This is a genomic window from Microcoleus sp. AT8-A3 (assembly GCF_036705675.1).
Taxonomy (GTDB): Bacteria; Cyanobacteriota; Cyanobacteriia; order Cyanobacteriales; family Microcoleaceae; genus Microcoleus.
In genome coordinates, this window is the sequence record NZ_JAUBVD010000021.1 from 62585 (window position 1) to 108758 (window position 46174).

The 46174-nt window shown below is 45.6% G+C and carries 48 protein-coding genes and 1 tRNA gene; 19 read left to right on the top strand and 30 right to left on the bottom strand.

The genetic code is table 11. The features are described 5' to 3' along the window. Positions 1–1444 (top strand): RICIN domain-containing protein (locus QUB51_RS14650; RefSeq protein WP_333260404.1); only part of this gene is annotated, 1444 nt, incomplete at its 5' end. Positions 1445–1642: 198 nt separating this feature from the next. Here the strand turns inward: QUB51_RS14650 and QUB51_RS14655 are convergent. The 8 genes from QUB51_RS14655 to QUB51_RS14690 all read right to left on the bottom strand — a co-directional run bounded on the left by QUB51_RS14655 (position 1643) and on the right by QUB51_RS14690 (position 3959). Beyond that, positions 1643–1810, bottom strand: a complete 168-nt coding sequence (locus QUB51_RS14655) for a hypothetical protein (RefSeq protein WP_333260400.1) — start codon at positions 1808–1810, stop codon at positions 1643–1645. A 33-nt stretch (positions 1811–1843) separates the two neighbouring features. Next, a complete protein-coding gene (locus QUB51_RS14660) occupies positions 1844–1984 on the bottom strand; it encodes a hypothetical protein (protein WP_333260397.1) in 141 nt (46 codons plus the stop codon). A gap of 39 nt (positions 1985–2023) precedes the next feature. Then, positions 2024–2404, bottom strand: coding sequence for an endonuclease domain-containing protein (locus tag QUB51_RS14665; RefSeq protein ID WP_333260394.1), 381 nt, complete (start codon positions 2402–2404; stop codon positions 2024–2026). 258 nt (positions 2405–2662) lie between these two features. Beyond that, positions 2663–2812 (bottom strand): hypothetical protein, encoded by a 150-nt coding sequence (locus QUB51_RS14670; RefSeq protein WP_333260391.1) that lies wholly within the window; start codon positions 2810–2812, stop codon positions 2663–2665. An 18-nt stretch (positions 2813–2830) separates the two neighbouring features. Then, positions 2831–3163 (bottom strand): DUF5615 family PIN-like protein, encoded by a 333-nt coding sequence (locus QUB51_RS14675; RefSeq protein ID WP_333103358.1) that lies wholly within the window; start codon positions 3161–3163, stop codon positions 2831–2833. Further along, entirely contained in the window at positions 3138–3470 is a 333-nt protein-coding gene (locus QUB51_RS14680) for a DUF433 domain-containing protein (protein ID WP_333054723.1), read from the bottom strand. Before QUB51_RS14680 ends, QUB51_RS14675 begins: the two co-directional genes overlap by 26 nt. Positions 3471–3552: 82 nt before the next feature. After that, complete coding sequence (locus QUB51_RS14685; RefSeq protein WP_333260388.1) at positions 3553–3720, bottom strand: hypothetical protein; 168 nt, start codon at positions 3718–3720, stop codon at positions 3553–3555. Positions 3721–3740: 20 nt separating this feature from the next. Beyond that, positions 3741–3959 (bottom strand): type II toxin-antitoxin system HicB family antitoxin, encoded by a 219-nt coding sequence (locus QUB51_RS14690; RefSeq protein WP_333208226.1) that lies wholly within the window; start codon positions 3957–3959, stop codon positions 3741–3743. Between the two features lie 113 nt (positions 3960–4072). Here QUB51_RS14690 and QUB51_RS14695 point away from each other — a divergent pair, with 113 nt between their 5' ends. From QUB51_RS14695 to QUB51_RS14705, 3 genes are all read left to right on the top strand, one after another. Then, entirely contained in the window at positions 4073–4273 is a 201-nt protein-coding gene (locus QUB51_RS14695) for a hypothetical protein (RefSeq protein ID WP_333054719.1), read from the top strand. A gap of 306 nt (positions 4274–4579) precedes the next feature. After that, positions 4580–4735 (top strand): GYF domain-containing protein, encoded by a 156-nt coding sequence (locus QUB51_RS14700; RefSeq protein ID WP_333054718.1) that lies wholly within the window; start codon positions 4580–4582, stop codon positions 4733–4735. Between the two features lie 111 nt (positions 4736–4846). Next, positions 4847–5113: a hypothetical protein gene (locus QUB51_RS14705; RefSeq protein WP_333054717.1), complete on the top strand. Its 267-nt coding sequence runs from the start codon at positions 4847–4849 to the stop codon at positions 5111–5113. 110 nt (positions 5114–5223) lie between these two features. On the opposite strand, the gene QUB51_RS14710 is transcribed toward QUB51_RS14705, so the two are convergent. Beyond that, a tRNA-Phe gene (locus tag QUB51_RS14710) sits at positions 5224–5296 on the bottom strand. Positions 5297–5428: 132 nt separating this feature from the next. Between QUB51_RS14710 and QUB51_RS14715 the strand changes: the two genes are divergently transcribed. Together QUB51_RS14715 and QUB51_RS14720 are read left to right on the top strand one after the other, a co-directional pair. After that, on the top strand, positions 5429–8116 hold the full coding sequence (locus QUB51_RS14715; RefSeq protein ID WP_333260384.1) for a phospholipid carrier-dependent glycosyltransferase: 2688 nt from the start codon (positions 5429–5431) through the stop codon (positions 8114–8116). A 77-nt stretch (positions 8117–8193) separates the two neighbouring features. Continuing rightward, entirely contained in the window at positions 8194–9111 is a 918-nt protein-coding gene (locus QUB51_RS14720) for a cobalamin-binding protein (RefSeq protein ID WP_333260381.1), read from the top strand. 239 nt (positions 9112–9350) lie between these two features. On the opposite strand, the gene QUB51_RS14725 is transcribed toward QUB51_RS14720, so the two are convergent. From QUB51_RS14725 to QUB51_RS14765, 9 genes are all read right to left on the bottom strand, one after another. Next, positions 9351–9959, bottom strand: coding sequence for a fasciclin domain-containing protein (locus QUB51_RS14725; RefSeq protein WP_333054714.1), 609 nt, complete (start codon positions 9957–9959; stop codon positions 9351–9353). Positions 9960–10124: 165 nt separating this feature from the next. Continuing rightward, a complete protein-coding gene (locus tag QUB51_RS14730) occupies positions 10125–10907 on the bottom strand; it encodes an MBL fold metallo-hydrolase (RefSeq protein WP_333054713.1) in 783 nt (260 codons plus the stop codon). 367 nt (positions 10908–11274) lie between these two features. Beyond that, positions 11275–11862: an aminodeoxychorismate/anthranilate synthase component II gene (locus QUB51_RS14735; protein ID WP_333054712.1), complete on the bottom strand. Its 588-nt coding sequence runs from the start codon at positions 11860–11862 to the stop codon at positions 11275–11277. A gap of 180 nt (positions 11863–12042) precedes the next feature. Further along, on the bottom strand, positions 12043–12552 hold the full coding sequence (locus tag QUB51_RS14740; RefSeq protein WP_333054711.1) for a diacylglycerol kinase family protein: 510 nt from the start codon (positions 12550–12552) through the stop codon (positions 12043–12045). A gap of 161 nt (positions 12553–12713) precedes the next feature. Next, on the bottom strand, positions 12714–13250 hold the full coding sequence (gene ybeY, locus QUB51_RS14745; protein ID WP_333054709.1) for an rRNA maturation RNase YbeY: 537 nt from the start codon (positions 13248–13250) through the stop codon (positions 12714–12716). A 205-nt stretch (positions 13251–13455) separates the two neighbouring features. Beyond that, on the bottom strand, positions 13456–13674 hold the full coding sequence (locus QUB51_RS14750; RefSeq protein ID WP_333054708.1) for a DUF3285 domain-containing protein: 219 nt from the start codon (positions 13672–13674) through the stop codon (positions 13456–13458). An 89-nt stretch (positions 13675–13763) separates the two neighbouring features. Then, on the bottom strand, positions 13764–14561 hold the full coding sequence (locus QUB51_RS14755; RefSeq protein ID WP_333260377.1) for a DUF4058 family protein: 798 nt from the start codon (positions 14559–14561) through the stop codon (positions 13764–13766). A 117-nt stretch (positions 14562–14678) separates the two neighbouring features. Then, positions 14679–16508, bottom strand: coding sequence for a threonine--tRNA ligase (thrS, locus tag QUB51_RS14760; protein ID WP_333260374.1), 1830 nt, complete (start codon positions 16506–16508; stop codon positions 14679–14681). Next, on the bottom strand, positions 16501–16650 hold the full coding sequence (locus QUB51_RS14765; RefSeq protein ID WP_333260371.1) for a hypothetical protein: 150 nt from the start codon (positions 16648–16650) through the stop codon (positions 16501–16503). Before QUB51_RS14765 ends, thrS begins: the two co-directional genes overlap by 8 nt. Before the next feature lie 396 nt (positions 16651–17046). Here QUB51_RS14765 and QUB51_RS14770 point away from each other — a divergent pair, with 396 nt between their 5' ends. From QUB51_RS14770 to trpE, 7 genes are all read left to right on the top strand, one after another. After that, positions 17047–17376, top strand: coding sequence for a DUF2605 domain-containing protein (locus QUB51_RS14770; RefSeq protein WP_333054702.1), 330 nt, complete (start codon positions 17047–17049; stop codon positions 17374–17376). Positions 17377–17534: 158 nt separating this feature from the next. Further along, positions 17535–17846 (top strand): DUF2973 domain-containing protein, encoded by a 312-nt coding sequence (locus QUB51_RS14775; RefSeq protein WP_333054700.1) that lies wholly within the window; start codon positions 17535–17537, stop codon positions 17844–17846. A 473-nt stretch (positions 17847–18319) separates the two neighbouring features. Next, the gene (locus QUB51_RS14780; RefSeq protein WP_333208220.1) at positions 18320–20311 is read left to right on the top strand and encodes a DICT sensory domain-containing protein; all 1992 of its coding nucleotides are present in this window, start codon (positions 18320–18322) and stop codon (positions 20309–20311) included. An 876-nt stretch (positions 20312–21187) separates the two neighbouring features. Next, positions 21188–21688, top strand: a complete 501-nt coding sequence (locus tag QUB51_RS14785; RefSeq protein ID WP_333208219.1) for a peptidoglycan-binding protein — start codon at positions 21188–21190, stop codon at positions 21686–21688. Positions 21689–21987: 299 nt separating this feature from the next. Continuing rightward, positions 21988–22413, top strand: coding sequence for a photosystem I reaction center subunit II PsaD (locus QUB51_RS14790; protein WP_333054697.1), 426 nt, complete (start codon positions 21988–21990; stop codon positions 22411–22413). Positions 22414–22586: 173 nt separating this feature from the next. Then, positions 22587–23447, top strand: a complete 861-nt coding sequence (locus QUB51_RS14795; RefSeq protein ID WP_333054696.1) for a GNAT family N-acetyltransferase — start codon at positions 22587–22589, stop codon at positions 23445–23447. A 146-nt stretch (positions 23448–23593) separates the two neighbouring features. After that, positions 23594–25141, top strand: coding sequence for an anthranilate synthase component I (gene trpE, locus QUB51_RS14800; RefSeq protein ID WP_333260368.1), 1548 nt, complete (start codon positions 23594–23596; stop codon positions 25139–25141). Positions 25142–25227: 86 nt separating this feature from the next. On the opposite strand, the gene QUB51_RS14805 is transcribed toward trpE, so the two are convergent. Continuing rightward, complete coding sequence (locus QUB51_RS14805; RefSeq protein WP_333160085.1) at positions 25228–25782, bottom strand: Uma2 family endonuclease; 555 nt, start codon at positions 25780–25782, stop codon at positions 25228–25230. Positions 25783–25874: 92 nt separating this feature from the next. Between QUB51_RS14805 and QUB51_RS14810 the strand changes: the two genes are divergently transcribed. Together QUB51_RS14810 and QUB51_RS14815 are read left to right on the top strand one after the other, a co-directional pair. Beyond that, positions 25875–26759 (top strand): PhzF family phenazine biosynthesis protein, encoded by an 885-nt coding sequence (locus QUB51_RS14810; RefSeq protein ID WP_333260365.1) that lies wholly within the window; start codon positions 25875–25877, stop codon positions 26757–26759. A 29-nt stretch (positions 26760–26788) separates the two neighbouring features. Then, positions 26789–26914, top strand: a complete 126-nt coding sequence (locus QUB51_RS14815; RefSeq protein ID WP_333056682.1) for a hypothetical protein — start codon at positions 26789–26791, stop codon at positions 26912–26914. Between the two features lie 17 nt (positions 26915–26931). On the opposite strand, the gene QUB51_RS14820 is transcribed toward QUB51_RS14815, so the two are convergent. The 4 genes from QUB51_RS14820 to petH form a co-directional block, all read right to left on the bottom strand. Continuing rightward, entirely contained in the window at positions 26932–27783 is an 852-nt protein-coding gene (locus tag QUB51_RS14820; RefSeq protein ID WP_333260362.1) for a hypothetical protein, read from the bottom strand. Positions 27784–28154: 371 nt separating this feature from the next. Next, positions 28155–29471, bottom strand: a complete 1317-nt coding sequence (locus tag QUB51_RS14825; protein ID WP_333208217.1) for a homoserine dehydrogenase — start codon at positions 29469–29471, stop codon at positions 28155–28157. Between the two features lie 132 nt (positions 29472–29603). Then, complete coding sequence (locus QUB51_RS14830) at positions 29604–30359, bottom strand: Uma2 family endonuclease (RefSeq protein ID WP_333056678.1); 756 nt, start codon at positions 30357–30359, stop codon at positions 29604–29606. A 125-nt stretch (positions 30360–30484) separates the two neighbouring features. Then, complete coding sequence (petH, locus tag QUB51_RS14835; protein WP_333056676.1) at positions 30485–31690, bottom strand: ferredoxin--NADP reductase; 1206 nt, start codon at positions 31688–31690, stop codon at positions 30485–30487. Between the two features lie 864 nt (positions 31691–32554). Between petH and QUB51_RS14840 the strand changes: the two genes are divergently transcribed. Next, positions 32555–33559, top strand: a complete 1005-nt coding sequence (locus QUB51_RS14840; protein ID WP_333208216.1) for a phosphoribulokinase — start codon at positions 32555–32557, stop codon at positions 33557–33559. 91 nt (positions 33560–33650) lie between these two features. On the opposite strand, the gene QUB51_RS14845 is transcribed toward QUB51_RS14840, so the two are convergent. The 3 genes from QUB51_RS14845 to QUB51_RS14855 are packed head-to-tail and all read right to left on the bottom strand — an operon-like array spanning position 33651 to position 36783. Further along, entirely contained in the window at positions 33651–34847 is a 1197-nt protein-coding gene (locus QUB51_RS14845; protein ID WP_333260359.1) for a 5-methylcytosine restriction system specificity protein McrC, read from the bottom strand. A gap of 47 nt (positions 34848–34894) precedes the next feature. After that, a complete protein-coding gene (locus tag QUB51_RS14850; RefSeq protein ID WP_333260356.1) occupies positions 34895–36571 on the bottom strand; it encodes an AAA family ATPase in 1677 nt (558 codons plus the stop codon). A gap of 41 nt (positions 36572–36612) precedes the next feature. Next, positions 36613–36783 carry a hypothetical protein gene (locus QUB51_RS14855; protein WP_333260353.1) on the bottom strand — a complete coding sequence of 57 codons (171 nt, stop codon included), beginning with the start codon at positions 36781–36783 and terminating at the stop codon, positions 36613–36615. A gap of 58 nt (positions 36784–36841) precedes the next feature. Between QUB51_RS14855 and QUB51_RS14860 the strand changes: the two genes are divergently transcribed. After that, positions 36842–38494, top strand: coding sequence for an FAD-dependent oxidoreductase (locus tag QUB51_RS14860; protein ID WP_333260350.1), 1653 nt, complete (start codon positions 36842–36844; stop codon positions 38492–38494). Positions 38495–38812: 318 nt separating this feature from the next. On the opposite strand, the gene QUB51_RS14865 is transcribed toward QUB51_RS14860, so the two are convergent. Next, positions 38813–39187, bottom strand: a complete 375-nt coding sequence (locus QUB51_RS14865) for a type II toxin-antitoxin system RelE family toxin (protein WP_015179269.1) — start codon at positions 39185–39187, stop codon at positions 38813–38815. After that, entirely contained in the window at positions 39180–39515 is a 336-nt protein-coding gene (locus QUB51_RS14870) for a hypothetical protein (RefSeq protein WP_333056669.1), read from the bottom strand. Before QUB51_RS14870 ends, QUB51_RS14865 begins: the two co-directional genes overlap by 8 nt. Before the next feature lie 157 nt (positions 39516–39672). Between QUB51_RS14870 and QUB51_RS14875 the strand changes: the two genes are divergently transcribed. After that, the gene (locus QUB51_RS14875) at positions 39673–42519 is read left to right on the top strand and encodes a valine--tRNA ligase (RefSeq protein WP_333260347.1); all 2847 of its coding nucleotides are present in this window, start codon (positions 39673–39675) and stop codon (positions 42517–42519) included. 414 nt (positions 42520–42933) lie between these two features. After that, a complete protein-coding gene (locus QUB51_RS14880; protein ID WP_333056667.1) occupies positions 42934–43410 on the top strand; it encodes a hypothetical protein in 477 nt (158 codons plus the stop codon). 154 nt (positions 43411–43564) lie between these two features. On the opposite strand, the gene crtB is transcribed toward QUB51_RS14880, so the two are convergent. Continuing rightward, entirely contained in the window at positions 43565–44494 is a 930-nt protein-coding gene (gene crtB / locus QUB51_RS14885; protein WP_333260343.1) for a 15-cis-phytoene synthase CrtB, read from the bottom strand. 91 nt (positions 44495–44585) lie between these two features. Further along, the gene (gene pds, locus QUB51_RS14890; protein WP_333260340.1) at positions 44586–45959 is read right to left on the bottom strand and encodes a 15-cis-phytoene desaturase; all 1374 of its coding nucleotides are present in this window, start codon (positions 45957–45959) and stop codon (positions 44586–44588) included. Between the last annotated feature and the right edge of the window lie 215 nt (positions 45960–46174).

Sequence of the window (46174 nt, forward strand, 5' to 3'; positions counted from 1 at the left end):
TGTAACAGGTGATGGTAAAGCTGATGCTATTGTTGTCAATAATGGGGGAGTAACTGTCAGGCGTTCAGATGGCAAGCAATTTTTACCCAATGAATCTTGGACAGAACCTGGTTACGCAGGAAACGGCGGACATGGTTCTCTAGTACAAGGAAGTGAGGGAAAAGTTTATTTAATTCAAGGGAATCAGCGTCGTTGGATTCCCGATCCTGAAACGTTTAACGCAATAGGGTTAAATTGGGGTGCTATTCAAAACATTTCTGATACTGATTTGAATGGTATTCCACTAGGTAATCCTTTACCTTCACGTAAAAATGGAGCGCTAGTAACAGGTAGTGATGGTAAAGTTTATTGGATGGAAAACGGTCAGCGCCGTCATGTTCCTAATCCTGAAACTTTTAACGCGATGGGTTTAAATGTGGGTGCAATTCAGAATGTATCGGATGCCGATTTGAATGCTATTCCACTAGGCAATCCTCTACCTGCTGTTCAGCCTCCTTCTACCTGGCAAAATCCTGGGTTGCAGTTCTCAACAGTCACCAACAAGGCAACAGGTAAAGCATTAGATGCGGGCGGCAGCAACAATTCAGTTTATCCACATCCATTGCCTAATGCTGGGAATGAGTTTCACCAATGGGGATTTCAGAAGGTAGGTGATTACTACATGATCATCAACAAAGCAACGAGGAAAGCTTTAGATGCTGGTGGAAGTAATAGTACACTACCTTACATCCATCATGATCCTAATACGCAGAATCCTTTCCATCTCTGGAATCTGCAACAAGTGGGTGATGCTTATATGATCATCAACAAAGCTACGGGAAAAGCTTTAGATTCAGGCGGTGATAGTGGCAATCAGATATATATGCACCCCACTCCCATGCCATCGAACCCCTTCCACCTGTGGAAACTGAACTTGCCAGATGGTGGCAATTCAGGTTCCGGTGGTGGTGGAACAAACCCAAATGCTGAGGCATTTTTTGGAGCGGCTAAAGGTAAAGTAGGCATTACTCGCTTAGATGGTAATTATGATTTACGGGGTCAATGTGTCACTTTAATTGCTCGATACGTTCAAGAAGTTTTTCTACCTGCTAACCAACGTACTATTCCTCGTGCTTTTGGTCATGGTAAAGATACTGCTCGTGTAGTTTCTCAAATGCTACCGAATAGTTTTGAAGCTGCAACTAGCTCAGGTTTACCAAAACGTGGTGCAATTATTTCTTTCCCTGATATTGGGATTGTTAATGGAGTCCGATATGGTCACGTTGCAATTGTAATGGAGTCACGTCAACTATCCAATGGTCAACGACAAGTCAGAATTATGGACTCTAATGGCGATGGCTTGGCAACCAATAGTACAGTCAGAGAATACACCTATTGGATTAACATTCCGAATGGTACAGCAAATGGTTATGGTGCGAATATTTACTGGACAAATCCGAAATAATTTCCAGTGAAAAGATGCGATCGCCTTTGAGTATAGTCTTCAAGAGCGATCGCTCTTTACCCAAACAAAAGAAATAAGAAACCGGGTTTTTCAGATAACCTTTCCCTCTCAACCAATATCTTATGCAAAAACCCGGTTTCTCACTCCACGCGATCGCCCTTTACCCAAACAAAAGAAACCGGGTTTTTTAGATAACCTTTACGTCTCAACCGATATCTTGTGCAAAAACCCGGTTTCTGAACCCCCAAGCGGACTCGGATGCGCGATCGCAATGTACGCAACTTCCGACAAATCAATGGGTAAAGTTTTAACAACACTGACCGTTACCAATCGTGCATACCAGTCTGCTGCTGCACGAGGATTCATTCCAACCGAGCAAATACGTTCCATCACCCTAGATCATGTTTTGGTAGACCAGGGTGCAACTACATTATGCTTGCGGTGTTGTTGCGATCGCCATTCCATCCAAAACTCAACAGCAAATCGCGATCGGCTTTTATTGCTCTTTCTCAACTCGCGGGCGATCTCTCCTCCCCTCATGTCCCCCCCTTCTTAAGGGGGGCTAGGGGGGATCTAACCTCAACAATCACCCTCAATCCAACCCAACAACTCCCCACAAACCCCATCAAAACTCTGCAACACCTCAACATTCGTAAACCTGACAACCTTCAATCCATACCCCTCTAAAATCCCAGTTCTTTCTGCATCATATAGTTTCCCTTGTTCCGTAAAATGACTCTCCCCATCAATCTCAATTACTAACAGTAAAGCCGCACAATAAAAGTCTACAATAAAAATATCGATCGGGCGCTGTCTCAAAACTCGAAAAGGGAAATTTCTCAGAAAATCCTGCCACAGTTTTTTTTCGGATGGAGTTGGATTTTTTCGCAGTTGTTTGGCGATGGGGATGAGTTTTGGGTTGTATGGTAGGTGGAAGTTGGAGTCGTTTAATAAAGGCATGATCTCCCTGGTGCTCCTTATTAATGGGGTACTGGATGTTGGTTTAAGTTTATGGTTGGGTTGTTTAGTCTCGGATTGATCCCCCCTAGCCCCCCTTCTTAAGGGGGGGACTGGATGTGCATTGAAATTGTGGGTTGGGTTGTTTAGTCTCGGATTGATCCCCCCTAGCCCCCCTTAAGAAGGGGGGGACTGGATGTGCATTGAAATTGTCTGTGATGGGGCGATATTTTTAGGGAATAGTTTCAGGATTAGTTTATCTCAAATCATGTCTACTTGACAACTAGGGTCGAGATCCCTTTTGGAATAAGTCAAAAAGTGCGATCGCCCTTTCTTGCTTTTTCTCAACCAAAGGCGATCGCCCTTTTGGAATTTGTCAACAAGTGCGATCGCCCCTTTGGAATAAGTCAAAAAGGGCGATCGACCTTTTCAAATAAACTCTATATGGTTCTGCATATCCGACGGTTCAAGTACCTCCCAAATCAGAATCAAACCGCGCACAATTTCACCCAGTGAACGGCTGTTTTGGTGACAGTAAACAATACCGCAATGCTCTAAACCGCGTTGATGAATTGCTAAAAAATCATCATCTTGGGTAAAGATTGCTCGTTCTTGAGCAATCGCAAAAGCTAACTGTTCTTCATCCGCAGCACCTAAAAGTCGTGCTTCCGGTGTAGTCGTGACATCAATACCGCGCCTTCTTAAAGCTTCTGCGATCGCCCGTTCGACTTGTTCATCACAATGAAATCGGATCTTTTCCAAGATTCTGCCCTCTCAATTTCTGCTGTACCTTGGAAGGAGTTTTTGCTTGCAATTCCCGCACAAAAGCATCGCTATCTCGAATTTGTTGTCGAATTTCCTCAAGATGGTCGTGGTAATAAGTCAAGGCTGCGTATACATCTGCTAAAGTAATTGTAGGATACCGCGACACAATTTCATCAGGAGACATTCCCATCTTTTCGTGCCAAATTACAACATCTTGAACCCTAATCCGATGTCCGGCAATGCGCGGTTTACCGCCACAAACACCCGGAGTAATTTCAATATGTTCCGCAATCACTGCTGTCATAGAATTTCCTCACAATTCAAGTTAGCATTTATATTAGTTTATCCCAAACCGTGCCTACTTGACAACTAAGCCGATCGCCCTTTTAGAATAAGTCAAAAAGTGCGATCGCCCTTTTGGAATAAGTCAAAAAGTGCGATCGCCCTTTCTTGCTTTTTCTCAACCAAGGGCGATCGCCCTTTTGGAATTCGTCAACAAGTGCGATCGCTCTTTTTGATATGGAAAAGTCGATATCTCTTTTGTTCTGAGTCAAAAAGGGCGATCGACTTTTATTTAAGCTGCCACGATTGCCGGACTCGGAGGCACTAAATCTTCTTCTTGGCAATACTCAAGGTAGCTGGAGCTCGCTTCTTTAGCATTGGCGATCGCTTCTTCATAAGTTTTCCCATAAGTACAGGGCTGCATTGCAATTGTTGCAAACTCTGGCAGTCTTACCAAATACAGTCCATCCTCTTGTGACGATTGAATTAATAAACTATAGCGGTAATTCATTCCTCTGATTCCTCTGCTGAAGAATTGTTTCTAACTCTTGAATTGCTTTTTTTAACAATTTCTCCAAATACAATGGTGTATCCTCAACACAAGAAGAGATTTTAGGATCTGCCGTGGCGCTAGTTTGGGTGGCGCTGTGGCATTTCTGGGGGTGGCCGCGCGAAGTAGAAATTGCTAGAGGTAAGCCGCAGGCTAAGAAAAAGCGATCGCCCAATTCTAATTCAGCCTCTCCTAATCCGGTAGAACAAGAACTAAATCAGCTCAAAGCGACAACTGGAATGAATCGGATGAAGCCAATCGATTTTAGATTTTAGATTTTAGATTTTAGATTTTAGATTGACTTGCGCGAGATAAATGCTCTTTCTTGAGGATTTTCGATTTTAGATTTTGGATTGATTCCACGGATAAATCACGTGGCGGATGCCACCTTTGAAATTCGCTTGTCAGTAAGGAATGAGAATTAAATAACTTACCATGCGTGATGGTTCTTGTGGGATGGGCGTCCCGCCCGTCCAGAAAGGGCGGGCGTCCCGCCCAACCCACTTTCAAGAGTGTAAATTATTTAATTCGCGATCCTAAGACGATCGACCCAGCCAACTCCTGAAGTTCCTCAATGGTACGTGTTTCGCAGCGGTGAAGCCAAAGGGCCCTATACCAGATTGCAATTATGGGAGATTGAGGAAATCACAGCCAGAACCAAAGTGCGGCGCGGGGAAGCCGAGTGGCAGCGCGGCGGTGAAATTCCAGAATTAGCGTCGTACCTCACTCAAAAATAAGACAGTACACGTCACCGCACGTCGATCGGCGCTTAAGACGATCGCACTGCCCAGAAAGTAGCGCTATTCTTAGAAAAGGGATTTGTGTCAGCGAGACTCCCGGAGATTTTTATGAATATTACTTTGAGTCCTGAGCAGGTGAAATTGATCGAAGCGCAATTAGCATTGGGGCAGTTTAGCTCGCCGGAAGAGGTGATTACAAAAGCCCTCCAGACTTTGACTCAAACACGCCAGCATTATTGGGAGTGGGTGGAGGAGGTGCGCTCAGGCGTGGAGGAAGCGGAGGCGGAACTATCGCGGGGTGAGGGAATCCCCTTAGAGACTGCCATCGAGCAATTGCAGGAAAAGTTTCGCAAGGCGCGAGAGGTTCAGGGATGAGCCGATGCTTTGTCTCTCGAACTGCAAGCCGAGACTTGAATGCCATTGGTGATTATTTTGTGGGTTCAAGTTTATAAAAAAAAGCCCTCAACTTTGTGAGGGCTTTGCGATGCCAGGAACGAGACTTGAACTCGTGACACGTGGATTTTCAGTCCACTGCTCTACCAACTGAGCTATCCCGGCTTGTTTTTTCGCGCTTTACTATCTTAGCAGACACATACAGAATTTAGCAAGCACTTTTTCAAATTAATTTTCGATCGCCCGGAACCGCCCGCCTGTAAGCTAAAAGCTGCAACCTAAAATCCAAGAACCGCAATGGCACAGCAACATCGGGACAGCGAGGGCAAGAGTCTGCTTGTCTTAGGCATAATTTGGCTGCTGGGGGCAATTAGCGATCGCCTCTGGTTTGCCTTCGATCGATCTGTCCCGGCGTGGGATCAAGCAGACTACCTGACTAGCACCCTGAAATACTTGCAGGCGTTGCAGCATCCTCAGTGGCTTTCCGGGGAGTGGTGGACAAACTTCTGGCTGCTTTCGACCAAAATTCCGCCCTTGGCATACATCTTAACCGTTCCGTTTCTTCAGGTTTTCGGTACTGGGGGCGATCGGGCAACCCTCGTTCATCTCTTATTTAGTGCAATTCTCCTCGCCTCAGTCTACAATCTGGGCGTCCAATTATTTAACCGGCAAGTCGGTTTGTGGGCCGCTGCAATTTGCGTTTTGTTACCCGGACTTTATGGGCTGCGCTTGCAATTTTTACTCGACTATCCCCTCACTGCGGCGATTACTTTGGCTTTCTATTGTCTGACAATGTGGAAGGCTTCTGAAGGAAAGAAGGAAGAAGGAAGTTCGGCAACGGATTTTATAACGGATGTAACGGATGTAACGGATAGAACTCAGTTGGAAGAACCAACAAAGAAAAAGTATAAATTCTCCCCCTCCCCCAATCTCCCCCTCTCCCCGTCATCTTTCTTTTGGGCGATCGCCTTTGGAATTTCTCTCGGTTTATCAATATTAGTTAAACACACTACAGTATTATTTCTGTTTACGCCGATTGTGTGGCTGGCTGTTGGTGCTGTGCGCCAAAAAGCTTGGGGAAGATTAGCTCAATTAGCAGGTAGTTTGTTGCTGTCTGCGGCGGTGTTTGGGCCCTGGGCGAAAACCAATTGGCTGTTAATTTTGACCGGGGGAAAACGGGCAACGGTGGATTCGGCGATCGCCGAAGGAGATCCGGCCCTCAATACGATCGACGCTTGGATTTACTACGGTCAACGCTTACCCGAACAGATTTCTTGGCCTCTGTTACTTATTCCCTTAGTAGGATTGATACTTTATTGGCGTCGTCGGCAAGATAGTTCGTCTATCTTTTATCTCAACTCCTGTCGCTGGCTGGCTGTTTTCTGGGTAGGAGCTTATTTAATTAATTCTCTAAATATCAACAAAGATGACCGATATGGTATACCTTATTTACCAGTTTTATCTATTTTCTTAGCCTATTGTTTAACGCTGTGGCCTTCTCGGTGGGGACGACAAATTCGCTGGGGTACAATTAGCTTGGCAATTCTGGCGATGCTGTTCCATATGTGGCCGCTGGGAGGTGCTTTTGGACATAGCTTAGTCCAAATTATCAGTCCCGGCAATTCTAGCTATCCTTACTTGGGGAAAGAGTGGCCGCACCGAGAGGTAATTGCAGAAATTATTGATCGGGAACCTTATTTGCAATCTACTTTAGGCGTGTTGCCTTCGACGCCAGAAATTAACCAGCATAATTTGAATTTTTACGGTGCTTTGGCTAATTTTCAGGTTTACGGGCGGCAGGTGGGAACGAATTTAAAAGACGTGCCGCAAGATGTGCGATCGCTCTCTTGGTTTGTCACCAAAACTGGCCCGCAAGGTTCGATTCGCGAACGGATTAAACAAGCTCAAAATGCCGCCGTAAATGCAATTGAAAAAGGTGATAAATTTGAGTTAGATAAAACTTGGATTTTGCCAGATTATACTAATTTAAATCTTTATCGCAAGCGAGTGCAGCCTGTCGAAATACAGCCGTTGAATGAAGGGCGATCTCAAGTACAATTAGATCGAGTTACTGTCGGGGGAAAAGCAGTTCCGGGAGTCGCGCTATCGGTAACATATACTTGGTCTGGGCCTTGGCAGCAGTTGCAGTCTGGTTTAGTGTTGGTAACGTGGGAAAATCAGCAGTCTGGCGATATTCCACCGGGACAGACTTTCAGGATTTTACACGATCGCGCGATCGGTCAAGCGACTTTGCATCCGGGGATGCTGGAAGCGGATAAATTTGCTGTGGGGTTTCGAGTTGTCGATCGCACGGCGATGCTTCCTCCTGCTAATATTGCACCGGGCACTTACAATCTGCAAGCTACTTATCTAAATCGGAAAACCGGCGAAACTTATCCGATTAATGTGCCGGCAGTTAGTGTTAAAATCGAGGCAGAGCCTCTGGATATGCGTTCTCAGGCAGAGCCTGGGAACGAGAATAATGAGGATAATACAGATAAGCCTGAGTTAGATTTGGTGACTCAATTGCGGGCGATGGCGGTTAATTTACCCAAAGGATTGCCTGGTTTAGAACCCGTGTTCGAGCAGATTGGGCGCATCAATCAATACGATCCAATTCAAGATTATACCGTGCAAGCGGAACAAGCGTTAGAATATCGGTTGAAACAGGAACCCAATAATCTAGAATTGGCTTATGCTTTGGCATTTTCGCGAGTATTGCAGCAGAATGTCCAAAGTGCGATCGCCGCCTTAGAAAAAGTCACTCAACTCGACTCTCAAAACCCTTACGCTTACGCCTATCTAGCTTTCGTACACCTGTACGGCTGGCATCCCCAAGCCGCTCAAACAGCCTTAAAACCTGCTCTCGCTCTCAACTCCAACCTACCGGAAATTAGAGTCTTAAACGGTGTAGCGGAACTGATGCAAGGTAATCTCCTTCAAGCATGGCAAGATTTGCAATACTTAAAAAAACTAAAAATTTAACAATCCCTTTTACTGTGGCACGGGCGCCCCGCCTGTGCTTCGCCTGTGCTTCCGAATCGGTAAAAAACAGAAAACCAATGAACCAACCAAGAATAATCTCTCTAATTCCCAGTGCCACCGAAATTGTAGCACTTTTAGGATTAACCGATGCAATTGTCGGCCGTTCCCACGAATGCGACTATCCCCCAGAAATCCAAAATTTACCTGTTTGCACTCAGCCTAAATTCAATCCCGAAGGAACTAGCAGCGAAATTCACAACCGCGTGACAGAATTGTTGCAAAATGCCCTCAGCGTGTATAAAGTAGAAATAGATACTTTGGAAAAATTGCAGCCGACTCACATTATTACTCAAGCTCAATGTGAAGTCTGTGCTTGTTCTCTAGCGGATGTTGAACAAGCGGTAAGCACTCTGGTAAATAGCAAGCCGGAAATTATTTCTTTGCAGCCGAATCTGCTAGCGGAAATCTGGACGGATATTCAGCGAGTTGCTGATGCTTTGGGCGTAAATGGCAAAAGTGCGATCGACCTTTTGCAATCCCGCATCGATGCTATTATCTTAAAAACCAAAACATTAACCGTTAAACCCAAAGTAGCTTGCATCGAGTGGATTGAACCTTTGATGGCTGCGGGTAACTGGATGCCCGAATTAGTCGCAATGGCGGGAGGCAATTCGCTGTTTGGAATTGTCGGGAAACATTCCCCTTGGTTAAAATGGGAATCTTTAGTAGAAGCTAATCCCGATGTAATTATTTTCATGCCTTGCGGCTTTGATTTAAGTCGCACTCGCAGCGAAGCAAGGCAGATAACTAAATACGCAGAATGGCCTGATTTGCAAGCAGTAAAAACGGGGAAAGTTTACCTAACTGACGGCAATTCTTACTTTAATCGGCCGGGGCCGAGATTGGTTGATTCGTTAGAAATTTTAGCAGAAATTCTCCATCCCGAAATCTTCGATTTTGGCTACCGGGGTAAGGGTTGGCAGCCATTTTTGTAGATACCCGCAGCTAGCTAAAGCTTTATCTATAGCAATCCTAAATCATTTGTAAATTTCTTACTCCCTCCCCTTGATAAGGGGAGGGTTGGGGTGGGGTAAAAAATTTACGACTCCTGCAACGATTGCTATATATTAATTCGGAATTGCCTGCCATACAAATAAGGACACAACAATGTTGTGTCCTTACTTCGCTTTCATTTAACCGAATCTAACATCAATTGATACAAAAACGGCTAGTCTTACTTCGCATCAGGCGGCATCAGCACCTTGTCAATTACGTGAATAACGCCGTTGCTAGCTTTGATATCAGCTTTCACAACATTAGCGCCGCTGACAGTAACTTTGCCTGTGCTAACTGCCACCTTCAGCGAACTTCCTTCGACACTTTTTACATCGCCGGATTTTAGGCTAGTAGATAAAACTGAACCAGGAACAACGTGGTAAGTTAAAATCTTAGTAAGTAGGGCTTTGTTTTCCGGTTTGAGCAAATTCTCCACAGTTCCTTCTGGCAAAGCAGCAAATGCCGCGTCTGTCGGTGCAAAAACAGTGAAAGGGCCTTTTCCTTGTAAAGTTGTCACCAAACCTGCAGAGCCCAAAGCCTTTGTCAGCGTCTTGAATTGAGCGTCGCCAGATGCAATAGCGACAATATCCTTAGCCTGAGCCATTGGTGCCGGTGAAGCAGTGGTTTTCCCATTTCCTGCAACTTGTTGAGTTTGAGTTGCATTAGCAACATTGGTGTTGGAGGTGATGTGAGCCCAAGCCGGGAAACCGATTAACGCGCTAGCGCCGATTATTCCTGCGAAACCTGTGAGTTGTTTCATCCAACTAGGTAAATTTTGATTTTTCATTTCGCTTGCATTTCCTTATGAGATAAAACCGTGAACATGAATTGTTATGTTAGCCAAATCTCGACAAAAGGCAAGGTTGCCAGAGGCTAAGGTAGAGAGAAAATTCTCTTGCATCCCCGATCGAACAAAACTTCCTTAATATAACGCAACCTAAAAAATCTGGCATCAACCGCTAAATCTGTAACTCAAAACCTCAATCACCGAACCAGTTTGGGGTAAGTCAGCAGATTTGAGCGAAATCGTGTCATTATTCAATCGGCGCACCGGCGTACCATCCATCAGCGCCAAGAATTCATCTAGCGGCACCAAATCGCACGCAGCAGCATCGGCGGCTTGGGTTTTGAAATGTGTCGGAATCACCATCTTTGGTTTGAGAAGTTGCAAAGTTTGCTTCGCTTCCGCCGGAGTGTAAGCTTTCGGGCCGCCGCCCACGGGAATCAGCACTACATCGGGCCGCCCGATCAAGATTTGTTCTTCAATGCCGATCGGGCCAGCAACTCCGCCCAAGTGTAAAATCTTAACGCCCGCTTGCTGCCACAGCCAAGCCACATTGACCCCAAATCGCCTTCCTCCCTCACGGTCTTTTTGGGTCCGAATCCCTTGAATCCGCAGTCCGTTAGACCTGTAAGCCCCCGGTTCGTACAAAAGGCCGGGATTGCCCGCAAATCCCTCGATCGCCCCTTCATCGAGCAACCGGCTGCTAATCAGAATCAAATCTGTTGGCACTTTAGGAGAACGATAGCCTGCGGTACAGCCCAGGGGGCGAAAAGGATTCACCAGCACCCTCGCACCGCCTCCGGCGAACAAGAAGCAAGTGTGGCCCAACCACTGAATCGACAAAGAATCAGCAGTTTGAGCTTGATAGCTTTCCCATCCAGATGGTAAACCAGTGAAGAAAGCTGCTAGCAAACCCGTCTGTGCGTAACGTATTAATTGTCGCCGTTTCATCTTGTGATTGCGGTTGTCGGGTGTTGGTCGTCTGTTGTTATACCACAAAACACCGCCAGTCGATTTTAGATTTTAGATTTTAGATTTTAGATTTACTTGCAGCATTGAATCTGGAATCTCGAACATGAGTCTAAAATTTGGGGTTCACCACGACAGGAGTGAGGGGCTTGTATCCTTTTTGAGGCGGTTCAGGTGCGAAAATGTGTACCCTACTCTCACCGTAAGGTTCTATAAAAGCGAACCCTACAAATTCAGAGAAATTTAACTAAGGAATGAGAATTAAATAACTTCCACTCTTGAAAGTGGGATGGGCGTCCCGCCCATCCCACAATAACAATTAAAATTGTAAGTTATTTAATTCGCGATCCTAAAGCCGTTCCAAGAAATTTCGCAATAATTGCTTTCCCGAAGTCGTCAAAATACTTTCCGGGTGAAACTGTACACCTTCAATATGCGGATATTCCCGGTGCCGCACGCCCATAATAGTTCCGTCTTCAACCCAAGCGGTAATTTCCAAAACTTCTGGACAACTCTGCTTTTCAATTACTAAACTGTGATAGCGAGTGGCAATCATCGGCGATTCCACGCCCTGAAAAACTCCGACTCCTGCGTGTTCTACCTGAGAAGTTTTGCCGTGCATCAACACGGGTGCAGAAACAATTTTGCCGCCAAATACTTGACCGATACTTTGATGTCCGAGGCACACGCCTAAAATTGGTAGAGTCGGCCCCAATTCTTTGATTAATTCCAGAGAAATTCCCGCATCTTCCGGCCGTCCCGGGCCGGGAGAAATCACCACTGCTGCCGGCTGCAATTGCCTAATTTCTGCTAAGGAAATTTGGTCGTTGCGGTAGACTTGCACTTCGCTGGCTACGGGCAACTGGGCACCGAGTTCTCCTAGATACTGTACCAAATTGTATGTAAAACTGTCGTAGTTATCGATTACTATAATCACGGGTTAAGTTGGATTTTAGGTTTTAGATTTTAGATTTTAGGTTAACTCGCTCCCTGAAAGCAAGGGTTTTAAGATTTTAGATAGATGCCCAAGATAAAAATAGCTGCAATATAGACGAATAAAACTAAAAACCTCCCATTGGTCATCTAAAACCTAAAATTTGCTGAGGCCAATAATTTACTAACTGCCGATCGCAATTTGAACGACTGCCCACAAAGGAGGCAGCAGAAGTGCAGTACCGACGATGATCGCAGCCATTGCCGATACCAGAACTGCTCCGGCACCGCAGTCTTTGGCAATTTTGGCTAGTTCGTGGTAAGATTGCCCGACTGTCAAGTCTACCACCGATTCGATCGCCGTATTCAACAGTTCCATGGCTAAAACTATGCCAATGGTGACGCCGATCACAGATATTTCTACAGGTTTCAGTTGCAAAAATAGGCCGAGTCCGATCGCCAAAGTGCCAATAACAGTGTGAATCCGAAAATTGCGCTGAGTTTCAAAAGCATAACTCAGACCCCCCCAAGCGTATCTAAAACTCGTAGCTAAGCTAGATGCGATTTTCCAGGACAGCTCTCGGTTGTATTTCAAGGCTTTTTTAGGCTCCTGGACTGTCTGGCTAGAAGAGTCTTGAGGCATGGGCAGAAACTGTGCGATTTGTGATGAAATTGAGGGTCTATCTAGTGTCATAAAGAACCAACTTTAATTTACAGAGATGAATGAAAGCTAAACTTTTGAAATTAACTTCATCAAGTCTAGGTAACTTTTCTAAGTTTTTACTAAAGTTTTGGTTTAATTTCAGAAATTTATATTGGGCTTGACATACTTTGTTAAGTAACCATCAACTTCAGTTATGCTGTTTGGATCGCAAGACCGATCGCCCGCAGCAATATTTCTTGTCGATCGAGCATTTGAGTCAGACTTTCTTCATCCGGGTGATCCCAGCCCAAAAGATGCAGAAAACCGTGGGCTGCCAGCCAAGCTAGTTCGGTCTTCAGGGGATGTCCTTGCTGCTGGGCTTGTCGGTTAGCTGTATCGATCGAGATGACGATATCACCCAAGTATAGGGGTTCAGATGACTGCATTTCCTCTAGCTGAGGACAGTCTACCTCTAAAGCTGCGAAAGCTAGTACATCCGTCGGTCGATCGAGCTGGCGGTACTGGAGGTTGAGGGCTTGCATCTCCCTATCGGCGGTTAAACGCAGACTGACTTCGTAGCCTGGGGCCACTGGCACATCCGCCCCCTGGTTTTCCAGCCAAACGCTAAACCAATTTTCCCAGGTTTCGGCTGCAATCTCCCCGCTGGCTGCACTCTCAGGGAGGTTGGAAGCGTCGGCTGACTGCTGGGCGAGCCCGTAACAGTCCTCGACGTTCACCTCTATTAACATTTTTTTGCTCTCCTGTCAAGGGATATATTCAATTTTTTACAAATTCCAATGGCGCGATCGAACGGCAGGGGATTTTGCTGTTGCTGGCAAGATACAGTAATCTGTTAGAGATTGCAACAGTCAGGCAGAACAATCAGCTTAACTCCAGATTAAGAAATATCAAAAACATCAGCAGAAATTAGAGGCTGATTGTTGGAATCCTCGATTAAGAATTGAAATAGCGATCGAGAAAAGCCAAACCCACGAGTACGCCTAAAAGTCCGGCGGCTGTCAAGGCAAAATGAAACAAAGAAGTCGCCCGCTTGCGAACCATGTTCCGCATCGCCAGCTTGACATAACTCGGTGGAGGTGAAGTGCTTGTCGGCGCTGTCGGGGTTTCGGCGGACTCTTCGGAGGCGGGAATTGCTGAGGGATGTTGACTCATAACGGTTAGTTTAGAAGGTTAAGAGAGGGACTGTTGAGGACAGGCTCGTCCCGATGTTAACAAATATGTAACGTTTTGTGTAGGATTTTTTAGGTTTCAGATTGTCGGAGGCTGGTTTCGGACAACAAAGCATCCGCCCAAACAGCATCTGATTCTGAAAGCGCAGGTACGGGTGCGACGGTGTAATCTATTCTAAAGTCATAGGCGGCGCGATCGTAAACCCCATTTAATAACGCTTGTAAATCTACAATTGGTTCCGCATCACCCGCGCGCAAAGGCAAGGGAAACTGAGGAATCATATCGGGTAAATTGAAAAGGTACAAATCCGCCAAAGGCCTTTGATTTCCGCGACTCACTAAAATTCGATAACTTGCCTCAATATCGTTACCAAAAACTAACATGGGTTGGTAACTTCGCAGCAAGTCAATCTCAACCAGATGAGTGCGAATACCAAACACCTTTTCTCGTTTTTCTTCATACATTTCTCGCCCTTTTCCGGGGCGCTTGTTTGTTGGTGAAAGCACTTCAATCACCGTCACTACCTTTTTATTTTCGGTTTCGACGATCTGCAAATAACTTTCTTTTACTTCCATCGGTAAAGGTATTCTCACCTTCAAAGATTGGGCTGGCGGAGCAGCAAGGGCGACATTAGAAGTAGTCTCGGTTGCTGGAGTTGGTGAGCGCTGTATCGTAACATCGGGAATTCCAATTAGTAAAGCATCTTCGCCGCTGATTTGATAAATTCTTTGTTCGATATCTACTAAATATTTAGGTAGCAGTTGCGGAGTCAGCAAATCTGCGATCGCCACTATTAACCTATTATGAACCGAACGCCACAATTCAGGACTTTCTAAATAAGGATTCATCCCTGGAAACGGATTAGCCATTAATTTAACTCCTGTTAATTTACCTAATTATATGATTTTAGCCGATCGATTAGAAAAACGCAGACAATATCAAACTATCATCTGCGTTAATCCGCGTGCATCTGCGATTAAAATTCCCTAAAAATCGCCGTAACTGCTAATAGCAGCCTGCAACCTTCCAATCACTTCATCAACCGAAATCGCCCCCAACTCCCCAGAAGCCCGCGTCCGAATATTCAAACTATTCGCCTCAACTTCCTTCGCACCCACAACACCCATCACCGGAATTTTATCCTTCTCAGCATTGCGAATCAACTTGCCCAAACGCTCGCTATCCTCATCAGCTTCAGCGCGAATATTTAACGCCTTCATCTTCGCCGCCACTTCCTTCGCAAACGGCAAAAACTCCGCGCTGACAGGCAACAATCGCACCTGAATTGGCGCCAACCACAGCGGAAAATCCCCCGCATACTGCTCGATCAAAATCCCGATCAAACGTTCCAAAGAACCGAAAGGAGCGCGGTGAATCATCACCGGACGCTTGCGAATGCCGTCTTCAGCAACGTATTCCAAATCAAAACGTTCGGGCAAATTGTAATCTACCTGAACAGTTCCTAATTGCCATTCTCTATCCAAGACATCTTGGAAAATGAAATCGAGTTTCGGCCCGTAAAAAGCCGCTTCCCCAATTCCCTCAAAATAATTCATTCCCAAAGTTTCCACCGCGCGGCGGATTGCACCTTGAGCCTTTTCCCAAGCTTCATCGGAACCGATGTATTTCTCTAAATTGTTCGGATCGCGGAAACTCAAACGCGCCTTAAAGTTTTTCAGTTGCAGACTCTTGAAGACTGACAGAATCAAATCCACCACATTCAAGAATTCAGCATCCAACTGTTCCGGCGTGACAAATAAGTGGGAATCATCCACCGTAAAGCCGCGCACCCGCGTTAAACCGCCCAATTCTCCCGATTGTTCGTAGCGGTAAACTGTGCCGAATTCCGCTAAGCGCATCGGCAATTCTCGATAGGAACGTAATTCACTTTTGTAAATTTGAATGTGAAAAGGGCAATTCATGGGTTTCATCACAAAACCCTGTTCGTTTGCTGCCGCTTCCTCATCCTCCGCCATCAGCGGAAACATATCTTCTTTGTATTTCTGCCAGTGTCCAGAAATTTTGAACAAATCGACTCTAGCGATGTGCGGAGTCACCACTTGCAAATAGCCGCGCTTGATTTGTTCTTGTTTCAAGTAATCTTCTAAAATACTTCTCAAAACAGTGCCTTTCGGCGTCCACAAAGGTAAACCTGGCCCAACTGCATCGGCAAAGATAAATAAGCCTAATTCTTTGCCAAGTTTGCGGTGATCGCGTCTGAGGGCTTCTTCTTTGCGGTGTTTGTATGCTGCTAATTGTTCGGGAGTTTCCCAAGCAGTGCCGTAAATGCGCTGTAACTGAGCTTTGGTTTCGTCGCCGCGCCAGTAAGCGCCTGCTAGGCTTTCTAGCTCGATCGCCTTTGGATTCAACTCACTGGTATTATCCAAGTGAGGCCCGGCGCACAAATCCCACCATTCCTCGCCCAAATGGTAAAGAGTAATCGGTTCGATCAACCCTTCTAAAATTTCTAATTTGTAAGGTTCATTAATCTCCTTAATTCTGCGTTCCGCTTCCTCGCGGCTGACTTCTTCCCGAATTACAGGCAATTTACGGTTGATGATTTTGATCATCTCTTTTTTAATGGCTTTTAAATCCTGTTCCGTAAAAGGTTCGGGAGTGTCAAAGTCATAATAGAAACCGTTTTCAATCCAAGGGCCAATGGTCACTTGCGCCTTGGGAAATAACTTCTGCACCGCCATCGCCATAACGTGGGAGGTGGTGTGGCGAATTTTTTTTAGTGCCTCCGACTCACTCGTGCGGGGCAACTCAATCTTAACGGACTCTTCTGGAGCGGACATGGATTCTGAGCTAGACATCGGCTGAATTAGCAATTAATTTAGTTGCAGTTGCTTCTATCTTACTCAGATTGGGACAGCAAGCGCCGACTTCCGACTGGGGGACACTCCGGGAAATTACAGCAACAGCCCTGATGGTGGCAACGTTTAGTGCGTCCCGCACTGCGACTCTCAGAAACCGGATTTTTTACTATTTTGGTGGGCTGTCACCCGTCTTGCTATGAAAAAACCTGTTTTCTCAGCAACCGTGAGCTCGCGAACTAAGGATCGCGAATTAAATAACTTCCGTAGGTTGGGTTGAGGAACGAAACCCAACAATTCCCGCGTAGCGTTGGGTTTCGTTCCTCAACCCAACCTACAAAAAATGCAAGTTATTTAATTCTCATTCCTAATTTGGCAGAATTTGGGGATTTCGACTCAAAAATCGCTGCTGGCATAGTTTAATTTATTCACACCCACCTGCTAATTGTTGTTAAATTATTAAATTTTTGTTAGAAATATGTTACAATTTGTAAAGACCGTCTAAGACTATAATAGATAAATAACCCAATTTTGATCCATGCTTAATTCCAACTTGCCCGAGCCAGAATTGCTCAAAGCGTTACTGGAACCGCTGTTAGAGGATTTCAATTACTGGTTCGATCGATCGGCAAAGCTCTTAGAAACTGAGGAAATTCCCTTTCTGGGCGACGAAGATCAATCTGACTTGCTGGCGCGAGTCAAACAGGCTCAGCAAGAAGTAGGCGCAGCTAAAGCTCTATTTCAAGCAACCGGAGGTCAAGTTGGGATTGAAACAGCAGCACTGATGCCGTGGCACAGACTGCTCGCCGAATGCTGGCAAGTATCGGCACGCTTTCGCTCATGGCAGTCAGCTCCCCCTGGAAAATAAGGAAGCGAGTTCAAGTTAAATTTGCAGTCAAATCCCCAACCTTGGGAAATGTGGCGGCCCACTTGACAACCTCAAACAGATTTCCAGTTAATAAGTTATTACTTGCTGAAACACTTTTGTAAATTGCTGTGTGGCTGTTTAGCCCGGAGGAGAAGATAATGTTGCACCTGCTTTATATTTTAGCTTTTACCGTTCTTGCCTTTCTGGCGGTCGGTAACTTAATCCGCAGTCTAGTCACCGTTGGTATGGAGTCCCAGCGCCCTCAACAGTTCAGGGCAAATAATCCCTACCCATCCTATCCTCGCTCTCAACCGGTACCGCATCCAGAACTTTTAGATGAATACGGAAACATAGTCAATGAGCCGCTTTTAGTGATGCGTTCGCTGACTGTCCAAGACGCCCGCGAACAATTAGATGCTCTCTACAAATCATCTCCGGGCGGCAGCGACGAAGGGGGCGAACTAGCCTGATACAACCACAGCCGCAGCATTTATACTTAGGCGCGATGCCTCAAAAAAATATAGGACTTACACGCTAGGTGTCCGAAGCCCGGTTTATTCATAGATGGTGGGTAAAAACCGGGTTTCTTGGGATCAGTCGTCAAAATAATTGGTCGTTAGTTTTTAACTAATGGCTAATTATTTGCGCTTTTTTAAAGTTTAATTACCGATTAACAAGATCGATCGCCAAAAAGCGATAATTATGGCACTGATATCCAAGAGAGCGAGGATAGTTTGACACTCAAGTACAGGGAAACTAGGAATCGGGGCGGGCACGGCGGAGCGAATTTGGGCGAACACCGGGGTACCCCAGGAGAGCGAAACCAATTTTTTTGTACTTTACTTACCAAGTGCTGTAAATCTATCAGATACTGAAGAAGGAGCGCTCTAAACCTCCTATCGATCCTGTTTTGTCATCGGCAAAAATGCACGTTTAAGGCTAGATGATCGTCCCTATTTCGCTACTGGCAGAACTTCTGCAAGCTTTGCCCCAACTGCGGGCACAAATTTATTTCAAATCTTCCATGACAGCCTTGTCTCACGCGATGGAAGACTTAGTTTTGGCGGGTTCCGACGACGAACCGCTAGTCATTGCCAGCTTTCAGCGAGAGCGCTTCTACCGCCAGGAAGCTCACCGCTACCGGCGAATTGCCTCACGCTCCTCTCAGGTATACGTGCTGGCTGCACCGGAAACTGACTTTAAAAATTCCTCGGAGTGTCACGAAACTGTGGCGTTTGAACCGGAGGACGGATTGAGTAAAGAGTGGCATTTAGTGGTACTGGGGCAACACTACTCAACTTGCCTGATTTGTCAAGAAAAAATTGTGCCGATCGACAACCAGGACGATCGCGGGCCACTGTTGATGGATCAAGCTCGCAGATTTGAAGGAATTTGGACGTTCGATCGCGAGGTAAGCTCCAAAGCGGCCGCATTGTTGCTCGATAGAATTGTCAAATATCGCCCGGAATTGGCAGAAAAGATCGATCGAGCGCGAACGACTTACAAACTCAAAACACCGAAAAAAACGAGGAAATCCGCCACTTCCAAAGCCGCCAAACCCGAAATAAGTACGAGAAAAAACTCAAAAATTCCCAATCCAAAATTGAGCGATGCTTTTACCGAACGCTTAGTAACCTACTTGCAAGCAGGCCAGCACAAACTGCTCAAAGCATACAGCGCGATCGCCGCTCAGGAACGCAAAGAACGCCTGGTAAACTTAATTACCACGGCAATGCGGCAGTCTCTCAACCCGCAAGAAATCGTCGAAGTCGCAGTCCAAGAACTCGGCACTGCCCTCTCGGCAAGCCGATGTTTGATTTATCGGTGCAAGGCAACAGATGTGGCGGTCAAAATCGATCGCGAGTTTTTGGGGCCGGGCGCTAGTTCCATGCTGGATCAGACTTGGCTGTTGCAGGAAAATCAAATATGGAGCGACGCGGTGGCGCGGCAAGAGCGAGTTTACATCCAAGACACAGCACAACACCCACTGATTGTCAATACAAAATTCCTGGAAAAAATTGTAAAAAATTGGCAAATTGTCTCTTGGTTAATGGTGCCAGTGCTTTATCAGGGGCGGGTTTTGGGCATGGTGGAAATGCACCAGTGCCGCTCGACTTTGGCTTGGGAAGAAGACGAAATTGCTTTAGTAGAGGCGATCGCCACCCAACTTGGAGCAGCCTTAATTCAAGCAGAAACCTACGCTCATTTAGAAGAACTCAACCAACAATTAGAAGCATTAGACCGCACTCGCAGCAATCTAATTGCCATCACCGGACACGAACTCCGCACCCCACTTTCTACGATTCAAGTGTGTTTGGAAAGTTTGAACTCCGAACCAGATATGCCCCCAGAATTGCGGCAAATCATGTTAGAAACTGCCCTTGGTGATGCCGATAGAATGCGGAAACTCGTGCAGGATTTCTTAACTCTTTCTCACTTAGAAAGCGGGCGAGTCCAATGGAATGTAGAATCGCTGACGCTGCAAGAATGCGTGGATTTAGCCCTTAGCAGCGTGCGATCGGGGGGCGGACTCGATCGACAGTTACCGGAAATTATCGCCGAAGTGTCCGCAGAATTGCCTTTAGTGCAAGCTGACGGAGAGTGGTTGGTGGAGGTGCTCTCCAAACTGCTAGACAACGCTTGCAAATTCACCACACCTCAAGGAAGCGTCACCATAAGAGCGAAATGCAACGGTTCTCGGATGGTGGAAGTGCTCGTAGCCGATACGGGGAGGGGAATCGAGGCGAACAGTTTAAAAGTAGTGTTCGATCGATTTTATCAAGAAGAAGGAGCTTTGCGCCGCAGCGCCGGCGGTACCGGTTTGGGATTGGCAATTTGCAAACAGATTGTTGCCGGCTGGGGCGGTAAAATTTGGGTAGATTCCGCAGGAAAAGACCGAGGAAGTGAATTTCACTTTACTATTCCGATTGTTTAGACTAAATTGATACAGCGTATTCAAGGTTTATGAGGTATACCCCAGAAACCGGGTTTCTTTACAGTTCTCGCATGATTACTGATTCTGTTGCTCGAAACCCGGTTTCTCCGTACTAAATTTACATGGAATATACTGTAAAAAACCGGGTTGGTGGGCGTCTGAGCGCGCAAGTAGCGATCGAGTGATATCAAATCCGGCTGCGCTGGCATGATATCAAATCTGCTGCTAACAAATTTGATATGAGGGGCTATTTACGCCGGACTTGATATCAAATACTAATCTACAGTCGTCTTGAGACGACTTGAGCTATGAGGCTCTTGTTTCAACCCCTGTCGGACTTAACGACTAATATTAATGCCGATGGCATCGGAAGGATTTAACCACAGAGAACGCAGAGCTCGCAGAGAAAGAGAAGAGAGAGATGAATAATTCTGATGCAAAGGTCAAGGAGATCGGCCTCAATCCTCACCCTGTGAGATCAGCCTTAAAGGAGATGTGACCACGCGGTGTTCACCTTTAATATCGAAAGTATCAAAACAGATTCAGGATGCGCTTGCCGTCTTAAACCCGGTTTGGCGACGGAATACCTAGGGATGCTGCCCAAAATTAATACCAGTTTACAATAAGAATCAAACTGTAGGTAAGCTGCAAACCCCCATAGTAATCAGTCATGCCAAATCTAAAATATAAAATCTAAAATCTAAAATGGTATAACTCTCCTGTTCACAAGTCGCGAGATGGTAAAAGTAGCTCGAATCTGTTGAGGCACTGCCGACGCCAGTGTTGATTCGTGAAATTTTTTGAATGCAAATGTTTCGCCCGGAAAAAGTTTTTTTCCAGAAGAATACTCAAACCTAGAGGTTAGAAAAATCGATTATGTCACCTACAATCCAGATGAAATCTACTCAACCTATGGCCAAAAAGCCGCAGCTACAATTAGGTTCTCAAGGTAAAGCGGTATTGGAACTCGAACAACTGCTAACCAAGTTGCAACTTTATCGGCATCCTGCTAAAGGAATTTTTAACAAAGCAGTTGAGTTTTCTGTGAAACTGTTTCAGTTTCGGGTTTTCTTGTCGCCGGACGGCATTGTCGGGCCGCTGACTTGGCAGGCGCTTTATACTGGAGCTCCAGTTAATATGCCGATACTAAAATTCGGCAGTTATGGGGAAGCAGTCGCTACTGTTCAGGAAGTTCTCAAAACTTCCCAGCATTATGGCGGTAAAGTTGACGGCGACTTTGCTACTTTGACGGATAAAGCTGTTCGCGCATTTCAAAAAAGCTTTGGGATTGAGGCCGACGGGATTGTCAATCAAGAAACTTGGACTGCTTTGAGCCAAATCCCGCGCGGCTATGACCCTAATTGGTTCTTGACTTAGGGTTGAGGCGGTAAATTGTTCGATCGTCTGTGGGGATAAATTGGGAGAATATGCGATTATTCGGGTGCCCCACAAGCACCAGAATAATTGCTATTTTTTTGGGATTGTTTTTTCGGAATTCGTGCTGCCTAATTTTGTTTTATAATTTGGGTGGAAATTACCAATTATCAATTATTAATTACTAATTATCAATTATCAGAAGAGATCGATCGGCAAAAAACTGTTAACTTTCCTTACAATTTCGACAGCGGTGTCGCCTCATGATGATACGATGCCGTAAAAATCCTTTGGATATGTTTATGGCAGAAGAACTCACTGGACAACCCCCTCTTTTCGGCGGCAGCACCGGCGGCTTGCTGACCAAGGCGCTAGTTGAAGAGAAGTACGCGATCACTTGGACTAGCCCCAAGGAACAGGTGTTTGAAATGCCTACAGGCGGCGCTGCAATCATGCGTCAAGGTGACAACCTGCTGTATCTGCCCCGGAAGGAGCAGTGCATCGCTTTGGGCGGCCAGCAACTGCGGGCTAAATTCAAAATCTCGAACTACAAAATTTACCGCGTGTTTCCCGACGGTTCTACTGAGTACCTGCATCCCAAAGATGGCGTGTTCCCTGAGAAGGTGAACGAAGGTCGTCCCTACAACGGTAAGATTGACCGCAATATTGGCAGCAATCCCAATCCGATTAAGGTCAAGTTCACTGGTAAAAAAACCTACGAAGTTTAGGTTTTGAGCGAATTGCTGAGCTATTTTCGGGTAGTATGTCCTGAAAAGCTCAGCTTGCATTTTATAGTTTGTAGTAGCGCTTGGACGGCAGAAGCTTTTTCTTTATCGCCCAATCGCCACTGCAAACTTCAAATGCGATTAAAATTTAATAAAAATTAATAATTACATTAACCATGAATCTGGTAATCAGGCGAGCAACTCATCAGGATATCGATGTTTGCGCCCGCATTAATTATGAAGCTTTTAAATGTATTTCCGATCGCCATCAATTCCCTACAGATTTTCCGACGCTGGAGTTTTCAACTGAAATTATTGGTCTTCGGATCGAAAGTCCGTTGTTTTTTGGCATAGTAGCCGAGAGTGAGGGTGCGGTTGTCGGCTGCGGGTTTATGGACGAACGCAACCCGATTCGCGGTATCGGGCCCGTCAGTGTCGATCGAACTTTTCAAGGCCGCGGCGCGGGACGGGAAATCATGAAAGCTTTGCTGGAACGGGGACAGGACGCTGTGGGCATCCGTTTGGTTCAGGAATCTTTTAATCTGGCTGCGCTGTCGCTGTACGCTTCTTTGGGTTTTGAGGTGAAGGAAGCTTTCGTGTTAATGGAAGGGAAGTTTCGCAGCCAGCCGCCCCATGGGTTTGAGGTGCGCCCGATGGCTAGTGAGGATGTTGGTGAATGTGCCGCTTTGTGCAAGAAATTATACAGGTGCGATCGAATTTCGGAGATTGAAGACGCCGTGAATTTCTTTTCTCCCTTCGTTGCTTGCAAACAAGGTCGGATTGTGGCTTATACTTGTGCGGTGTCGGCTTTGAGCCACAGCGTCGCAGAAACTGAGGCGGATATGCAGGCTTTGCTCTTGGGGGCGGCCGCGTACAGTTCCGAAGCACAGGTTTCTTTCCACTTGCCGATGCGTTACGCAAGTTTGTTTCGCTGGTGTTTGCAAGAGGGGCTGCGCGCCCTCAAGCCGATGGCGGTGATGGCGGTTGGCGAGTACCAGCAGCCTCATGGCTGTTGCTTTCCGTCTTTTGTTTATTGACAAGACGGTTAGGACGCTTTTAATCGCTGAAATTATTGCCAGGATTGCATTTTCCTTCTTCTTTCTTTCTTCTTCCTTCTATCCTTTACATCCGTTACATCCGTTACATAATCCGTTGCCGAACTTCCTTCTTCCTTCTGATATATATGATATTCCCCGATTTCTCACAATTTTCGGAACTGGCGAAACAAGGCAATTTTGTACCCGTGTATCAAGAATGGGTTGCTGATTTGGATACGCCGGTGTCTGCGTGGTATCGGGTTTGTGCGGGTCAACCTTACAGTTTTCTGCTGGAGTCAGTGGAAGGTGGGGAAAAACTTGGGCGTTATAGTTTCTTAGGGTGCGATCCGTTGTGGATTTTGGAGGCTAAGGGATCTCGCACAACTCAAGTTTACCGCGACGGTTCCGAAAAAGTATTTACAGGCGATCCGTTTGCGGCTTTAACTGAATGTTTGGAGTCTTATCAACCGGTCAAATTGCCGCAGTTACCGCCGGGAATTGGCGGGTTATTTGGTTTTTGGGGTTACGAGTTAATTAAGTGGATAGAACCGCGAGTTCCCGTGCATCCAGCCAGCGAGAATGATTTGCCGGATGGGTTGTGGATGCAGGTTGATAATTTGCTGATTTTCGACCAGGTGAAGCGGAAAATTTGGGTCGTCGCCTATGCGGATTTGCGGGAGGTTGGCGTTGATTTGGCCGATGCTTATCAGCAAGCGTGCGATCGCGTTGGCAAGTTAGTTCAGAAGCTGCAATCGCCGCTTTCCCGGCAATCTACTCTTATAGAATGGACTCCTCCCAATAACGGGCAAGATTCCCGTTCCACAACCGGAAATACAGAATTGGCTTACACTAGCAATATTACCCGTGAAAAGTATTGTGCCAATGTCTTAAAAGCGAAGGATTATATCAAAGCCGGAGATATTTTTCAAGTAGTTATTTCGCAGCGACTAGAGGCTGAATACAGTGGCGATTCTTTTGCACTTTACCGCTCTTTGCGTCTCATAAATCCTTCTCCTTACATGGCTTATTTTCATTTCGGAGATTGGCAGATTATCGGTTCGAGTCCCGAAATTATGGTGAAGGCGGAAAACACTGCTGATGGCAAAAAGATTGCAACTTTGCGACCGATTGCCGGCACTCGCCGCCGGGGTAAAACTCCTCAAGAAGATGATGCTTTGGCTTCTGAATTGCTGCAAGATCCCAAGGAAATTGCGGAACACGTCATGTTAGTTGATTTGGGCAGGAACGATTTAGGAAGAGTTTGCCGAAACGGTACTGTAAAAGTTGACGAATTAATGGAAATTGAGCGTTATTCTCACGTCATGCACATTGTGAGCAATGTGGTGGGAGAATTGGCTGAGGATAAGACAGCTTGGGATTTGTTGAAAGCTGGTTTTCCTGCGGGTACGGTTAGCGGTGCTCCGAAGATTCGGGCGATGGAGATTGTGCACGAGTTGGAAGGTTGTCGCCGGGGGCCGTATTCTGGGGTTTACGGGTATTATGATTTTGAGGGACAATTGAATAGTGCGATCGCGATTCGGACTATGGTTGTTCGTTCTTTAGGTGGTGACAAACATTCGGTTTCTGTGCAAGCAGGTGCTGGTTTGGTGGCAGATTCTAACCCGGATATGGAGTACGAAGAAACGCTGAATAAAGCCAGGGGAATGTTAGAGGCAATTCGCTGTTTGAAATAGTGAGGCGGAGCCTCTGGATCTGTGTTACCAGGCAGAGCCTGGTAACAAGAAAACAGCAGTAATTATTGCATTATTGTCCAATTTACCTAAGCCCCTAATATTCGAGCGACCAAAACTGCAACATCAGGAAATGCCAGCGGATTAATATTACCCTGAGTCAGAGTTTGTCTCGATTGATATCCTTCATTGGTAGGCTCTCGAAATACTATTAATTCCCTAGTTCGCAAATTGACAACCCAATACTCAGAAATGTCGGCTTCCGCATAAATCTTGCTCTTGATTCCCAAGTCTTTGCTCAGAGTATGATCCGAGTATTCTATCAGCCAAAAGATGTTTTCTGGATAGGGATGATGTTCTCGGTAATCTTGTCCCAAACGTTGAATTACAGCGATATCGGGTTGTGGCTCGGAGTTGCTTGGTGGCAAGATAATCGGTTTACCTTGGCGGATTTTAGCCCGATCACCCAGCAAATAAATTAGGTACTCTCCAGCCTCATCGCTAGAGTAAGCATGAGATTCTCCTTCGGGAGCCATTTCAATTATTTCTCCACCTATTAATTCAACGTTTCGCCCTTCCAGAATGCCGGCTGCAATGATGCGGTGGTAGTCTGCAACCGTCCATTTTACAGTCGTGACGCTCACGGCGATTACTCCTATGTTTTTATTGTTATTTTAACGGCTGTCTTGCGATCGATGTAAAATATCAGTTATTGACTTTTACTAAAGGCATAATTATGAATTTTTATATAGTTGACGTGTTTGCGGAGTCAAAATATGCTGGCAACCAGCTAGCTGTATTTTGCGGTGCTGAAGTTGCCGAACTATCTGAGGCCCAAATGCTGCTGATAGCGAGGGAAATCAATTATTCAGAAACTACGTTTATTCGATCGCCCGATCCGCGAGATGGCGGCTATGACGTGCGGATATTCACGCCCAAGAAGGAATTGCCCTTTGCCGGTCATCCGACTTTGGGGACTGCGTTTGTGTTGCAGCAAGAGATTATTCGCGAAAAGGTCGATCGAGTAATTCTCAATCTAGCCGTCGGTCAAATTCCCGTTACTTTTAATTATCAAAATGAATCGGCAGAGATTTTGTGGATGCGACAAAACCCGCCTAGTTTTGGTCAAGTTTTATCAGCCGAAAGTCTGGCAAATGTCCTGAATTTAGAACCAGATGAAATTGATTCCAACTTCCCAATTCAAGAAGTTTCGACCGGAGTGCCGTTTATAATTGTCCCATTAAAAACTCTCGCTTCGCTCAAAAAAGCTCAGGTCAACTTAGATAAATATTTTGAGCTAGTTGATACAATGTCAGCGAAAGAAATTTTGATATTTTGCCCAGAAACTTACAGCGACATTAATGATTTAAGCGTGCGAGTTTTTGCCCATTCATTAGGGATTCCTGAAGATCCGGCGACTGGCAGCGCTAACGGCTGTTTGGCTGGATATTTGGTAGAATACGCTTATTATGGGTCAGCAAAGATTGATGTCAGAGTTGAGCAGGGTTATGAAATCGATCGACCTTCTTTGCTGTTGTTACAAGCCGCCCAAAATGAAGGGGAAATAGCAGTTTTGGTGGGCGGTAAGGTGGTGATGGTTGCTAAGGGAGAATTTGTGTAGAATTTTTAACAGAGAATTATTAACCGCAGATGCACGCAGCTAGATTTAGATGCTTGTTTGGCGATCGAGATGTTACAATTTTGCTAATAGCGATCGCAGCACTTTGTCTGCTTCCTGCAGTCGCAGCGCGGGAAAACCAGCCATCTGCGGCCTGAAGCCATTCTGTCTGAGTTTAAACAAAGCGCTTTTTTCGGAAAACTTGCAATTGAGTGCGATCGATCTCAACGACTACTGGCCGCCGTTTGTTGAGGACGATCGCATTGTGTCTGTTTAGCAACAGCAACTGAGCCAATATTGCCACAATCGCGCGCCTTTTGAGAAACTTGCCTTCAAAACGCGCCATTCGGACGATCGCCTCTTCGATTTTATAACAACAGTTGTTACCCTTTTGGGAAATCACAAAAATCGTTCCCGGTATGTAATCACCTTCATTTGCCCAGAAAGCATACCTTTCGCCTAAAGTAAAGTAGTGAAAAACATTGTTAGCCGTGGAAGTTTTAGCTAACTTTTCCGAAACGCCCAAAGAATTAAAAATTACAGTGGATCTAATATAATCCGGGTATTTTGCTGCTATTTGCTGAGCAACTTTGCCGCCCAAACTTTCTCCGATGACATCCGGCGGATTTCCGCTGTGAAATTGCTGCTTTATCCAATCAATAGCACCCACAGTTTGCGCCGATTTTAACTGGCGTTCTAGTTTGGCTATAAATACATCTGGCGTATCTTCCAAAACGCGATCGAAAGGATACCAAGAACCGTAGCCGCGAATCACTAAAACAGGTGGGTTATTGCCAGAAATGGGAACGCGACTTTCAGCATAAAAACCCGTCCGAGAGTCTTCAAACACTTTTTCTATGATATAATTTCCATCAATAACTTGCCCTTCCCCGTGCCGAATGTAAATTGAAGGATTATTGGGTTTAAAAGTATCGTGCAGTTGGGGTTTAGCAAACTTTTCATACAGGGAATCTAGCAAATGCCTTCCCGTTTGGCGATCGACAAAATCTGATTTTGTTATTTTCATCCCAAATCTCATTTCTAACTGATTGTGGGGGGAAAACCCGGTATTTTTGCAAAATACCTTTACCCAGATTTGGTAGGGGCGGGTTCACCAACCAAATCTAACGATTACGGACAATCTAGATAAACCCGCCCCCCACCACCGATAACCTACGTCAACCCGAAATTTGCATCACATCGGAAAATGTACATGATGATTTATGGTTGGGTTCGGGTGGGTTTTTGAGATTGTTTGTTTCAGGGAATTATTGTTTGTAAAACCCCCCCCTACAAGCACCCGGTACATGATGATATCTGGTTCGGTTCGGGCGGGTTTTATAGATTATCAATTCTTAGCAAATATTCTATGTAAAACCCGCCCCTAGCAAATCACTTTTACAAAACTCGCAACGTGCTAGCAATACTATCGACTGCTTCCATCGCGCGAATTTCATCGAGTGCTTGTTGAAAATTCCCTTCCCTAACATCGTGAGTCACGACGACAATTTCTGCTAAATCGCCGTGAATTCCCGTCTGCACAACTGATTCCAAACTAACTTTGTGGTTGCCGAAACAAGTGCCGAGTTGGCCAATTACCCCCGGAGTATCGCCCGTCAGAAAACGGGCGTAAAAGCGAGTAACAAGTTCCTGCATCGGAGCAATTTTGCAGTAGTGTTGGTGACTGCAACTCAGCAAAGGATGGGGAATCGGAACAGTTTCGGTTTTCAGGATAGCCGCGACATTCATGATGTCTGATACTACTGCGCTAGCTGTGGGGCCCGCACCGGCGCCGCGCCCGTACAGCATCAATTGCCCGATCGGCTCTCCTTCGACTAAAATTGCATTGTAAACCCCGTTAACACTCGCCAGCGGATGAGTTTTCGGCACAAAACTCGGATGCACTCGAATTGACAGCAGTTCGCTTTCTCCCTCCGCTTGCTTGCCATTGTAGCGGGAGGTTTCTCGAGCAATAGCCAACAATTTAATCACAAATCCCAGCTTGTCGGCGTAGTCAATATCAGCCGCACTAACTTTTCTGATACCTTCGCAATGAACATCTGCTAATTTGATGCGTCCGCCAAAAGCTAGCGAGGCTAAAATAGCAATTTTATCGGCAGCATCTAATCCATCTACATCTGCTGTGGGGTCAGCTTCAGCATAACCTAATTGCTGAGCGTCGGCGAGCACTTCGGCAAAGTCTGCGCCTTCTGTTTGCATCCGCGTCAGGATGTAATTAGTTGTGCCGTTGACGATGCCGGTGACACTTTTAATGCGGTTTGCACCTAAAGATTGTTTGAGGCTTTGAATGACTGGAATGCCGCCGCCGACAGCAGCTTCTAGCATTACGTAAACGCCTTTTTTGTTGGCGGCCTCGAAGATTTCATTCCCGTAGCGGGCGATAACTGCTTTGTTGGCAGTGACGACGTGCTTGCCGCTGGCAATAGCCTGTAAAATGAGCGATCGCGCCGGTTCCAATCCGCCAATCAATTCTACTACAATATCAATTTCCGGGTCAGTTGCGATCGCTTCTAGGTCAGTTGTCAGCACATTTTCTGGCAATTGTAAAGACCGAGTTCGAGAAATATCGCGCACTCCCACCCGATAAATTTCCAATTCCTGCAACAGCGGATGGCGGCCATCTGGGGAGAGCAAAATCTCTGCTGTTCCCGCGCCAACTGTACCCAAACCTAACAAACCAATTTTGAAAGCCACGACTTTGACCCGTAGAAACTCAATTAACCTACAATCATTGTATGCTAATCAAGCAATTTGTCATTTAAGTAAGCTCAATATCCAGATCCCCGACTTCTTTAATAAGTCGGGGATCTAATTTGAGATGACAATTCACAGTTCTGAATCCATGTCTACCCCCATTTCTCGGAGTCGCTGGGCCAATCTTTCGGCCCGCTGGCGTTCTGCATTAACTTGCTGTTCTAGCTGCTGATTTTGCTGTTCTAGTTCCTGATTTTGCTGTTCTAGCTGCTGTCGCTGTGCTTCTTCTTCTCGAATTAAATCTTCTACTAGCGGCGGAGATAGCACTTGATTAACCGATAAAATAAATTCAGCGAACTGTACAGACTGAACTTGCTGTCCCGGCAAAAATTCCTGGTGAGAATAACTGCCTTCATTTTCTGGACGGCTACACACTCGTATTTTTAGTAAATTGGGGTCTACAATCCAATATTCAGGGATATCAATTAAGTCATATTCTGCCCGTTTGCGAATGTAGTCGTCCCGCCAATTTTGACTGGTAACTTCGATAACTAACAGCGGTTTTTCTTCAAAGTCCAAGACTGCGGAACCAGGTTGGGTACAGACTTGTTCCCACAGACTCTGAGTGCAAATCACAACATCAGGAACGCGAGAAGAGTTTTCCTCAGTTCGGACTGCGGTAGTGACAATTGCAACTAGCGGGAGGTTGTGTGCTGCAAAGAAGCGCCGGAACTGATAAACTAAAAATTCACAAATTTTGATATGTATTGCTGTAGGTGTTGGCCTTTCAATCAGATTGCCCCGATATAATTCATAACAAACACCTGATTCTCCCTGGTAGTCCAGATACTCTTTAAAGGTCAGTTGTTGGGTAGAAATTAGGGTCATGTCAGCGATCTCCCTTTCTCGGTGAGCTTACTTCATATTTTACACTACTGTTTAAAACAACTGTTTAAAACAATTGTAGGGCGAGCTCAGCCCACCCTACAAATCAGATTAAATCAGGTAACACATTAATAAGTTTCAACGTGCCAACGGTGCTCTTTCTTCAACTGTTTCTGATAGCCAGCCCAGTCAACACCGTGCTTGCCAGCCGCGGCCGACATTCCCTCATCAATTCCGCCTTCCATACCCTTCAAACCGCAGATATAAGTGTGAGTATTCGGCTTTTGAACTAATTCCCACAATTGGTCTGCGTTCTCTTGAATCCGGTTTTGAATGTACATCTTGCCGCCGTCAACATTCTTTTGCTCGCGGCTGATGGCATAAGTCAAGCGGAAATTATCGGGGAACTCGCGCTGCAATTGCTCCAACTCTTCCTTGTAAAGAATGTTGGGAGTGTAAGCAACTCCAAAGAACAACCAAGCTAAACCTCTGAATTTGTAATCGGGATTGTTTTCTTTAAACATCCGCCACAAATAAGCCCGGAAAGGAGCAATACCTGTACCGGTACCCATCATAATAATGGTGGCTTCTTCGTCGTCGGGCAACAACATTTCCTTGCCTACGGGGCCGGTGATTTTGACATCATCCCCCGGTTGCAAACCGGTGAGAAAAGTCGAACAAACGCCGAACACTTGTTCGCCAGTCTCTGGGCTTTTGTACTCTAGGCGGCGCACGCACAGCGAGACTGTTTTGTCGTCGAGGTTGTCGCCGTGACGGGTGGAGGCGATCGAGTAAAGCCGAATTTTGTGAGGTTTGCCGTTTTTATCCGTGCCATCAGGAATAATCCCGATACTTTGACCTTCGAGATAGTGCAAATTGCCTCCAGAAATGTCGAAGGTGACGTGGCGAACTGTGCCGTCGCCGCCTTCTCTGACTAATTCTTCTGTAGAAATGCACTTACCAATATAGGGATTGGCCGGTTTGTAGAGGTTGACAGGAACCTGAACTTTTTCCTTGGCTTGAGTCATGGGCTTAGTTTCTTCTCCAGATTTCTGACTCTGTAGCCCTGCTTCTGGTGCGACTTTGCCATTTGTTTCGGGAGCGCTGTTTGAGGGGCGGATGCTGACAATTCTTCCACCCATCCGAGCAATCCGGCGCATTTCCTGATTCATGCGATCGTAGGGCACGGAGATAAATACGCTGCCGCTACGGCGAATCGGGTTACTTATTTGGTCAGTTGCTTGGCTCTGACGCATACCCTCCACTTCGTAAACAAAGATGCGGCTGCCTGATTCTGAGTTGGCCGCCACACCAGATATGCTTGGGCTGTACATTGGTTGATTTTCCTTCACGATACAGAGTTATAAAGAAAGAGAATGTGACGTTAGACTCAATTTACTTTTTTCTTAAGGCCATCGGGACTAATTGGCCTCGCCAATTTTTGGGCCCCGCCACGCCGGCGGGAAGGTTGAAGTTGCGATCGCTCGCGTATCAAATCCCTACTAGCCGAACGCCGCGCTCACCGAGCCCGCTTTGCGTTCGGCTGTTGACCTATAGCTATTGTTGTCTGCGTACTGCCAATATTTTACCCGATCGGGGGATCTGCCCCGATAAGTCGTTTTGATTGCCGATCGGTGATGGAGGGTGGCATCGGGCAACAAATAGCTCCTATTGACCGAAAGCAGCCAGGTACAAGATCCTGGATTTATGACTCCCAGGCTGACTGACGGGTCAATTCTACAATCTACAATCTAAAATCTAAAATCTAAAATCTATCGACGTTGAGCTTGTAGTGGGCGATCGCATTCTGGTAAGATCAACTACTAAAGTTAGTGTTAATAGATATTAGGATCTTATGCCCCAAGCAATCCCAAATGCCTTGTGCGATGGGATAGGGAGCTGCGTAGTTCAGCCCAGGCGGGTCAATCCGCTCGAAGTAAAAAAGAAAGGGGAGGGATTCACGCCTCCCATGTCATACATAAATGACTATACTTTTACAAGCTATTAATTACTTGCCTTGAAGATTGCTTGGGTCTTCCCGGGCAGGCAATCAACTCACTGCTGTATGCTGGTGAGAACTCGATGCTATCGCGGTAGCACAGCAGCACAAAGCCTGCTTGCCGCTACCTGCGGGCTGAAATTTTGTGGAATCTAGACTTGAGTTAGTTAGTAAACAGTGATTTTGTTAGAGGGAAACTATGACCAGTAAGCCGGATCGCGTGGTTTTAATTGGCGTTGCCGGAGATTCCGGATGCGGAAAATCTACTTTTTTACGCCGATTGACAGATTTGTTCGGGGAAGATTTCGTGACTGTAATCTGCCTTGACGACTATCACAGTCTCGATCGCAAGCAGCGCAAGGAAACAGGGATTACAGCCCTTGACCCCAGAGCGAACAATTTTGACCTGATGGCCGAGCAAATGAAGGCTCTCAAAGAAGGTAACGCGATCGACAAGCCGATTTACAACCACGAAACCGGTATGATCGACCCGCCCGAAAGGGTAGAGCCGAATCACGTGATTGTGATTGAAGGGCTGCATCCGCTGTACGACGAGCGAGTTCGATCGCTCCTCGACTTCAGCGTCTACCTCGACATCAGCGACGAGGTAAAAATTGCTTGGAAAATCCAGCGCGACATGGCGGAACGGGGCCACCGTTACGAAGACGTGCTGTTTGCGATCAATGCTCGCAAACCGGATTTTACGGCCTACATCGACCCGCAAAAGCAATATGCTGATGTGGTAATTCAAGTGTTGCCGACCAACTTGATCAAAGATGACAAGGAGCGGAAAGTTCTGCGTGTGCAGATGATCCAGCGCGAAGGCATCGCCAATTTTGAGCCTGCGTATTTGTTTGACGAAGGTTCAACAATTAACTGGGTTCCTTGCGGCCGCAAGCTGACTTGTTCCTATCCCGGAATTAAGATGTACTACGGGCCCGATGCTTTCTACGGTCACGAAGTCTCGATTTTGGAAGTAGATGGTCAATTCGAGAATCTCGAAGAAGTTATTTACATCGAAAGCCATTTGAGCAAGACTTCTGCGAAGTATGAAGGCGAGTTAACTCACCTGTTGCTCCAGCACCGCGAATATCCTGGTTCTAACAATGGAACTGGTTTGTTCCAAGTGTTAGTGGGATTGAAGATGCGGGCGACTTACGAGAAGTTGACTGCGAAAGAAGCGAAAGTGGCTATGAGTGTTTAGAACGCAGACATGAAAGATTTGAGAGGCGCAATTGCGCCTCTTTTTTTGTGGAGAAATGAACCGCAGAGGGCGCAGAGGGCGCAGAGTAGAGTTAGGGGAGGGTGTTTGGAAGTAGAGAGGTTAAGAAGGTTTTTCCGGCTTCATTCAGGTCGCTATCTAGGGAAAAAGTTAGACTGCGAACTCGGATAGCGCCATGTTTTATGTCTAGTCGCGTTGTGAGGTCTTGCGGGTAAACGAGAATTGCATTTTGGCAATTTAAGGCATTTGCGTAAGCAACTATTTGATTACGGTCATCACGGCCTACTCTATTGGGAGCTTTGTATTTTGTATCGAGGACGTACAGGATTTCATTTGTTTCAATATCGCGTATAATTAAGTCAATCTCATCGAAATAATCTTTGTCATGTTTAACTGGGTATTGTGATTCGACCTCAAAGCCTTTTGGTGTATTTGCTTTGAGCCATTCAGCGACAAATTGTTCGTATAATTTAGCCATGTCTATGAGAAAAGGGAGCATTTCGCGATCGCCAGTTTCGTGACTTGGCCCTGTGTTATCTAAAAAGAATCGACATAAGGCGTGTAAAAGTTGATAATCTTGATTCAAACGGTGATAATTTCTATCAATACAAGCTTCGGATTTAAAAGGTTTTAATGTAACAAATCCTTGGAGTGCGTGAAAGGCTTTTCGCACAGTGGATGAAACAGATTCACGGCAGAAACCGCTGCGGCCAATGATGAAAAGTGTCCAAGCGAGTATTTGATTGTCTTCGATGTCGCCTGTTTGTTCGTTATAGTGGCATTTTAGTTTAACATCCCAAGGTTTTTGCAGGGCTGACCGCAAATCGACACGGCCGCGAATGTAGGCGAGTCTTTCTGTTTTGGATAAGTAATCGCGATATAATCCTTTGCGACAGCGTTCTATAATTTTTTGGGCAAGAATGTTAGCTAATCTCTCGTAAGTTTCTTGTAAAGATTGGCACTGAATCGACCCTTGGGGAAATTTTATCTTAAGGTTGTAGGCATAGTCAAGCATTCCGAAGAGGTTGTTTATGGGAACCTTGGGGCGGATGGCGATGTGAAATTCTGGAGTGATGGGAATGTTGCCCACTCTGCCTTTAGATGTTAATTTCCATTGATATTTTGTTTTACGGGTGGGAAATTCTATCCCTATTTCGTTGGCATAATTATCGCATATTTTATCCCCAACTGATTCGGGGATAAAATCTCGTTCAAAGCTTTCGGATTTATATTCAGTGAGTTCGATGATTTGGGGTGATTCTCGTGTCATAGATGCTGTAACGCCGTGTTTGTGGTAAGAAGGGTAGCGTTAGATTATCAATTGCTCAATTCGTCTTTAATTTTATCCCAGAGAAACTTATCCATTTTTTCCAGGTTATCAAAGAAGTATTCTTCGAGGTATGGCTCAATTTCCATTTGCCAAATATCTTGGATATCTTCACCTAAAGTTTTTGTCAAAAAGAAGGATATACCTAATTCATAGTGCTTGTTGCTAATTGCTTGATTTACTTTTTTGAGAATCCTAATTAAGTCATCAACTGCAAAACCTGTTTTCTCTCTATTATGATAGTTTTGCAGCAGTTCATAGTTAGGATAGAGGGGGATGAATGCGAAGCGGCGGCGGAGTGCGTTATCGACTAAGGCAATAGAACGGTCTGCGGTGTTCATCGTGCCGATGATGCGGACATTTTTAGGGATTTTAAAGGGTATACCGCTGGCTAGTGTAATAGAGCGTTTTGTGTCTTGTCGGTCATCTAGGAGATACATTAACTCGCCAAAGACTTGAGAAAGATTTGCGCGATTAATTTCATCAATAATGAGAACGCAAGTGTCTTCATAGGGTTCGGCTTTTTCGCAGAACTCTCGGAATCTACCGGGAACTATTGAGTAGGTTAATCGTCCGTTTTTATTTATTGGGCGGAGGCCTTCGATAAAGTCTTCGTAGGTATAGGCGGGGTGAAATTGGATAATGTCTGAAAAACCGTCACCGCCGCCGATTAAGTGTTTGGCTAATTTTTCAGCAATGAAGGTTTTTCCGGTTCCGGGCGGGCCTTGGATGATGGTTTGGCCTTTGCGGTTAATGGCCTGTATCCATTGGGTTAGTTGGGTTGTTTGAAAACCAGTAATTTCTGAAATTTCTTCTAGGTGATACACTGGATTAAATTCCTTTTCATGTACTGAAAGATATTGGCTAAGAAGAAGAGGTACATCATGGTCATCGTCGTAGAAGATATTAGTGGAAATTAAAAATAATGGAAATACTTTTTTAAAGGTTTGTGCTATCTTATGAGTTAGTTGTTTATCCGAATATCCTAATATATTTTTTAATTCAAGTGATCTGGTTGCCAAAATATGACCAGATAAAACGAGTTTAACATTTTCAGATTGTCGCGAAGCGATAACAATTTCTTCCACAATATTGTCTAATAGTTGGTAAATACATGTACCCGGTTTGGTTTCGGGGATAACATTTGGCCACATACCATAGTGAAAATACTTATCATCTCCTTCGTTAATACTATATCTTAAATAAAAGGGCTGTTTATTGTAAACGGAAGAACGTTTAAGAATTGCGATAGAATTAACGTCATTTTCAGACGAGTTTGCGTACCCATATAACATGAACAGAAACGCCTCTTTTTGTGCCTCGAAACCAAAAGTTAATCTTTGGTTTTCAACTTTTAACATTAACTGAGCAGATTTGGTAGAAACCCTACTACAGTAGGCTCCCCTGTAGACTCCTGCTGATTCCAAAGATTTCCTATGAATGTAGCTAAAGCTCCCCTGCTTGATATCTATATATTTTTTAATACAATCCGGCAACTGCTTTTGTACCTGGTTTAAAATATACTTGACTGGTTCTTCTACATATTTTAATAAATCTTTTTGGTGTTCACTGAGAAAATCTGAGCTTGGGTTTTCAGAAAATTGTGCCAATAAGTTAAATGTGTTCTCTGAAAAAGGACATTCAGGATGTACAAAAACTTTTTCCATTTTTTCTGTATGTTTAAGGTGACTCAATTGTTGTTCTTAAATTATTGTAGCCGATCGCCCTTCCCGACACCAGATATCTGAGATGCGATCGCACCCACCATCCTTACCCACATCAAATGCCCTGCCAAACCAGTAACACAGGCAAAACCGCTAACAACAGTTCCCGGAAAATTTAAACTTGTGTCGAAACAATCTAAACGTGCTATATTCAACTCCGTAAACCCTGAACTGCGCTTTCAGGTAATGCAAATTTATAAACGAGTCAACTGAATGCTCTCTACTTTCAAGAAATTAGCTTCAATTGCAATCATCTTTGCCGCCCTAAAACTTTTACTTAATTATCCGCCTTTCAGAGAAATAGAAAATTATATCGCAAATAGAAACCCAGCAAGTGCCACCTTAGACAATGGAACTCTGCAGCAAAAATCCAGCAGCCCGCCTCCGGTACTTCCTAAAAAACCACCAGAGCAAACCTTTGATGTAGTAGTATATGGTGATGAAGTACCGGGGATATGTGCGGCGATATGGGCTAAGAAAACTTTAGGCCCAAAGGGCAAAGTTGCGATCGTGCGATCGACCTACGGAAGAGCTCCTTTGGGCGGCTTACTTACCCGCGGCGGTTTAGCTTACATCGATTTAGATAAAATCCCCAATTGGCAACGCCAACCCTACGCCCAATGTTTTAAAGAATTCTTAGATAAAGCGAATGCGCGCGAATCTTGCTTAGACCCAAAAAGGGCAGATCAAGCTCTCAGACAAATGCTTTCAGCAGCAAAAGTCAGAGTTATTTCCAACTCAACTCTTACTCCCCACGTCGTAGATAAAAAAATCGAATATGCCCAAGTAAAAGGCAGTAGCTTAAGAATTAAAGCCAACTCTTTTATTGACGTAACTCAAGACGCTGAATTAGCCAGAAAAGCCGGATTATCTTATTATACAGGATATGAATCTCAAAATATAAAATCCAAAAATGAAACTTTAGCAGTCTCTGTAGTTCCGACAATTACAGGTATAACGATGTCCGAATTCCGCAGAATAGAAGATGACATTCTATACAATCGGCCTTTGGTAAAAAAGATTAAAGAAAGCATTACAAAATATAAAGATCCAGCCAGTACAAAATTCTGGCTGAAGAATTTTTGGAGTACGATTTATCAGCCATATACAGACGGCTACGACATCAGAAGTGTAGCAATAGGAGCAGCGTATCACATAGACAGAAATCTGCCCTTTAGTCAAAATAAAGGATTCTTTTTTGATAAAGGCAATGTCTGCGTTTATAACAAAAATGTGCTGTCCTGGAACGGGTTTCTGTTTAAATACCCAGTTGACCAAATCATGAAGATGGAAGCTAACGGCAGAAAACCGACTCCTGAAATGATTAGAGAAATGTCACATCTCCAACACTGGCTACAAAAGAAGTCTGGTAAAGATGTGAGAGTATTTATTCCAGACGAGATTTATATCAGGCAAAGTTTGAACGTTCGCGAGGTGGTAGATCCGCTGACGGGGAAAGAGATTATCAAAGGGGGAACAGTACCCGGAAAGTCGATCGGCAGTTTTTCCTACGATTTCGATATGCGGGGCGGAGTCAAGCATTTATCTACGAGAATTCCGCCGCTGCCAGTGTATAATTTCGGGATAGAAAGCGCTTTGGCTAGCAAAGTGAATAATTTAGCCATTGTCGGGCGATCGTCCGGTTATGTCGGTATGGCTGTATCCGTCGGGCGAATTGCGACGGTGAATATTTATCAAGGACAAGGTGTGGGCGTCGCCGCTGGTTTGGCTAGCAAGTTCGGCGTGCCGCTGAATTCGATTACTTCGGCTGAAACGAAAAAAACTCTGGAGACTTTAACGGGGAAAACGACGTATTTGTCGGGGAGAGATACGAGTTATGGGGTGGATTATAAGGAAGTGAAATAATCGACATATAGCAGTCGCCCGTGTTGCTAAACTATGTTAAACCAGGCCTACAAACTAGAAACTTTTGTTTAAGTTTGAGAACAAAAAACGCAATTCCTGGAGTTTGATAACTGTTATTCATTGCGATTCTTAATTATTGCAATTTGTTTTACCAGTAGGACTAAGGCAAAAAGAAAATCGGTTTCTCTGCAGAATCGTGGCTTTCTCCCAGAGAAGGCAGGTTTTGGATTAGGAATTTATGTCAAATAAGATATTAAAAGGATTTAACCACTGAAGATGTCGAAACCTCATATTCGACGGCGCAAGATTCCCCAACTCTTAGATATCCTCTCGATCTTCGCTCTGCTGCTGCTCGTATTCTGTAATAATGTTCTGAATATCCTCTGCTGCAATATCGACTTGTTCGGATTTGGTGTAAAGGGTCAGCAAAATGATTCCCGTTGCTGTTTGGACGTAGTAAATTAAACGGTATCCACCACTTTTACCTTTTTGAGTGTCGCTATTTCGGACTCTCAACTTGAAGACTGCATAACCCACTCCAGCAATTCGATCTCCTGGCAGTTCTCCCCGTGTGAGTTGTTCGATAATGGGTTGAATATCATTGCGAATGCTGCGGTATTTTTTTGCAAGAGTGCGTAAATTGCGATTGAAGGTTGGTGAAACTATAACTTGAATTAAGGGCAAGTCAGTCATTTTCAATTCCTTCCCACATTTGAGCAACCGAAATGGTTTGCCCAGTCATGGCTTCGTGCCAAGCTTGCCGAAAATCTTGTATAAGCGCTGCTTTAGATTGGTTCTCTCCGTCAATTTCTGAGGGTTCTGGAATACTAAAAGAATTAGCAGGAGGCATCTCTTGGATTTCTGCTGAGAAAACCTCTGGCAGATTATTTGGCGAAATGATTACCCCCTGACGTTGCTTTTGGCTTAGAAACTCTATAAAACTCGCAACTAATGCCAGATGTTCTGGAGAAAGTCGATCGAGCCATCGATCGATTTGATGTCGAAGTGCTGCTACATTCATAATCCCATCAAACCTTTTAATTTTACCTTGATTTTAACGTAAACCCGCCCCGCCTGGAATATCGCTCTTCCCTCTGCCTCTGACGCGGATGCGGTTCAAAACTCTTCTCCTCCCTTCTATGGCACAATCTTAAATAAGATCAAACTCTCAAGCCACCATGACCGCAAACCTACCACCCCAATACGACCCCAAAGCCACCGAAGCCAAATGGCAAAAATACTGGGAAGACAACCAAACCTTCAAAGCTGACCCCGAAGCCGGCGGCGAACCTTACTGCGTCGTCATCCCGCCGCCCAACGTGACCGGCAGTCTCCACATGGGACACGCTTTTGAAGAGACGCTGATTGATGTCCTCGTCCGCTATCACCGCATGACTGGACGCAATACCCTGTGGTTGCCGGGAACGGATCATGCTAGCATCGCCGTTCAAACTATTCTCGAAAAGCAACTCAAAGCAGAAGGCAAAACTCGCCACGATTTAGGCCGAGAAAAATTCTTGGAACGGGCCTGGGAGTGGAAAGCTGAATCGGGCAATACTATTACTAATCAATTACGCAGTTTGGGCGTGTCTGTCGATTGGTCGCGCGAACGCTTTACGATGGATGAAGGCTTATCCGCTGCGGTTTTAGAAGCGTTTGTCCGCCTGTACGATGAGGGGCTGATTTATCGCGGCAATTACCTGGTGAATTGGTGTCCGGCTAGTCAGTCTGCTGTGTCGGATTTGGAGGTAGACCAACAGGAAGTTGAGGGCCATTTGTGGCATTTCCGCTATCCTTTGACGGACGGTTCTGGTTATTTGGAGGTGGCGACGACTCGGCCGGAAACGATGTTGGGGGATACTGGGGTGGCGGTGAATCCACAGGACGATCGCTACCAACATCTTATCGGTAAAACTGTCACTTTGCCGATCGCAAATCGCGAAATTCCCATCATTGCTGATGAGTTTGTCGATCCGACTTTCGGAACTGGTTGCGTCAAGGTGACTCCCGCCCACGACCCTAATGACTTCGAGATGGGTAAGCGTCACAATTTGCCGTTTATTAACATCATGAATAAGGACGGCACTTTAAATGAAAATGCCGGAGAGTTCCAGGGACAAGACCGATTTTTTGCCCGGAAAAATGTGGTGCAGCGGTTAGAAACTGACGGGGTTTTGGTTAAAATAGAAGATTATAAGCATACTGTTCCCTACAGCGAACGCGGCAAGGTTCCGGTCGAACCTTTGATATCTACGCAATGGTTTGTGAAGATAGATCCTCTTTCTCAGCGTGCTTTAGAAGCATTAGATCGAAGTAACTCACCAGTCTTTGTTCCTGACAGATGGACCAAGGTTTATCGGGATTGGTTGGTGAAGCTGAAGGATTGGTGTATCTCCCGACAATTGTGGTGGGGACACCAAATTCCGGCTTGGTATGCTGTTAGCGAAACCCAAGGACAAATTACTGACACGACACCGTTTGTGGTGGCCAAAACTGAAGCTGAAGCTAGGGAAAAAGCAACGGCTAAATTTGGTAAGGACGTGCAGTTAGCAAGAGATCCAGATGTATTGGATACTTGGTTTTCGTCTGGGTTGTGGCCTTTCTCAACTCTGGGATGGCCTGACGAAACTAAGGATTTGGAGTTTTACTATCCGACAACTACTTTGGTAACAGGTTTTGATATCATCTTTTTCTGGGTTGCTAGAATGACGATGATGGCAGGACATTTTACTGAAAAGATGCCTTTTGATACTGTTTACATTCACGGTTTGGTGTTGGATGAAAACGGTCAGAAAATGTCTAAGAGTAAAAATAACGGTATCGACCCGCTGCTGTTGATTGGTAAGTACGGTACTGATGCTTTGCGCTACACTTTGGTTAAGGAAGTGGTAGGGGCCGGTCAAAATATTCGCATGGAGTACGATCGCAAAACTGATGAATCGAAATCGGTGGAAGCTTCCCGGAATTTCACGAATAAGTTGTGGAATGCGGCGCGGTTTGTGATGATGAATTTGGAGGGACAGACGCCGCAACAATTGGGAATTCCTTACCCCCCCCAACCCCCCCTTACTAAGGGGGGGAGAGAAGAAGATTCCCTTGTTGAGGGGGGGAGAGAAGAAGATTCCCTTGTTGAGGGGGGGAGAGAGGAAGGGTTGGAATTGTGCGATCGCTGGATTCTTTCTCGCTACAATCAAGTTGTGCAGCAAAGCCGCAATTGTTTGGAAAATTACGGTTTGGGGGAAGCGGCGAAGGGACTTTATGAGTTTATTTGGGGCGATTTCTGTGACTGGTATATTGAGTTAGTCAAGTCTCGCTTGCAACAGGATGCTGAACCAAATTCTAAGAAAATGGCACAGCAAACTTTTGCTTTTGTGTTGGAAGGGATTCTGAAACTGCTGCATCCTTTTATGCCGCACATTACTGAGGAAATTTGGCACACTCTGACTCAAACAGGTGATGGCGAATGTTTGGCTTTGCAAGCTTATCCTGAAGCTGATATCTCGCTAATTGATGCTGATTTGGAACAGCAGTTTGAGTTGTTGTTCGGTACAATTCGCACTATTCGCAATTTGCGGGCAGATGCTGATATCAAACCCAGTGTGAAGGTGACGGCGATTTTGCAAAGCGAAAGCGAGAAAGAACGCCAAATCATCTCAGATGGAGGTGTTTACATTCAGGATTTGGCAAAAGTCGAAAATCTGACAGTTACTGCTAGTTTGGATGCAGAACCCCCCCTTAATCCCCCCCTTGGTAAGGGGGGGCAAGGGGGGTCAATTGCTGGGGTTGTCGGTACTGTGCAAGTATTGATTCCCCTGGCTGGGGTGGTGGATTTGGCGGCTTTGCGTGCTAAATTAGAGAAGAAGTTGAGCAAGGTGGAAGCTGAAATTAAGCATAGTGCGGCGCGCTTGACTAATCAGAAGTTTGTGGATAAGGCTACTCCTGATGTGGTTCAGGGGGCGAGGGATGCTTTGGCGGAAGCCCAAAAACAAGCGGAAATTTTGCGCGATCGGCTAAAGTTGTTTTAAGGAGTCATTAGTCGCGGGTGGGTTGAGAAACCGGGTTTCTACGAATTTTTCGGTTGAGTAACGAAAAATATTGAAAGAAACCCGGTTTCTGAGGAGATTATCATTTTTATTAGGCTGGGCGATCGCTGTATAAAAACATCCCAAAATCCCGTAGGGGCGGGTTAACCAGCCATCTATGAAATACACAAACAATCTCGTAAACCCGCCCTCTCCTCAGCCATTATTTACATCACAATTTTACCTCTAAATTCATCGTACATTTTTATTGTTGGTGGGCGGGGGCGGGTTTATAGTATTATTGATGTTTACCATAAATGGTTGGCGAACCCGCCCCTACAAATTTGGTTTCAATAATAGAACCAATTGTGCTAACACGGGCAATTAATCACCAATTACCAATTACTAATTACCCTCATGTTATATTTAGCCCAAGTACAAAAGAAGGAAATTTTAGGCGAGATAAGTCTGCAATTGCTGGCTTGCCAAAATTCTGATGATACTTGGGCTATGCTTTGTAAAGAAACTCTCTTGACAGTACCGTCAGATTTAGATCAAAATGTTTTAAATGAAGGAATGCTAGTATTAGCAAATGTTGACGAAAATAGCCAGGTTTTGCATATTCAAGCAGCTACAAACTGGGTACTACAATTAGTAGAAAAATATTTAACAACAGGTTTTACTCCCGATTTTTTGCAGCAAGAAGCCCAGAAAGCCGAAGATTGGCGGCAATCTCTCACTTTGCAGAGTCAAGAATTGTCTCGCCGCTTGATTGAAGTTGAAGCCCGCCGAGAACAAATTCAAAATTTAGAGGCAAAACTCCAGCAGGAAAAGCAATTGTTGGAAAGTTCGATCGCCCAATTGCCTATTCCGCCCGCTACTCCACTAATTTGACTTAAAATTTGATTTAAATTAACACACCAAACGTAGGAACACGGCACTACCGCGTCCCCACTAACCTAATATGCAATTTGCTGGACATCATATAATTTGTAACTTGACAAATACCCCTTACCAGTTGCTGAATCGCCAGCAATACGGCCCGCGACTAAAGCACTTTTGACTTCAGCCAAGCAGCGGGGAGACACCGCAGTTTCTGAGAATTGCTAACATAAGCGCGCTTCTGAAACACATCGTACTGATTGCGTTCGATCGCATTTAAGATTCTGCTGTAGAGCATTGTAGCAGCCCAAACTGTCCAGCGAATATCGGGACTGAGCACTTTAATTCCGGGTTCGGCGCTGGCGTATAATTTGCGAGCTCGCTGAATTTGAAACCGCATCAATTCCCGCCAGCGGTTGTCAATTACACCGTTGAATAAATCTTCTTCGGTGTAGTTAAACAAGGCTAAGTCTTCTAAGGGAATGTAAATGCGGCCGCGGCGGGCGTCTTCTCCGACATCGCGCAGAATATTAGTCAACTGCTTGGCAATACCGAGGGAGATGGCTTCTTCTTTGGGAATTCTATTCCCCCAGTGCCAATTCCAGTTAGCAGCGGAGCTCGATTCGCCTACACCCATGACAGACATCGACATCAGCCCTACAGTACCCGCTACTCGATAACAGTAAAGATTGAGCTCTTCAAAAGTTTCGTAGCGGCTGCGGTACAAGTCCATTTGCTGGCCCGCAATCATCTCTCGAAACGGCCCAATGTCGATCGGGAAACGAGACAGCGTATCCACCAACGCTACGTCGTAGTCGTCGTGAGGATGGCCGGCAAACACCGATTCTAGCCGTTTTTCCCACAGATTGAGGGTTTCAGGGGTCGTTGCATCAGAACCCGGCCCGTCTACGAGTTCGTCGGTGCGGCGGCACCAGACGTAAATCGCCCAAATCGCCCGACGCTTGGCTTCGGGCATGAGTTGAGTGCCTAAATAAAAATTTTTGGCATAACTCGCCGTGACTTGGCGGCACAGTTCGTAAGAGTCATCCACAGAAGCCAGAGTTCTCATGCACTGGAGTTTTGACAGTTGCAGCATCCGAGAATAAGAAATTTAAAGATTAGAACTGATTTTCCCCCGTTTAGAAAACGGGAGATTTTTTACGTCTTTATGAAAAATTCTTAATTTTTCATTTGTTATTGGCCGTCGAAATAGCCTGCGCTGTCAGCTTACCAGAAAGCACGGCACCTTCCATACTCGCAAGATAACGCTGCATCGTATAATCCCCCGTTAGATAGAAATTGCTAATGGGAGTTGTTTGTGTGGGACGGCACTGCTGGCGTCCGGGAGTTGCTTTGTAGACGGAACGAGGGGTTTTGACTACGTGATATTTGAGCAGTTTGGCTGGTTCTGGGATTTGATCGGGAAAGAGTTTTTCTAACTCGACCATTGTGGCTGCGACGATATCTTCGTCAGATTTGCCGATCCAGTCTTTGGCCGGTGCTAAAACCAGTTCCAGCATTGATTTGTCTGGGTTGGCATATTCGCGGCAGGTGTTGCTCATGTCGGCGTAGACGCTCAGCAGGGGCGATCGCGAGAACAGCAAATGGTCGATTTCAGTTAGCTTGCGATCGAACCACAAGTGTACATTAATGACGGGTACTCCCTCCAAACCTTCGAGCTGTTTGAAATAATCCATTTCGCCCCAAGGTTTCGGCATCATCAGCTTCAGCGGGTCAACCGGCATCGCGGAAACGTAAATATCGGCCGTCAGAATTTCTGACTCTGCCCCTTTTACTCCCCGAATCTGGAACCCGCGCACCGTGTTGTCATCGTTGAGCAAAAACTCCCCGATGGGTGCATTCAGCCGTACTTCACCACCGCGCTCAGTTATGTAGTCTACCATCGGCTGACACAACCTCTCTGTGGGGCTACCGTCTAAAAAGGCCATTTTCGAGCCGTTTTTCTCTTGCAGGAAGCGGTTGAGGGCTGTCAGCAGTATGGTTGCCGATATTTCGTGGGGGTCAATGAAATTGAGCGCCTTGGACATGGCGATGAATACTTCTTTTTCGACTCTGGGGGGGACGTTTTGCTTTTTCAGCCAGTCGGAAAACGAGTATTTGTCCATTGCTTCGACATAGTTTTGACCCTGAAGCATCGCCGGAATCAAACCTATACCGAAGCGGATTTTTTCGGGCCAGGTGAGCATATCGTTGTTGCTCAAGATGGCTGCGACGCCGTTGAAGGGGGCAGGAAGGTCGGGAAAGTCAAAGCGGGAATAGGTTCCGGGGGTTTCCGGCTGATTGAAAATCATCGAGTGCTCTTTCCATTGCAGCCTGTCTTCAATGTCAAGTTCTTTGAAGAGTTGGAGCATATTCGGGTATGCACCGAAGAAGATGTGGAGGCCGGTTTCATACCAGTCGCCATCTGCATCTTTCCAGGCGGCCACTTTGCCGCCGAGTACGTCCCGACTTTCTAGGATGATGGGGGTGTGGCCCGCGTCGGTAAGATATTTAGCGCAGGAAAGTCCTGCTAAGCCTGCTCCGGCGATCGCAACTCGCATTTGATACTACTTGGCCTCTGTGTTCGCTTCGTTTTCATTATACTTTACAACTCGTTACAATATTTTGGGAAATCTGTAGGGACAAGGAACTGCCCATAGGTGTCAACCAACACGTTAAACCCGACTGTCCGACAGTCTTCGCGCCTACCCGACAGTCCGGCAAGGGTTGAAACCCCTGCCTCAAAGCAAAAGTCCTCTCAAAGAGGACTAATGAG

What these genes read in the sequence shown, in the direction of transcription:
- QUB51_RS14655 (WP_333260400.1), bottom strand. Translation starts at nt 1,810, where the DNA reads ATGAATCCTCGTGCAGCAGCAGACTGGTATGCACGATTGGTAACGGTC.
- QUB51_RS14660 (WP_333260397.1), bottom strand. Translation starts at nt 1,984, where the DNA reads ATGAGGGGAGGAGAGATCGCCCGCGAGTTGAGAAAGAGCAATAAAAGC.
- QUB51_RS14665 (WP_333260394.1), bottom strand. Translation starts at nt 2,404, where the DNA reads ATGCCTTTATTAAACGACTCCAACTTCCACCTACCATACAACCCAAAA.
- QUB51_RS14680 (WP_333054723.1), bottom strand. Translation starts at nt 3,470, where the DNA reads ATGACAGCAGTGATTGCGGAACATATTGAAATTACTCCGGGTGTTTGT.
- QUB51_RS14690 (WP_333208226.1), bottom strand. Translation starts at nt 3,959, where the DNA reads ATGAATTACCGCTATAGTTTATTAATTCAATCGTCACAAGAGGATGGA.
- QUB51_RS14705 (WP_333054717.1), top strand. Translation starts at nt 4,847, where the DNA reads ATGAATATTACTTTGAGTCCTGAGCAGGTGAAATTGATCGAAGCGCAA.
- QUB51_RS14715 (WP_333260384.1), top strand. Translation starts at nt 5,429, where the DNA reads ATGGCACAGCAACATCGGGACAGCGAGGGCAAGAGTCTGCTTGTCTTA.
- QUB51_RS14720 (WP_333260381.1), top strand. Translation starts at nt 8,194, where the DNA reads ATGAACCAACCAAGAATAATCTCTCTAATTCCCAGTGCCACCGAAATT.
- QUB51_RS14725 (WP_333054714.1), bottom strand. Translation starts at nt 9,959, where the DNA reads ATGAAAAATCAAAATTTACCTAGTTGGATGAAACAACTCACAGGTTTC.
- QUB51_RS14730 (WP_333054713.1), bottom strand. Translation starts at nt 10,907, where the DNA reads ATGAAACGGCGACAATTAATACGTTACGCACAGACGGGTTTGCTAGCA.
- QUB51_RS14740 (WP_333054711.1), bottom strand. Translation starts at nt 12,552, where the DNA reads ATGACACTAGATAGACCCTCAATTTCATCACAAATCGCACAGTTTCTG.
- ybeY (WP_333054709.1), bottom strand. Translation starts at nt 13,250, where the DNA reads ATGTTAATAGAGGTGAACGTCGAGGACTGTTACGGGCTCGCCCAGCAG.
- QUB51_RS14750 (WP_333054708.1), bottom strand. Translation starts at nt 13,674, where the DNA reads ATGAGTCAACATCCCTCAGCAATTCCCGCCTCCGAAGAGTCCGCCGAA.
- QUB51_RS14755 (WP_333260377.1), bottom strand. Translation starts at nt 14,561, where the DNA reads ATGGCTAATCCGTTTCCAGGGATGAATCCTTATTTAGAAAGTCCTGAA.
- thrS (WP_333260374.1), bottom strand. Translation starts at nt 16,508, where the DNA reads ATGTCTAGCTCAGAATCCATGTCCGCTCCAGAAGAGTCCGTTAAGATT.
- QUB51_RS14770 (WP_333054702.1), top strand. Translation starts at nt 17,047, where the DNA reads ATGCTTAATTCCAACTTGCCCGAGCCAGAATTGCTCAAAGCGTTACTG.
- QUB51_RS14775 (WP_333054700.1), top strand. Translation starts at nt 17,535, where the DNA reads ATGTTGCACCTGCTTTATATTTTAGCTTTTACCGTTCTTGCCTTTCTG.
- QUB51_RS14780 (WP_333208220.1), top strand. Translation starts at nt 18,320, where the DNA reads ATGATCGTCCCTATTTCGCTACTGGCAGAACTTCTGCAAGCTTTGCCC.
- QUB51_RS14785 (WP_333208219.1), top strand. Translation starts at nt 21,188, where the DNA reads ATGTCACCTACAATCCAGATGAAATCTACTCAACCTATGGCCAAAAAG.
- QUB51_RS14790 (WP_333054697.1), top strand. Translation starts at nt 21,988, where the DNA reads ATGGCAGAAGAACTCACTGGACAACCCCCTCTTTTCGGCGGCAGCACC.
- QUB51_RS14795 (WP_333054696.1), top strand. Translation starts at nt 22,587, where the DNA reads ATGAATCTGGTAATCAGGCGAGCAACTCATCAGGATATCGATGTTTGC.
- trpE (WP_333260368.1), top strand. Translation starts at nt 23,594, where the DNA reads ATGATATTCCCCGATTTCTCACAATTTTCGGAACTGGCGAAACAAGGC.
- QUB51_RS14810 (WP_333260365.1), top strand. Translation starts at nt 25,875, where the DNA reads ATGAATTTTTATATAGTTGACGTGTTTGCGGAGTCAAAATATGCTGGC.
- QUB51_RS14815 (WP_333056682.1), top strand. Translation starts at nt 26,789, where the DNA reads ATGCACGCAGCTAGATTTAGATGCTTGTTTGGCGATCGAGATGTTACA.
- QUB51_RS14820 (WP_333260362.1), bottom strand. Translation starts at nt 27,783, where the DNA reads ATGAAAATAACAAAATCAGATTTTGTCGATCGCCAAACGGGAAGGCAT.
- QUB51_RS14830 (WP_333056678.1), bottom strand. Translation starts at nt 30,359, where the DNA reads ATGACCCTAATTTCTACCCAACAACTGACCTTTAAAGAGTATCTGGAC.
- petH (WP_333056676.1), bottom strand. Translation starts at nt 31,690, where the DNA reads ATGTACAGCCCAAGCATATCTGGTGTGGCGGCCAACTCAGAATCAGGC.
- QUB51_RS14840 (WP_333208216.1), top strand. Translation starts at nt 32,555, where the DNA reads ATGACCAGTAAGCCGGATCGCGTGGTTTTAATTGGCGTTGCCGGAGAT.
- QUB51_RS14845 (WP_333260359.1), bottom strand. Translation starts at nt 34,847, where the DNA reads ATGACACGAGAATCACCCCAAATCATCGAACTCACTGAATATAAATCC.
- QUB51_RS14850 (WP_333260356.1), bottom strand. Translation starts at nt 36,571, where the DNA reads ATGGAAAAAGTTTTTGTACATCCTGAATGTCCTTTTTCAGAGAACACA.
- QUB51_RS14860 (WP_333260350.1), top strand. Translation starts at nt 36,842, where the DNA reads ATGCTCTCTACTTTCAAGAAATTAGCTTCAATTGCAATCATCTTTGCC.
- QUB51_RS14865 (WP_015179269.1), bottom strand. Translation starts at nt 39,187, where the DNA reads ATGACTGACTTGCCCTTAATTCAAGTTATAGTTTCACCAACCTTCAAT.
- QUB51_RS14870 (WP_333056669.1), bottom strand. Translation starts at nt 39,515, where the DNA reads ATGAATGTAGCAGCACTTCGACATCAAATCGATCGATGGCTCGATCGA.
- QUB51_RS14875 (WP_333260347.1), top strand. Translation starts at nt 39,673, where the DNA reads ATGACCGCAAACCTACCACCCCAATACGACCCCAAAGCCACCGAAGCC.
- QUB51_RS14880 (WP_333056667.1), top strand. Translation starts at nt 42,934, where the DNA reads ATGTTATATTTAGCCCAAGTACAAAAGAAGGAAATTTTAGGCGAGATA.
- crtB (WP_333260343.1), bottom strand. Translation starts at nt 44,494, where the DNA reads ATGCTGCAACTGTCAAAACTCCAGTGCATGAGAACTCTGGCTTCTGTG.
- pds (WP_333260340.1), bottom strand. Translation starts at nt 45,959, where the DNA reads ATGCGAGTTGCGATCGCCGGAGCAGGCTTAGCAGGACTTTCCTGCGCT.